The 57,671-nt window shown below is 53.6% G+C and carries 46 protein-coding genes and 1 riboswitch (1 of these 47 running past the window's edge); of the genes, 31 read left to right on the plus strand and 15 right to left on the minus strand.

Features of this window, described 5'->3' with window-relative positions; all coding sequences use genetic code 11:
- The first annotated feature begins 344 nt into the window (after window positions 1-344).
- The 4 genes from metA to aceK all read left to right on the plus strand — a co-directional run bounded on the left by metA (window position 345) and on the right by aceK (window position 6,363).
- On the plus strand, window positions 345-1,274 hold the full coding sequence (gene metA, locus IV433_RS24210; RefSeq protein WP_195816347.1) for a homoserine O-acetyltransferase MetA: 930 nt from the start codon (window positions 345-347) through the stop codon (window positions 1,272-1,274).
- A gap of 368 nt (window positions 1,275-1,642) precedes the next feature.
- The gene (gene aceB / locus IV433_RS24215; RefSeq protein WP_195816346.1) at window positions 1,643-3,241 is read left to right on the plus strand and encodes a malate synthase A; all 1,599 of its coding nucleotides are present in this window, start codon (window positions 1,643-1,645) and stop codon (window positions 3,239-3,241) included.
- Window positions 3,242-3,281: 40 nt separating this feature from the next.
- Window positions 3,282-4,604 (plus strand): isocitrate lyase, encoded by a 1,323-nt coding sequence (gene aceA, locus IV433_RS24220; RefSeq protein WP_195816345.1) that lies wholly within the window; start codon window positions 3,282-3,284, stop codon window positions 4,602-4,604.
- Between the two features lie 46 nt (window positions 4,605-4,650).
- Window positions 4,651-6,363 (plus strand): bifunctional isocitrate dehydrogenase kinase/phosphatase, encoded by a 1,713-nt coding sequence (gene aceK, locus IV433_RS24225; protein ID WP_195816344.1) that lies wholly within the window; start codon window positions 4,651-4,653, stop codon window positions 6,361-6,363.
- Window positions 6,364-6,403: 40 nt separating this feature from the next.
- On the opposite strand, the gene iclR is transcribed toward aceK, so the two are convergent.
- Window positions 6,404-7,246, minus strand: a complete 843-nt coding sequence (iclR, locus tag IV433_RS24230) for a glyoxylate bypass operon transcriptional repressor IclR (protein ID WP_195816343.1) — start codon at window positions 7,244-7,246, stop codon at window positions 6,404-6,406.
- A gap of 265 nt (window positions 7,247-7,511) precedes the next feature.
- Here iclR and metH point away from each other — a divergent pair, with 265 nt between their 5' ends.
- Complete coding sequence (gene metH, locus IV433_RS24235) at window positions 7,512-11,195, plus strand: methionine synthase (RefSeq protein WP_370530283.1); 3,684 nt, start codon at window positions 7,512-7,514, stop codon at window positions 11,193-11,195.
- 86 nt (window positions 11,196-11,281) lie between these two features.
- On the opposite strand, the gene IV433_RS24240 is transcribed toward metH, so the two are convergent.
- Window positions 11,282-11,992, minus strand: coding sequence for a UTRA domain-containing protein (locus tag IV433_RS24240; protein WP_195816341.1), 711 nt, complete (start codon window positions 11,990-11,992; stop codon window positions 11,282-11,284).
- Between the two features lie 204 nt (window positions 11,993-12,196).
- On the opposite strand from IV433_RS24240, the gene IV433_RS24245 reads away from it, so the two are divergent.
- From IV433_RS24245 to IV433_RS24270, 6 genes are all read left to right on the plus strand, one after another.
- Window positions 12,197-13,255 carry an ABC transporter substrate-binding protein gene (locus IV433_RS24245; protein WP_195816340.1) on the plus strand — a complete coding sequence of 353 codons (1,059 nt, stop codon included), beginning with the start codon at window positions 12,197-12,199 and terminating at the stop codon, window positions 13,253-13,255.
- A gap of 80 nt (window positions 13,256-13,335) precedes the next feature.
- Entirely contained in the window at window positions 13,336-14,133 is a 798-nt protein-coding gene (locus IV433_RS24250; RefSeq protein WP_195816339.1) for an alkaline phosphatase family protein, read from the plus strand.
- A 26-nt stretch (window positions 14,134-14,159) separates the two neighbouring features.
- Entirely contained in the window at window positions 14,160-15,002 is an 843-nt protein-coding gene (locus IV433_RS24255; protein ID WP_195816338.1) for an ABC transporter permease, read from the plus strand.
- Window positions 15,003-15,023: 21 nt separating this feature from the next.
- Entirely contained in the window at window positions 15,024-15,809 is a 786-nt protein-coding gene (locus IV433_RS24260; protein ID WP_195816337.1) for an ABC transporter permease, read from the plus strand.
- Window positions 15,810-15,811: 2 nt separating this feature from the next.
- Window positions 15,812-16,804 carry an ABC transporter ATP-binding protein gene (locus IV433_RS24265; RefSeq protein WP_195816336.1) on the plus strand — a complete coding sequence of 331 codons (993 nt, stop codon included), beginning with the start codon at window positions 15,812-15,814 and terminating at the stop codon, window positions 16,802-16,804.
- Entirely contained in the window at window positions 16,801-17,457 is a 657-nt protein-coding gene (locus IV433_RS24270; RefSeq protein ID WP_195816335.1) for an HAD family hydrolase, read from the plus strand. The genes IV433_RS24265 and IV433_RS24270 overlap by 4 nt, the downstream gene beginning before the upstream one ends.
- Window positions 17,458-17,539: 82 nt before the next feature.
- On the opposite strand, the gene IV433_RS24275 is transcribed toward IV433_RS24270, so the two are convergent.
- A complete protein-coding gene (locus tag IV433_RS24275; RefSeq protein ID WP_195816334.1) occupies window positions 17,540-21,397 on the minus strand; it encodes a S6 family peptidase in 3,858 nt (1,285 codons plus the stop codon).
- A 449-nt stretch (window positions 21,398-21,846) separates the two neighbouring features.
- Between IV433_RS24275 and IV433_RS24280 the strand changes: the two genes are divergently transcribed.
- Complete coding sequence (locus tag IV433_RS24280; protein WP_195816333.1) at window positions 21,847-23,499, plus strand: Na/Pi cotransporter family protein; 1,653 nt, start codon at window positions 21,847-21,849, stop codon at window positions 23,497-23,499.
- Window positions 23,500-23,564: 65 nt separating this feature from the next.
- Here IV433_RS24280 and panS read toward each other — a convergent pair whose 3' ends face one another.
- Both panS and lysC read right to left on the minus strand, forming a co-directional pair.
- Window positions 23,565-24,482: a ketopantoate/pantoate/pantothenate transporter PanS gene (gene panS / locus IV433_RS24285; protein ID WP_195816332.1), complete on the minus strand. Its 918-nt coding sequence runs from the start codon at window positions 24,480-24,482 to the stop codon at window positions 23,565-23,567.
- 95 nt (window positions 24,483-24,577) lie between these two features.
- Window positions 24,578-25,966: a lysine-sensitive aspartokinase 3 gene (gene lysC, locus IV433_RS24290; protein ID WP_195816331.1), complete on the minus strand. Its 1,389-nt coding sequence runs from the start codon at window positions 25,964-25,966 to the stop codon at window positions 24,578-24,580.
- 112 nt (window positions 25,967-26,078) lie between these two features.
- Window positions 26,079-26,267, minus strand: a riboswitch (Lysine riboswitch).
- A 232-nt stretch (window positions 26,268-26,499) separates the two neighbouring features.
- Here lysC and pgi point away from each other — a divergent pair.
- The 4 genes from pgi to ubiA all read left to right on the plus strand — a co-directional run bounded on the left by pgi (window position 26,500) and on the right by ubiA (window position 30,342).
- Window positions 26,500-28,146 carry a glucose-6-phosphate isomerase gene (gene pgi, locus IV433_RS24295; RefSeq protein WP_195816330.1) on the plus strand — a complete coding sequence of 549 codons (1,647 nt, stop codon included), beginning with the start codon at window positions 26,500-26,502 and terminating at the stop codon, window positions 28,144-28,146.
- Between the two features lie 251 nt (window positions 28,147-28,397).
- On the plus strand, window positions 28,398-28,805 hold the full coding sequence (gene psiE, locus IV433_RS24300) for a phosphate-starvation-inducible protein PsiE (RefSeq protein ID WP_195816329.1): 408 nt from the start codon (window positions 28,398-28,400) through the stop codon (window positions 28,803-28,805).
- An 89-nt stretch (window positions 28,806-28,894) separates the two neighbouring features.
- Window positions 28,895-29,434, plus strand: a complete 540-nt coding sequence (ubiC, locus tag IV433_RS24305; RefSeq protein WP_195816328.1) for a chorismate lyase — start codon at window positions 28,895-28,897, stop codon at window positions 29,432-29,434.
- Between the two features lie 29 nt (window positions 29,435-29,463).
- Window positions 29,464-30,342: a 4-hydroxybenzoate octaprenyltransferase gene (gene ubiA, locus IV433_RS24310; RefSeq protein WP_326838674.1), complete on the plus strand. Its 879-nt coding sequence runs from the start codon at window positions 29,464-29,466 to the stop codon at window positions 30,340-30,342.
- Window positions 30,343-30,427: 85 nt separating this feature from the next.
- Here the strand turns inward: ubiA and plsB are convergent, their stop codons facing one another.
- Window positions 30,428-32,908 carry a glycerol-3-phosphate 1-O-acyltransferase PlsB gene (plsB, locus tag IV433_RS24315; protein ID WP_195816327.1) on the minus strand — a complete coding sequence of 827 codons (2,481 nt, stop codon included), beginning with the start codon at window positions 32,906-32,908 and terminating at the stop codon, window positions 30,428-30,430.
- 138 nt (window positions 32,909-33,046) lie between these two features.
- Between plsB and IV433_RS24320 the strand changes: the two genes are divergently transcribed.
- The 3 genes from IV433_RS24320 (at window position 33,047) to IV433_RS24330 (ending at window position 34,742) form a co-directional block, all read left to right on the plus strand.
- Window positions 33,047-33,415 carry a diacylglycerol kinase gene (locus IV433_RS24320; protein WP_152327435.1) on the plus strand — a complete coding sequence of 123 codons (369 nt, stop codon included), beginning with the start codon at window positions 33,047-33,049 and terminating at the stop codon, window positions 33,413-33,415.
- Window positions 33,416-33,534: 119 nt separating this feature from the next.
- The gene (gene lexA, locus IV433_RS24325) at window positions 33,535-34,143 is read left to right on the plus strand and encodes a transcriptional repressor LexA (protein ID WP_047605531.1); all 609 of its coding nucleotides are present in this window, start codon (window positions 33,535-33,537) and stop codon (window positions 34,141-34,143) included.
- 389 nt (window positions 34,144-34,532) lie between these two features.
- On the plus strand, window positions 34,533-34,742 hold the full coding sequence (locus IV433_RS24330; protein ID WP_101074856.1) for a CsbD family protein: 210 nt from the start codon (window positions 34,533-34,535) through the stop codon (window positions 34,740-34,742).
- Between the two features lie 194 nt (window positions 34,743-34,936).
- Here IV433_RS24330 and zur read toward each other — a convergent pair whose 3' ends face one another.
- Entirely contained in the window at window positions 34,937-35,446 is a 510-nt protein-coding gene (zur, locus tag IV433_RS24335; RefSeq protein WP_152327434.1) for a zinc uptake transcriptional repressor Zur, read from the minus strand.
- Window positions 35,447-35,724: 278 nt separating this feature from the next.
- Here zur and dusA point away from each other — a divergent pair, with 278 nt between their 5' ends.
- Together dusA and pspG are read left to right on the plus strand one after the other, a co-directional pair.
- Window positions 35,725-36,732, plus strand: coding sequence for a tRNA dihydrouridine(20/20a) synthase DusA (gene dusA, locus IV433_RS24340; protein ID WP_195816326.1), 1,008 nt, complete (start codon window positions 35,725-35,727; stop codon window positions 36,730-36,732).
- 203 nt (window positions 36,733-36,935) lie between these two features.
- On the plus strand, window positions 36,936-37,172 hold the full coding sequence (gene pspG, locus IV433_RS24345; protein WP_195816325.1) for an envelope stress response protein PspG: 237 nt from the start codon (window positions 36,936-36,938) through the stop codon (window positions 37,170-37,172).
- Between the two features lie 379 nt (window positions 37,173-37,551).
- On the opposite strand, the gene IV433_RS24350 is transcribed toward pspG, so the two are convergent.
- The gene (locus IV433_RS24350) at window positions 37,552-38,541 is read right to left on the minus strand and encodes a quinone oxidoreductase (RefSeq protein ID WP_152327426.1); all 990 of its coding nucleotides are present in this window, start codon (window positions 38,539-38,541) and stop codon (window positions 37,552-37,554) included.
- A 193-nt stretch (window positions 38,542-38,734) separates the two neighbouring features.
- On the opposite strand from IV433_RS24350, the gene dnaB reads away from it, so the two are divergent.
- Together dnaB and alr are read left to right on the plus strand one after the other, a co-directional pair.
- Complete coding sequence (gene dnaB / locus IV433_RS24355; RefSeq protein ID WP_101074864.1) at window positions 38,735-40,141, plus strand: replicative DNA helicase; 1,407 nt, start codon at window positions 38,735-38,737, stop codon at window positions 40,139-40,141.
- 107 nt (window positions 40,142-40,248) lie between these two features.
- Complete coding sequence (alr, locus tag IV433_RS24360; RefSeq protein ID WP_195816324.1) at window positions 40,249-41,328, plus strand: alanine racemase; 1,080 nt, start codon at window positions 40,249-40,251, stop codon at window positions 41,326-41,328.
- Window positions 41,329-41,331: 3 nt separating this feature from the next.
- Here the strand turns inward: alr and IV433_RS24365 are convergent, their stop codons facing one another.
- Entirely contained in the window at window positions 41,332-42,111 is a 780-nt protein-coding gene (locus IV433_RS24365) for a transporter substrate-binding domain-containing protein (protein ID WP_195816323.1), read from the minus strand.
- 250 nt (window positions 42,112-42,361) lie between these two features.
- On the opposite strand from IV433_RS24365, the gene IV433_RS24370 reads away from it, so the two are divergent.
- The gene (locus IV433_RS24370; RefSeq protein ID WP_165061242.1) at window positions 42,362-42,826 is read left to right on the plus strand and encodes an Lrp/AsnC family transcriptional regulator; all 465 of its coding nucleotides are present in this window, start codon (window positions 42,362-42,364) and stop codon (window positions 42,824-42,826) included.
- A 264-nt stretch (window positions 42,827-43,090) separates the two neighbouring features.
- On the plus strand, window positions 43,091-43,723 hold the full coding sequence (locus IV433_RS24375) for a YitT family protein (RefSeq protein WP_195816322.1): 633 nt from the start codon (window positions 43,091-43,093) through the stop codon (window positions 43,721-43,723).
- Window positions 43,724-43,788: 65 nt separating this feature from the next.
- Here the strand turns inward: IV433_RS24375 and IV433_RS24380 are convergent, their stop codons facing one another.
- Window positions 43,789-44,538 carry a 3-oxoacyl-ACP reductase family protein gene (locus tag IV433_RS24380; RefSeq protein ID WP_195816321.1) on the minus strand — a complete coding sequence of 250 codons (750 nt, stop codon included), beginning with the start codon at window positions 44,536-44,538 and terminating at the stop codon, window positions 43,789-43,791.
- A 227-nt stretch (window positions 44,539-44,765) separates the two neighbouring features.
- Between IV433_RS24380 and IV433_RS24385 the strand changes: the two genes are divergently transcribed.
- Together IV433_RS24385 and IV433_RS24390 are read left to right on the plus strand one after the other, a co-directional pair.
- The gene (locus IV433_RS24385) at window positions 44,766-45,959 is read left to right on the plus strand and encodes an amino acid aminotransferase (RefSeq protein ID WP_195816320.1); all 1,194 of its coding nucleotides are present in this window, start codon (window positions 44,766-44,768) and stop codon (window positions 45,957-45,959) included.
- 150 nt (window positions 45,960-46,109) lie between these two features.
- A complete protein-coding gene (locus tag IV433_RS24390; protein WP_101074872.1) occupies window positions 46,110-46,463 on the plus strand; it encodes an MmcQ/YjbR family DNA-binding protein in 354 nt (117 codons plus the stop codon).
- Here IV433_RS24390 and IV433_RS24395 read toward each other — a convergent pair.
- Both IV433_RS24395 and IV433_RS24400 read right to left on the minus strand, forming a co-directional pair.
- Window positions 46,445-47,365 carry a pyridoxamine 5'-phosphate oxidase family protein gene (locus tag IV433_RS24395; RefSeq protein WP_195816319.1) on the minus strand — a complete coding sequence of 307 codons (921 nt, stop codon included), beginning with the start codon at window positions 47,363-47,365 and terminating at the stop codon, window positions 46,445-46,447. The two genes, IV433_RS24390 and IV433_RS24395, sit on opposite strands and share 19 nt — an antisense overlap.
- 6 nt (window positions 47,366-47,371) lie before the next feature.
- Complete coding sequence (locus IV433_RS24400) at window positions 47,372-47,992, minus strand: glutathione S-transferase family protein (protein WP_195816318.1); 621 nt, start codon at window positions 47,990-47,992, stop codon at window positions 47,372-47,374.
- A gap of 101 nt (window positions 47,993-48,093) precedes the next feature.
- On the opposite strand from IV433_RS24400, the gene IV433_RS24405 reads away from it, so the two are divergent.
- Window positions 48,094-49,023, plus strand: a complete 930-nt coding sequence (locus tag IV433_RS24405) for a LysR family transcriptional regulator (protein WP_195816317.1) — start codon at window positions 48,094-48,096, stop codon at window positions 49,021-49,023.
- 90 nt (window positions 49,024-49,113) lie between these two features.
- Window positions 49,114-50,295, plus strand: coding sequence for an alpha/beta hydrolase-fold protein (locus tag IV433_RS24410; RefSeq protein WP_195816350.1), 1,182 nt, complete (start codon window positions 49,114-49,116; stop codon window positions 50,293-50,295).
- Window positions 50,296-50,358: 63 nt separating this feature from the next.
- On the opposite strand, the gene uvrA is transcribed toward IV433_RS24410, so the two are convergent.
- Window positions 50,359-53,214 carry an excinuclease ABC subunit UvrA gene (gene uvrA, locus IV433_RS24415; protein WP_195816316.1) on the minus strand — a complete coding sequence of 952 codons (2,856 nt, stop codon included), beginning with the start codon at window positions 53,212-53,214 and terminating at the stop codon, window positions 50,359-50,361.
- 326 nt (window positions 53,215-53,540) lie between these two features.
- Between uvrA and IV433_RS24420 the strand changes: the two genes are divergently transcribed.
- Window positions 53,541-54,086 carry a single-stranded DNA-binding protein gene (locus tag IV433_RS24420; RefSeq protein WP_101074878.1) on the plus strand — a complete coding sequence of 182 codons (546 nt, stop codon included), beginning with the start codon at window positions 53,541-53,543 and terminating at the stop codon, window positions 54,084-54,086.
- Window positions 54,087-54,172: 86 nt separating this feature from the next.
- Here the strand turns inward: IV433_RS24420 and IV433_RS24425 are convergent, their stop codons facing one another.
- Entirely contained in the window at window positions 54,173-55,573 is a 1,401-nt protein-coding gene (locus IV433_RS24425) for an amidohydrolase family protein (protein ID WP_195816315.1), read from the minus strand.
- Between the two features lie 114 nt (window positions 55,574-55,687).
- Window positions 55,688-56,542 (minus strand): LysR family transcriptional regulator, encoded by an 855-nt coding sequence (locus tag IV433_RS24430; RefSeq protein WP_195816314.1) that lies wholly within the window; start codon window positions 56,540-56,542, stop codon window positions 55,688-55,690.
- A gap of 246 nt (window positions 56,543-56,788) precedes the next feature.
- On the opposite strand from IV433_RS24430, the gene hpxO reads away from it, so the two are divergent.
- On the plus strand, window positions 56,789-57,671 hold the 5' portion of the coding sequence (hpxO, locus tag IV433_RS24435) for an FAD-dependent urate hydroxylase HpxO (protein WP_195816313.1). The gene runs 275 nt beyond the window's last position; the window shows 883 of its 1,158 coding nt (coding positions 1-883); its start codon is at window positions 56,789-56,791; the stop codon falls past the right edge of the window.

The raw sequence follows: 57,671 nt of genomic DNA on the forward strand, positions 1-57,671 counted from the left end.
GAAACGCCGTAGCGCCGATGGTAGTGTGGGGTCTCCCCATGCGAGAGTAGGGAACTGCCAGGCATCAAATAAGTGGAAAGCCCTGTACTGACGTACAGGGCTTTTTGCTATGGGAAATTTGGGGAGATTCTTAGCCACACCCTCTGTACTTGCCCTCCTGTCTTACCCTTTTTATCACTCATTGCTTTGCGTTTTCTCTGTTATATAACCAGATCATCTAATTTAATAACCGAAGCTGAAACATTTTCACTTACCGTTTGCAGACTCGACATCTTAGATAAAAACCGCTATCTTCGGCTATCTAGAAGTCTAAACGTATAAATGGATGTAGTGAGGAAGTAGCTATGCCGATCCGGGTTCCAGATGAGTTACCAGCCGTAAATTTCCTGCGCAATGAGAATGTGTTTGTGATGACTTCATCACGTGCAAAAACTCAGGAAATTCGTCCTTTGAAAGTGCTGGTACTCAACCTGATGCCAAAAAAAATTGAGACCGAAAATCAGTTTTTACGGCTGCTTTCTAACTCTCCTTTACAGATTGATGTGCAGCTTTTGCGCATTGATAGCCGTGAATCTAAAAACACCCCGGCTGAACACCTGAATAACTTTTACTGTGATTTCGAAGACATCCAGCATGACAACTATGATGGCCTGATTGTCACCGGCGCTCCTTTGGGCTTAGTGGATTTCTGTGATGTTGCTTACTGGCCAGAGATTGAGCGCGTTATCCACTGGGCGAAAGAACATGTCACGTCGACATTGTTCGTGTGTTGGGCGGTGCAGGCTGCGTTGAATGTGCTTTATGATTTGCCGAAGATGACGCGCGAAACCAAGCTTTCAGGCGTTTATCCTCACCAGACATCACAGCCGCTGGCTTTGCTGACCCGTGGATTTGATGAAACATTCCTGGCTCCTCATTCGCGCTACGCTGATTTCCCTGCGGACATCCTGCGTCAGCATACCGATCTGGATATTTTCGCTGAATCTGACGAAGCCGGTGCCTATTTGTTCGCAACGAAAGATAAGCGTATGGCCTTCGTTACGGGTCATCCCGAATATGATGCCGGTACGCTGGCCGGAGAATATCTACGTGATGTCGCAGCCGGTTTATCGCCTGAAATGCCTTATAATTACTTCCCGCAAGATAATGCAGAGCTATCGCCTAAAGCGACCTGGCGTAGTCACGGGCATCTGCTGTTTACCAACTGGCTTAACTACTATGTTTATCAGATCACGCCATTCGATCTGCGCCAGATGAACCCAACCCTGGAATAATTGCCTTCATGATTTGCAGACGATCCCTGCGCGATCGTCTGCTTCTGTTTGCCTCTAACGTCTTCCTCGCAACTGACTACCCAATCCTCAATCCCAAAAAAATCGAAATAGTTTCTTGTTTTCTGATATTTTTTTACGTTTCTATCTCACTGATTAAACGCTATTAATTCATTAAATAAAAATAAAATGGAAATCGTTTTTGATTTTATGAAAATCCTGATTACGCTTAAATCTATCGGGCAATAAATGACCATCGATAAATACCCACAGGATCTTTCCCGGTATCGCTGGTTTATTTTCTACCGTATCAGCATCTGCTTAGTGAGGCGGTCTGGCAGATTTAAGTCGAAAAATCAGGAGAGTTAGCGATGTCAGAGCAAATTACGCGCAGTCAGCTTGGTTTTACACGCCGTTTTGGTGAAAACGAAACACATATTCTGACTGAAGAAGCAGTGGATTTTTTGTCTGAGCTGGTCGTGCGCTTTACCCCGCTGCGTAACCGCTTGCTGACAGAACGTGTCGCAGTGCAGAGAAAAATTGATGACGGTACTTTACCGAATTTCATTTCGGAAACTGATTCCATAAAAAAATCAGGGTGGAAAATTCGGGGCATTCCGGAAGATTTAAGAGATCGCCGCGTAGAAATCACCGGACCCGTAGAACGCAAAATGGTGATTAACGCGCTTAATGCCAATGTGAAAGTCTTTATGGCGGATTTTGAAGATTCCCTGGCTCCTGACTGGCAAAAAGTCATCGAAGGGCAGATCAACTTACGTGATGCGGTTAACGGTACGATAAGTTACACCAATGAGTTAGGTAAAATTTACCAGCTCAAACCTGATCCAGCCGTGTTGATCTGCCGCGTCCGTGGCCTGCACTTGCCCGAAAAACATGTGACCTGGCAGGGAGAAGCCGTTCCCGGTTCATTGTTTGATTTTGCTCTGTATTTCTTCCATAACCATCGCGCGTTACTGGCAAAAGGCAGCGGCCCTTATTTCTATCTGCCAAAAATGCAGTCTTATCAGGAAGCGGACTGGTGGAGTCAGGTCTTCAGCTTTGCGGAGGACTACGCCGGATTATCCCGTGGCACCATCAAAGCCACCGTTCTGATTGAAACTCTGCCTGCCGTATTCCAGATGGACGAAATTCTTTACCACCTGCGCGACCATATCGTCGGGCTGAATTGTGGCCGCTGGGATTACATCTTCAGCTATATCAAAACGTTGAAGAGTCATGCTGACCGGGTTTTGCCCGATCGCCAGTCAGTTACCATGACGCAGCCATTCCTCAACGCGTACTCACGGCTTCTCATCAAAACCTGCCACCGCCGCGGCGCATTTGCGATGGGGGGAATGGCGGCATTTATCCCGAGCAAAGATGTTAAACGCAACGAATGGGTGCTGAACAAGGTAAGAACGGACAAAGAGCTGGAAGCGACCAACGGGCATGACGGCACCTGGATAGCACATCCGGGGCTGGCTGATACCGTGCTGGAAGTCTTCGATAAAGCGCTCGGTTCCCGCTCCAACCAGCTGGACGTATTACGCGAAGACGATGCTGATATTACAGCGGCACGACTGCTGGAGCCTTGTTCCGGCGAACGTACTGAAGAGGGTATGCGTGCCAATATCCGCGTCGCCGTGCAGTACATCGAAGCGTGGATCTCCGGTAATGGCTGCGTACCTATTTACGGGCTGATGGAAGATGCCGCTACCGCCGAGATTTCCCGAACCTCAATCTGGCAATGGATCCATCACGGCAAAACGCTCAGCGACGGTCAGCTGGTCACCAAGCCTTTGTTTCGCCGCATGCTGAATGAAGAAATGCTGGTGATACAACAGGAGTTAGGCGAACAACGTTTCAGCGCCGGGCGTTTCACGCAGGCCGCCACATTAATGGAAAAAATTACCACGCAGGATGAGTTAATCGACTTCCTGACCCTGGCGGGCTATCAGCTGCTGGCCTGATTCTTCTTACCCTACACATAAAAAGACCGGAGCATTTGCCATGAAAACAACTCGTACTCAGCAAATTCAGCAGCTTGAAGAAACCTGGAATCAGCCACGCTGGAAGGGGATTACCCGCCCTTATACGGCCGCCGAAGTCATCAGCCTGCGCGGCTCGGTGAACCCGGAATGTACTCTGGCTCAGCACGGCGCTGCCCGTCTGTGGAATTTACTGCACGGCGCGTCCCGTAAGGGATATGTGAATTGCCTGGGCGCGCTCACCGGCGGGCAGGCATTGCAGCAGGCAAAAGCCGGGATTGAGGCGATTTATCTGTCTGGCTGGCAGGTTGCCGCCGATGCGAATACCGCATCCAGTATGTATCCCGATCAGTCGTTATATCCGGTGAATTCTGTACCGGAAGTGGTGGCCCGTATTAACAATACCTTCCGCCGTGCCGATCAGATTCAATGGGCAAATAATATTGAACCGGGTCAGCAAGGCTATACCGATTATTTCCTGCCGATAGTTGCCGACGCAGAGGCCGGTTTTGGCGGCGTGCTGAATGCGTTTGAACTGATGAAATCAATGATTGAAGCCGGTGCGGCAGCGGTGCATTTCGAGGACCAGCTTGCTGCGGTGAAAAAATGCGGACACATGGGAGGCAAGGTGCTGGTACCTACTCAGGAGGCAGTTCAAAAGCTGGTGTCTGCGCGTCTGGCTGCTGATGTACTTGGCGTGCCGACCTTGCTGGTGGCCCGTACCGACGCCGACGCCGCTGATTTGCTGACATCCGATTGCGATCCTTATGATAGCCAGTTCATTACCGGCGAGAGAACGCATGAAGGTTTTTACCGCACACATGCTGGCATTGAACAGGCGATCAGCCGCGGGCTGGCTTACGCGCCGTATGCTGACGTTGTCTGGTGTGAAACATCGACGCCGGATTTGAAACTTGCACAGCGTTTTGCTGAGGCGATTCACGCGAAATTCCCGGGCAAATTGCTGGCCTATAACTGCTCACCGTCGTTTAACTGGAAGAAGAATCTGGATGATAAAACGATTGCCAGCTTCCAGGATCAGCTGGCGGCGATGGGCTATCAGTACCAGTTCATCACGCTGGCGGGCATACACAGCATGTGGTTCAACATGTTCGATCTTGCTCATGCGTATGCGCAGGGCGAGGGGATGAAGCATTACGTCGAAAAAGTGCAGGAACCTGAATTTGCGGCGATCGGCCGCGGATACACTTTTGCTTCACATCAGCAGGAAGTGGGCACCGGGTATTTCGACAAAGTGACGAACATCATTCAGGGCGGACGCTCATCGGTAACCGCGTTAACCGGTTCGACCGAAGAACAGCAATTCTCCCCGACATCCCACTGATCTGACCCGGCGCAAGCCGGGTTTTTCCTCTGACGGAGCCGACATTATGCGCATCGAGCTGTTGATTGCTCAGACTATTTTGCAAGGGTTCGATGCACAGTATGGCCGGTTTCTGGAGGTGACTTCAGAAGCTCAGCAACGTTTCGAGCGTGCCAACTGGCCGGCGGTGCAGGCGGCCATGAAACAGCGAATTCATCTTTATGACCACCATGTCGGATTGGTTGTCTCTCAGCTCAAATGCATCACGGGTCAGCACTTTTACGATGCTGCATTTCTGGTCCGCATAAAAAACTGTTACGCCGGATTGTTGCCTGACTATCCCCGGGCAGAAATCGCCGAAAGTTTCTTTAATTCAGTCTATTGCCGGATTTTCAAACACCGTGAACTCACGACAGATAAGCTTTTTATTTTTAGCGAACAGCCAGTCCACCGGCCACAGAACTGCGCCCGGCCACTCGCCCGGCAATATCCTGTGAAAGGAAATCTGGTCGCCACACTGAGCCGGGTTCTCTACGATCTGCCGATGCGTTTAGCGTGGGAGAATGGGCCGCGTGATATTGATTACATCAGTACAGCGTTGCAGCAGAGATTCCCCAGTGATGCGGTATCAGAGGCGGTAATTGAGATCTCCACTGAAGTTTTCTACCGCAATAAGGCGGCGTGGATTATTGGAAAAATCAGGATGGGTCAGCAGGTTTTCCCGCTGTTATTGCCGGTACATCAAAGCCATCAGCGCGAATTGTTTGTGGATGCGTGTCTGACAGAGGGAAATGATGCCAGCATCGTTTTCGGCTTCGCGCGTTCCTATTTTATGGTTTACGCCCCGCAACCGGGCGCGCTGGTGGAATGGTTACGGGAGATATTACCGGCCAAAACGACGGCTGAACTTTACAGCGCGATTGGCTGCCAGAAGCATGCGAAAACCGAATGTTATCGTGAGCATTTACGCTTTATGGCGCAAACCGACGAGTCTTTTATTATTGCGCCGGGCGTCAAAGGTATGGTCATGCTGGTCTTTACCTTGCCGGGAAGTGACCGCGTTTTCAAAGTCATTAAAGACCGTTTCGCCCCGCAAAAGGAGGTGACCGAAGCGCAGGTTATGGCCTGTTACCAGCTGGTCAAAGAGCACGACCGCGTAGGGCGGATGGCTGATACCCAGGAATTTGAGCATTTTGTTCTGGCTAAGAAAAACATTAGTCCGGAGTTAATGGCAGAGCTACAACGTGAAGTCCCGGCGAAGATTGAAGATCTGGGCGACAGTATTGCCCTGAAGCATTTGTATATCGAACGGCGTATGACGCCGCTGAATTTATATCTGGAACAGGCGGATGATCAGCAGCTGCATGACGTTATTGAAGAATACGGCAACGCGATTAAACAACTTGCGGCAGCGAACATCTTTCCCGGCGATATGTTGTTTAAAAACTTTGGCGTAACCCGTCATGGTCGTGTCGTATTTTATGATTACGACGAAATCTGTTACATGACGGAAGTGAATTTCCGCGATATTCCTGCCGCGCGTTACCCTGAGGATGAACTGGCCAGCGAGCCCTGGTACAGCATTGCACCGGGGGATGTTTTTCCTGAAGAATTTCGCCATTTCCTGTGCAGCGACAAGCGTGTCCGGCAGTTCTTCGAAGCGGCACACAATGACCTGTTTTGTGCCGATTACTGGCGCGGTTTGCAAACACGGATCCGCGAAGGGCACGTCGAGGACGTCTTCGCATATCGTCGCAGCCAGCGTTTCAGCCGCCGTTAAGTCTTATGCTCCCGCCATCCGTGCGGGAGCTGCTCCTCAATTAATGTTTCCCGCCGCCATAAGCCTGCGTAATTTCTTTTGCTGCATGGATCACCAGCGCGCCCAGTTCTGTCACTCGATCGTCTGTTATCCGTGAAACCGGGCCTGAAATGGAAATAGCGGCGTAAGCATCGTTATGCTCATCGTAAATGCAGGTCGCCACGCAGCGCAGGCCTAGCGCATGTTCTTCATCATCAAAGGCATAACCGCGTTTGCGCGTATCGGCCAGCTCCTGTTTCAGGTTTGCCGGAGACGTCTTGGTCAGTGGCGTGTAGCTGTGCAAACCAATTTTGTGCAGAAGTTTCGCCAGGCGCTCTTCCGGCAGGGTGGAAAGAAATGCCTTACCCGCGCCGGAAGCGTGCATCGGCAGTTTTCCGCCAATCGGCGCTGACATCCGCATCAGCGCATTGCACTGCACCTGATCGATGATGATCGCCTGATAATCACTGTGATCCAGTACGGCCAGATTGACGGTTTCACCCGACTCTTCCATCAGACGGCGCAGCATCGGGTGCACCATCGCGAGTAAATTACGGCTTTGCAGAAAACTGCTGCCGACTACGAACGCATGCGAGCCGATGGTCCACAGACCCAAATCGCCGACCTGCCGGACAAAACCCTGTTGCTGCATCGTGGTCAGCAAACGGTGAGTGGTGGAATTCGGTAAACCTGCCTGCTGAGCCAGATCCGTCAGCGCAACGCTGCCCTGAGCTTCAGCGATATATTCCAGCAACTTAAGGCCACGCGTGAGGGACTGAACCTGTCCGGTGGCGGCGCTGCCTGTTGTCGCAGCGGTTTTTGTTTTCTTAGCACGCTTGGCCGGAGTCAATGCGGACGTTGCCATAAGCCTGTTCCTTGTAAGATGCGCCAAACGCTGGCGAAGAAAAGTCATTTTTGGAATTGGTTTTCGTTTTTACAGTATGGATCGCAACCTGCCTTTGCGCTCATCCGATGTGTTGCACAGCATTTGCGGGATGCCTTCCTGAATTGAAAAAGTCTCATGTCACCGCGGCCTTTTGCCTTCTGAAGGTATGCTAGGATGTTGACCATAATTTCCGGCGTATGAATGAACAATTTGCCGGGTGTGCGTGGTGGGTGATGAGGTGAAAGTGACTAATCGGGTTGAAGCGCTACATAAGCAACTGGCACAGCGCATTTTGGTGCTGGACGGCGGCATGGGAACCATGATCCAGAGCTACCGTCTTGAAGAAGAAGATTATCGCGGCGAGCGCTTTGCCGACTGGGAAAGCGATCTTAAAGGTAATAACGATCTTCTGGTCCTGAGCAACCCCGAAGTGATCATCGAGATTCATAACGGTTATCTTGCCGCTGGCGCAGATATTCTCGAAACCAACACCTTTAACTCCACGACCATCGCGATGGCCGACTACCACATGGAGTCGCTTTCCGCGGAAATTAACTATGAAGCGGCTCGTCTGGCGCGGATCTGCGCCGATGAATGGACTGCACGCACGCCGGATAAACCGCGTTATGTGGCCGGTGTTTTAGGCCCGACCAACCGCACGGCTTCGATCTCTCCGGATGTTAACGATCCGGCTTTCCGTAATGTCTCTTTCGACCAACTGGTCGAAGCGTACCGCGAATCCACCCGGGCGCTGATTAAAGGCGGTGCCGATCTGATCATGATCGAAACCGTTTTCGACACACTCAACGCCAAAGCCGCGACGTTTGCGGTGGAAACCGAATTTGAAGCGCTGGGTATCGTACTACCGGTAATGGTTTCCGGCACGATCACCGACGCCTCTGGCCGTACGTTGTCAGGCCAGACAACCGAAGCGTTTTATAACTCGCTGCGTCACGTTAAGCCGCTCACATTCGGCCTGAACTGCGCACTGGGGCCGGACGAATTACGCCAGTATGTCGCCGAATTATCGCGTATTGCTGAATGTTATGTCACCGCGCACCCGAATGCGGGCTTACCGAACGCCTTTGGTGAGTACGATCTTGAAGCCAAAGAAATGGCGGAGCACATCAGCGAATGGGCGCGCTCGGGCTTCCTGAATATCGTCGGCGGCTGCTGTGGTACCACGCCGGCGCACATTGCTGCGATGGTGAAAGCGGTTGAAGGTGTGCCCCCGCGTCAGCTGCCGGTTATTCCCGTTGCCTGCCGTCTGGCGGGGCTGGAACCGCTGACTATCGATGCACAAACCCTCTTTGTGAACGTGGGTGAGCGTACCAACGTCACCGGTTCTGCGCGTTTCAAACGCCTGATTAAAGAAGAAAAATATGCCGAAGCGCTGGCAGTGGCCCGTCAGCAGGTGGAAAGCGGCGCGCAGATTATCGACATCAACATGGATGAAGGGATGCTCGACGCTGAAGCGGCGATGGTGCGCTTCCTGAATCTGATTGCCGGTGAACCGGATATTGCCCGCGTGCCGATCATGATTGACTCCTCCAAGTGGGATGTCATCGAAAAAGGTCTGAAATGTATCCAGGGCAAAGGCATTGTTAACTCCATCTCGATGAAAGAAGGGGAAGAAGCTTTCCTTCACCATGCCCGGATTGTGCGACGTTACGGCGCGGCCGTGGTGGTCATGGCTTTTGATGAAACCGGACAGGCAGATACCCGTGCCCGTAAAATCGAAATCTGCCGCCGCGCCTATAAATTACTGACAGAAAAAGTCGGCTTCCCGCCGGAAGATATTATCTTTGACCCGAATATCTTCGCGGTCGCCACGGGGATTGATGAGCACAATAACTACGCCGTCGACTTCATCGAGGCCTGTGCAGATATCAAATCAGAATTGCCGCATGCGATGATCTCGGGCGGCGTTTCCAACGTTTCCTTCTCCTTCCGCGGCAATGAGCCGGTGCGCGAAGCCATTCACGCCGTATTCCTGTATCACGCGATCCGCAACGGCATGGATATGGGCATTGTTAATGCCGGTCAGTTGGCTATTTACGATGACTTACCGGCTGAACTGCGCGATGCCGTTGAAGATGTGATTCTGAACCGCCGTGAAGACGGTACAGAACGCCTGTTGGAGCTGGCGGAAAAATACCGTGGAAGCAAAGACGACGGCGAAGCCAACAAACAGCAGGCCGAATGGCGTGGCTGGGATGTTAAAAAACGCCTCGAATATTCCCTGATCAAAGGCATTACCGAATTCATCGAGCTGGACACCGAAGAGTGCCGCCAGCAGGCCGTTCGCCCGATTGAAGTGATTGAAGGGCCGCTGATGGATGGTATGAACGTCGTCGGGGACCTTTTCGGTGCCGGCAAAATGTTCCTGCCGCAAGTGGTGAAATCCGCGCGTGTAATGAAGCAGGCGGTGGCTTATCTCGAACCTTACATCGAAGCCAGCAAGGAGAAAGGCCAGACAAACGGCAAAATCCTGCTCGCGACGGTGAAAGGCGATGTTCATGACATCGGCAAAAATATCGTGGGTGTGGTGCTGCAATGTAATAACTACGAGATTATCGATCTCGGGGTTATGGTGCCGACCGACAAAATATTGAAAACAGCCATCGAAGAAAACGTCGATATCATCGGCCTTTCCGGCCTCATCACGCCGTCGCTGGACGAAATGGTCAACGTGGCAAAAGAGATGGAGCGCCGCGGGTTTACGATGCCGCTGCTTATCGGCGGTGCCACCACATCTAAGGCGCATACCGCGGTTAAAATCGAGCAGAACTACAGCGGCGCGACGTGTTACGTACAAAACGCCTCGCGTTCTGTCGGCGTAGTTTCGGCTCTGTTATCCGCTGAACAGCGTGACGCTTTTATCGGGCGAACCCGCAAAGAATACGAAACTGTGCGGATCCAGCATGGCCGCAAAAAGCCCCGGACGCCGCCGGTCAGCCTTGAAGTGGCGCGCGACAATGCTACGACGATTGACTGGGAAAATTATACGCCGCCGGTCGCGCATCGTTTGGGTATCCAGAAAGTGGAAGCCAGCATCGAAACGCTGCGTAATTACATCGACTGGACGCCATTCTTCATGACCTGGTCGCTGGCAGGCAAATACCCGCGAATTCTGGAAGATGAAGTCGTTGGCGAAGAAGCCAAACGCCTGTTCAAGGATGCTAACGATCTGCTCGATAAGCTTTCCGCTGAAAAATTACTGAATCCGCGCGGTGTAGTCGGCTTATTCCCGGCGAACCGCAAAGGCGACGATATCGAAATTTACAGCGACGAACGTCGTGATGAAGTGCTGGTGGTCAGCCACCATTTGCGTCAGCAAACCGAAAAAACGGACTTCGCGAACTATTGCCTGGCCGATTTTGTTGCGCCGAAATCCAGCGGCAAAAAAGATTACATGGGCGCATTTGCCGTGACCGGCGGGCTGGAGGAGGACGCGCTGGCCGAGGCGTACGACAGGCAGCACGACGATTACAACAAAATCATGATCAAAGCGCTGGCAGACCGTCTGGCAGAAGCCTTTGCAGAATACCTGCATGAAAAAGTGCGTAAGGTTTACTGGGGTTTTGCCGCCAACGAGAACCTGAGTAACGAAGAACTTATTCGTGAAAATTATCAGGGGATCCGCCCGGCACCGGGTTATCCGGCGTGTCCTGAACACACTGAAAAAGGGCAAATCTGGAAACTGCTGGATGTTGAGGCTAACACCGGTATGCAACTGACCGAATCCTTTGCAATGTGGCCGGGCGCGGCTGTCTCGGGCTGGTATTTCAGCCATCCCGACAGCAAATATTTCGCCGTCGCACAAATCCAGCGCGATCAGGTTGAGGATTACGCGGCTCGTAAGAATATGCCCGTCGCCGAAGTCGAACGCTGGCTGGCGCCTAACTTAGGTTACGACGCCGACTAATTCCCCCGTCATGCTTTCAGCTGACTCTGCGCTGGCGATTCTCATGAACCCCGGCCACTGACTTCATCAGGTGGCCGGGATTTATTTCAATTCACTTCCACATCAATATGCAGTGCGTCATAACGCCAGTATTCCAAATCGCAGTCGATGACCCGGTCGTTCTGGTCCCGGTTGGTGCGCGTGATAAATAACGCCGGGCTGCCGGAGGCGACTTTCAGCGCGTGCGACGCTTCTTTTGTCAGCAGCGTCGGCACCATATCAAACCGTACGCGCCCGTAATGAATATCGTAACGCGATGCATACAGATCGGTCAGGGAAGACGTTAAATCTGCATCAAGAATGTCACTGAAATACAACGGGTTGAGGTAATGCTCGACATAAAGTACCGGGCGTTTATCGATATAGCGTAACCGGCGGATGCAGATCACATTACTGGCGGAGGGCAGCAATAATTTCTGGCAAACGGTATCGCTGGCGATGCAGTGTCTGGCGTCGATGACCTCCGTCTGAGCGCTGCGCCCCTGATCTTTTGCCATTGCGTGAAAATGGCTGCGCTGCAACGGGTTATAAATAATGCGCGGTGGCGAAACAAACCAGCCCCGGCGCACTTCACGATAAATCAGCCCCTGCGCTTCCAGATGGCCTAACGCTTCACGCAGCGTAATGCGGGTCGTGGAAAACTGTTCACTCAACGCGCGCTCAGAAGGCAGCCTTCCCTCGGCAGAAAATGCCCCGGCCGCAATACTTTCGCTCAATGCCTTGCAGATAACGGCAAGGGTGGTCTGCGATTCATTCATCGGTCAGCAAGCCTCATTTCAGTGCGTTTTTGCACCAATCCGACTCCGCATTGCATAAATTATGTGCGCTTGTTAACAGCGATAAGCTTAAAACTGCTGCTTTTTCACGCTGACATATAATTATCACAATTGATCGTTAGATTGGCTTGGTTCTTGCTGGACTAGACCAGCATTTCACACACACTATCATCTGGAGCATCCGTTATGAAACAGTTGTTCGCTTCTGTGTTAACCAGCGCGCTTGTCCTCTCCGCATCATCGGCTTTTGCCGCTGAACCTCCTGCTGAACTCCTGAAAGCGGCACAAGCCGAAGGCACGGTAAACAGCGTCGGTATGCCTGATGACTGGGCTAACTGGAAAGATACCTGGAATGATTTGAGCACCAAATACGGCCTGAAACACAGTGATACCGATATGAGTTCTGCGCAGGAAATCGCGAAATTCCTCGCTGAAAAAGATAATGCCAGTGCGGATATTGGTGATGTGGGTGCTGCATTCGGTCCGGTAGCGGTTCAGAAAGGCGTCACACAGCCTTATAAACCGACCACCTGGGATCAGGTGCCAGACTGGGCCAAAGACAAAGACGGGATGTGGGCACTCGCTTACACCGGAACCATCGCGTTCATTATTGATAAGTCTCAGGTCAAAGATGCACCACATAGCTGGGCTGATTTGCTGAAGGGCAAATACAAAGTCACCATCGGTGATGTCAGCACCGCTGCGCAGGCAGCAAACGGTGTTCTGGCCGCTACATACGCAATGGGCGGTAATGAGCAGAACCTGAAACCGGGTCTCGAATACTTCGGTAAGCTGGCGAAAGCAGGGCGTCTGAGCCTGACTAACCCGGTTATTGCTTCTCTGGAAAAAGGTGAAGTGCAAGTTGGCGTGGTCTGGGACTTCAACGGTCTGAACTATCGCGACAAAATCGACAAAACCCGCTTCGACGTGGTTATCCCTTCTGACGGTTCTATCACCTCGGGTTACACCACCATTATCAACAAATTCGGCAAACACCCGAATGCCGCCAAACTGGCGCGTGAATACATCTTCTCCGATGCCGGTCAGATCAACCTGGCGCGTGGCTATGCCCGTCCAATCCGTGCTGATCACATCACTCTGCCAGACGACGTGAAAGCCAAACTGCTGCCATCCAGTGAATATAAAAATGCTCACCCGATTGCCGATCCGGCTGCATGGGATAAGAGCGCTAAAACGCTCCCTCGCCTGTGGCAGGAAAACGTCATGATCAACATGCAGCAATAATTTCCTGAATTAAAAAATAGAAAAACCGGGCAGCGAAAGCATTGATTAATTACAACACCTGCAAGAAAGGCAAAAGTGTAATGAAGAGCATTCTGGTAGTACTCGACGGCCTCAATTATCAGGTCGCCCAAGACGCAATGGGATATTTACAGGCGCAATGTGCCGCAGGGCGCGGGCGTTTGTATCAACTGGAATGCGAACTGCCTTCGCTGTCCCGGCCGCTTTACGAATGCATTCTCACCGGCATCACGCCGGTAGAAAGCGGCATCGTTCATAACCACGTTGACCGTTTATCGACTCAACGCAGTATTTTTCATTATGCCCGCGACGCCGGTCTGACGACGGCTGCTGCGGCCTATCACTGGGTCAGCGAGCTGTATAACCGCACGCCGTTTGATCCGCCGCGCGACCGCCATACCAGCGATGAATCCCTGGCTATTCAGCACGGCCATTTTTATTACGATGATGCTTATCCTGATTCGCATTTATTCGACGATGCGGAAAGTCTGCGCCGTCGCCACGACCCGGATTTCCTGCTTATCCACCCGATGAACATTGATGATGCGGGCCACAAATTCGGGCTTTCGACGCCGCAATACCGCAACAAAGCGCGCACAGCGGATGGCATTCTTTCGCACTATTTGGGCGACTGGCTGGAAGCAGGTTATCAGGTGATTGTTACCGCCGACCACGGAATGAACGATGACCGCAGTCACGGCGGGATTTTGCCGGAGGAGCGTCAGGTGCCGCTGTTTGTCTTCGGTAGTGCGTTCAGCATGAAAGACGCCGAACCCCTGCAAACTGAGCTGTGCGGCACGGTTTGTCAGATCCTCAATATTGCCCACGATAAGCCACACTGCGCGGCATTACTGGCCTGAACTCCCTCACTTTTAAAGGATCCCCGATGAAAGGTAAGTGGATTGCGGCGCTGTTTATTTTGCCGTTTCTGGTGTTTTTCATCGCTTTCCAGCTGGCGCCGCTGGCCTGGATTGCGGTGAGCAGTTTTTACAGCGAAACCTATGAAGCCTGGGGGCTGGGTAATTACACCGACATTCTGACCTCTCCGTTTTATTTACAGGCCATGCGCATCTCGCTGGATATCTCAATCTGGTCGAGTTTGTACGGTTTGATTATTGCGTTAGTGGGCAGTTACTCACTTCGCCAGCTAGGCCCGACAAAGCTTCATGATTTCGTCATGTCCTTTACTAACATGACCAGCAACTTTGCAGGCGTGCCGCTGGCGTTTGCCTTCGTCATCCTGCTCGGTCTGAACGGATGCCTGACGTTATTGCTGCGTAAATATGGCCTGATGGAACATTTCGACCTGTATTCGAAAGACGGGCTGATTGTGCTCTACACCTATTTCCAGATCCCGCTTGGCGTTTTGCTGATGTATCCGGCCTTTGATGCGTTGCGTGAAGACTGGCGCGAATCGGCTGCATTGCTGGGCGCGGGGCGCTGGAGTTACTGGCGACATATCGGTATCCCGGTTCTGTTCCCGGCGCTGCTGGGCACTTTCGTTATTTTGCTGGCCAATGCCCTCGGCGCGTATGCCACGGTGTACGCGCTGACCACCGGTAACTTCAACGTGGTGCCGGTTCGTATCGCCGCGCTGGTGTCGGGTGATATTTCCCTCGACCCGAATATAGGGAGCGCGCTGGCGATGTTGCTGGTGGTACTGATGGCGTTTATCACGCTGATTCATCAGTGGTTATTGCGCAAAAGTTATCTCAGTCAGCGTAGCTGATTGCTGAAAAAGGAACGTGAGATGTCGCGATCTGAAGCGATTTACCACCGTGTGGTGATCTGGATTTTGTTGATTGTTTTGATGCTGCCGCTGCTGGCGACGCTGGTTTATGCGCTGGTGCTGGAATGGGGAGCCACGATTTTGCCGAGCGGTTTCACGCTCAAATGGCTGGTGGAGTTGTGGAGCGATCCGCGCTTCCTGATTGCGCTCTGGCACTCGCTGCTGGTCTGTTTCGGCACGCTTTTCCTGTCGCTGGTGCTGATCCTGCCGCTTATGTTTGTGATTGCTTACTATTTCCCTAAGCTCGATGCGCTGATGAATATTCTCATCCTGCTGCCGTTTGCCGTGCCGCCGGTCGTCTCATCCGTTGGCCTGATGCAGCTCTATTCTGGCGGGCCTCTCGCGCTGACCGGCACTCCGTGGATCCTGATCGGCTGTTACTTCACGATAGCGCTGCCGTTTATCTACCGTGCCATCTCCAACAACATGCAGGCGATAAACTTGCGTGACCTGATGGACGCCGCGCATCTGCTGGGCGCAAGCACCTGGAAAGCCGCGCTGCTGGTGGTATTACCGAACTTACGCAAGGGCGGAACCATCGCCGTATTGCTGTCGTTTTCCTTCCTGATTGGGGAATTCGTTTTCGCCAACCTGCTGGCGGGCAGCCGTTACGAAACGGTTCAGGTTTATCTCTATAACATGCGCAATGGCAGCGGCCATTTCACCAGCGCACTGGTTATCTCCTATTTCATGGTCGTCCTGATTTTCACCTGGGTGGCAAACATGCTGAACAAAGGAAAGAGCTGATTATGTCGTATTTACAGGTCACTCAACTTAACAAGTCTTACGGCCCGACTCAGATTTTCAACAACATCGATTTCTCCGCAAAAGAGGGGGAATTTGTGACGCTGCTGGGGCCAAGCGGCTGCGGGAAGTCTACGTTGCTGCGCTGTCTGGCCGGTCTGACATCCGTCGACAGTGGCAAAATTCTGATTCAGGGGCAGGACATCGTGCCGCTGCCACCGCAACAGCGCGGTATCGGCATGGTTTTTCAGAGCTATGCGCTTTTTCCTAATATGACGGTGGAAGCCAACGTCGCGTTCGGTCTGAAAATGCAGAAGATACCCGCTTCCGAAGTGCATCGCCGCGTGGGCGAAGTGCTCGAACTGGTGGAAATGAACGATTACGCCAAACGTTACCCGCATCAGCTCTCCGGCGGTCAGTGTCAGCGTGTGGCGCTGGCGCGTTCGCTGGTAACACAGCCGCGTTTGCTATTGCTCGATGAACCGTTGTCTGCGCTGGATGCCCGGATCCGCAAGCATTTGCGCGAACAAATCCGCCGGATCCAGCGCGAAATGAACCTCACCGCCATTTTCGTGACACACGATCAGGAAGAAGCCCTGACTATGTCAGACCGGATTGTGCTGATGAACAAAGGACAAATCGTCCAAAATGCCGATGCCGAGACCTTGTATACTGAGCCGGTCGATGCTTTCGCCGCCGGTTTTATTGGCAGCTATAATTTGCTGAGTGCCGAACAGGCGCTGGCGCTGACAGGCCAGACGTACACTGGCCGTGTTGCCATTCGTCCGGAGTCCGTGACGATTTGCGCGGCCGGACAGGACATTCCGGCTAAAATTCTCAGCCACAGCCTGCTGGGCAATGTCGTGCGGTATCGCGTTTTAGCGCATGGCGTCGAGCTTTCTGTGGATGTCTTAAACCGTTCTGTGGCCTCACTTCGCGCCGATGGCAGCGATATTGGTCTACAGTTAGATCTTGTTACGTTACGGGAAGTTGCATGAAACTGGCGCTGTTTGATCTCGATGAAACCCTGATTAGCGGCGACTGTTCCAGCTTGTGGTCAGCCTACATGGTGGCAAAAGGCTGGGTGGCTGATGAGCAGTCTTTCCTGCAACAAGATGCCGCACTGATGCAGCAATATGCGGTCGGCAAGATGGATATGCAGGAGTACATGCGTTGTACTCTGGTGCCGCTGATTGATCGCCGTGAAAGTGACGTCGCGGCAATGGTCGAAAATTACATTCAGGATGTGATTGCTCCGCGTATTTATATGCAGGCGCGCGAGTGTCTGGCCGCTCATCGCGCTCAGGGCGACCGGACGGTGATTATTTCCGCGTCAGGCGAACATCTGGTAAGGCCGATTGCCCGTTTCCTTGGTGTTGATGAAACACTGGCGATTGGTGTTGAAATACAAGACGGGCGCTTTACCGGTGCCACGCAGGGGACGATGACCTATCGCGAAGGCAAAGTTTCGCGGTTGCTGCATCTCATCAATCAGGACGAAACCCTGTTACAAGAAGCCAGTTTCTATTCGGATTCTCACAATGACCTGCCGTTACTGACCCGCGTGGGGCAGCCGGTGGCAGTGAATCCGGACGCTGTCCTGCTCCAGCACGCCCGGCAGGCAGGATGGCCGATTTATGCCTGGCGTTAAGCCGGTATAAACCTGAATTTCCCCGCCCGGTTTCTGTGACGGGCGGGGAAATTCTTACCAGTACCGTTTTTTAAGCCGTTAATTAAAAGCTGATTTTGATACCCGTTGTGACCTGCCAGTAATCAATCCCTTCTGCCTCAAGACGTTTCTGATATTGCCCGCCGACACTCAGAGAGACATTGGGCATAAACGTATTTACCAGACCTACATCCAGCAGCGCCGTGCTTCCCGGCACACCCGTTGAGAAATCACTGCATTCGGCGCTATGCACATCACCAATGGCAACGGTTCCGTCATTACTGAAATCTTTAGTCAAACGCGTACTTGCGATAAACGCCCATTTTCCGGCTTTCAGGGTATCCCAGTCATACCGATACCTCAGGCCGATATGACCGGTAGGACGTACGATGTTGTCGTAATCGACATGAGCACCATCAACATCATTAAAATCATCGACTTTCAGGTATTGAACTCCGGCGCCAATGAGAGGCGTGAGCTGATGCTGCCCAAAAGTGAACGGGTAGCCTAAATCCAGTGTGGTCCCAAAGGATTTGGCATTAATATCAGCCACATCGCCGCCACGAAGATCTGTGGAAACTGTGCCATCATATTTCGCGGCGTCCAGTTCCCATTCCGCCAGTAAACCGTCGGTTTGTTTGTAAACGAGCAGCGTTGAAAGACCCCAGGCGGTGTAGTGCGTTTTGCTGTCACCATCTGCCGCATCTGGCGTGACGTCCAGCTCTGCGCGGGAAAGCCCGAAATTCAGCCCGAGAGACTGTCTTTCATCCTCACGCTGCAAGACCTTGCCGCCAAATAACCAGCCTTCCTGTTTTTGCTTATAGTCGTAACCGTAATCTTTAAAGCTCTGTCCGGAGTGATACGTATCTTCCCCGTTGAGATACTGGAAGAAAATGTTAACCCTTTTATCGTCGAGCAGAAGAGCCTGATCGTGGAAACTGGTGTTCAGGCGGTTGCTGTAACTGAGTAACGCCGACGGCAGGGACAAATATGAAGACACCTGTGGCGTCACCGCAGATCGGCTATCGCTATTTTCAGGTGTCGGGGCTACTCCGTCGTCGTCGGGATCAGGAATGGGTGTTGTGTCACCGTCATCGGGATCAGGAATGGGCGTTGTGTCACCGTCATCGGGATCCGGAATGGGTGTTGTGCCACCGTCATCGGGATCAGGAATGGGCGTTGTGCCACCGTCGTCGGGATCAGGAATGGGATCGGCTGTCGGCTCGGTATTGTCGTTTTCACTGAGCATTCTGTTTTGCAGGCGATAGTCCCAGTACTGACCTCCGGAACCTGCAACGGCACGCTGATCTGCGGAGCTGCGACCCGGAGCAAAAGCGTAGAGCGTATAGGCATATGCGCCCCTTGCGACGTATTCTCCCGCCAGCGCAAAGGTATTTTTACCGGCATTCCCTCCAACCTGAATCAGGGAAATCCCTTCCTGATTATCCGCTACGCCATCGTTATCGCTGTCGGTGAATATCCCGCTGCCATCGGGTGTGACGGAGACCATGATCGGCTTGCCAGCCGAAATGACATCACCGTCAATGAGCAGCCGGTCGTACTGTAAATCATCAGGATTCAGCCGGGCTCGCAGGTTGATCACATCATTATCACCCGCGGACAGATTTCCGTTAACCCGCATTGTCGCAGGGCTAATGCTGTCTGTGGCGGCCTGATCGTGATCATAATACGGAGCCAGCACGACATTATCTTTCATAATCAGATCAGCGATGCTGGCATTGCCGGAAAATGAAGTGCCGTTTTCCAGTGTCAGCGTTGAAGTCAGCGAACCTTCCAGCACAAAATCGCCGTTCTTAACGGTCGTACCGCCCGAAAACGTATTATCGCTGTACATCAGAAGTGTACCCCAGCCGTCTTTAATCAGGCTGCCGGTCCCTTCCAGTGCAGCGGTAATGATGGCGTTGGCAGCACCGACGGTGCTTTTATCGCTGGCGCTACCGGCAATAACGGACAATGTGGCGTTATCGCTTAGCATTACATTTCCGGCGAGCGTGCTGCGGCTGTGCATTTGTAATGTCGAATTTTCGCCCAGCGTAATATCAGATTCGAGCGTTCCATGTTCGCCCAAGGTGAGCAGTCCGCCCTGATTCAGTTTTAACGTGGCGATCTGATAAGTTTCGTCTATCCAGTCATTACTGAAGACAACGCCCCCCGCGTGAGGTGTTTGCTTTCCTGCGAGCGTCAGGCCGCCGTTGAGTACGGTGAGATCATTAAGATACGCGCCGCCGGTCAGGGAATAGTTGTTGGCGCTTTTCGTCGAATTCAAAATCACGTTCATTCCCGACGGGTTTTCGGGGGATCCCAGCTGGCCCATAAAGGTTTCGGATTTTGTATTCGCCAGCGTCAGCGTGGAACGGTCATCTGTGTTGGCATTGATGATGGTGGCACCGGCATCACTGTGATTGATGGTCGTGAAACTCATGTCATAACCGTTGAGATCCAGTACGCCGCCACGATAGCCAAAGAAAATCTGGTCGGAGGCAACCTGGCTTTCACCGCCCAGCCGTACCGTAGGGCGGCCACTTACAATCGTTACTGATGAAAATGCCTGATGGTGTCCCGCGCTGTCATCTTGCTGGGCAAGTACGACAGTTCCGTCGCCGACGTTTAATGCGCCTAAGTTATCGCCCGTCGCGTTGACATACAGGGTACCAGCACCGACTTTATGCAGGCTGTCTCCCGCTACGCCTTTAACTTCCCAGTCGACGGTTTTGCTGGCGTCAACTTCAATTCCGCCGCCCATCCAGGTGTTTCCTGCACCTTCTGCGGAAACCACGCGATAGTCATTGGAGAACTGTAGTTTACCCGCGCCCTGATTGATGCTGGCATCCAGCACGATCAGCCCGCCTTCGCCGTTAAAGCGCAAATCCTTCGAGGCATCCAGCGACGGATTGCGGACATCGGTCCCGACATTTCCGGCGATAATGTCCTCAATAGTAAGAATAAACTGCCCGGGTAAATCCGGGTCAGCGCCGTGCCATTTCCAGACGGAATCCCCCTGAACGATATCGCCCACAGCGCCTGTGCCGGTCCAGTGAATATCGCCACTGGCGGCGACGTCAGTCACATCCGGATCGGTATTTTGGGCAAATATACTGTTAATGAAGTCGGTCTGAAGCGCTAATGCATTCGTTTTTGAGGTATGCGTCGCGCCATTTTCAACCAAGATCCCGGCGGTGAGAACTCCATACATTTTCCATTTCTTATCAACATTGTCATAAACCAAAATCTGGCTGCCACTGTCCCCGGAGCTACCGGCAATATCTAAAGGGGAGCTTGTATCATTGTTGATCCACGTGATGCCATTTTGGGATATTTGAGAGGGTTTTAATGTCCCTGCACTTTTCCATGCGTAAGTGTTGGGTGTCAGTAAATTCAGATGCTGTCCTGTCGAATCAATCTGATACTGATAGCCAGCACCCACACGAGCAAAATAGGTATAGCGTCCTGTATTTCTCTTATCGTAAACATCTGCGGGATCAACCATTTCGACCGGGGCGACTTCAGTAACGACTTTATTTAGACGCGCTGCGCTAAAATCTTCGGTGGGATGATTATTGTAATTAATAACAAGATAATCGTTGCTGTATTTTGCGCCGGTAGCAAAGTTGGTGTTTTCGTACCATCCGTTATGCTTAACGGTTGTGACATAGCTACTGGCGATGAGCGTGGTATAGCCGGTTTTCGCTGCGCTGGAAAAATCGGGGATAGAAAAAGGAAGGAATCCGGCAGAAGTGCCATCAATATTAAAGACTTCTACATTTTCTGCACCGGGTTTGTATTTCCCGAGGTTCTCGGCAAAATCCCGATACTCCTGTACAGGAACATTTTCATTCATAACACCGGCTTCAGCACTAAATGTGCAAAGCGATATTACGCCAACCAATAAGTCGTACTTCATAATCCATTACCTTGAGTATTTAAGGGAACGTGATTTCCATCAATAAAAAGCTATTTATTAATGAGATATTTTGTTCCTGATAAAATTCACTCCCCGACTTATTTGTTCGAATAATTAATTTTTAAAGTTAATTTAATTAATTCATTGTGAAGTTAATTTCTGCGATATTTGCTGTTCGCAAAGCCAATCTGAGAAGTATTGTTCATTTAATTAGAAGGCGGGGGTTAATGTCTTCGCGCGGATTTTAAACAACAGTCTTTGTGTTAACAATTTCGCTGTTCTTAATATTAAATTTAGATTTGCTTAACTTTAAGCTTGTCGCTTCGTCATCCTGTGGCCTTCTAAGGCGCGTAGTCTACAGTTAAATCTGTTAGATTAAGAAGATACAATAAGCGGCAACATTCCGTTCACCAATGGTTTGTGCCAGGCATAACAGGAGTTCTGCGTTCGTGTTAACCCTTTTACACCTTCTGTCTGCTATATCGTTGTTAGTCTGGGGTACGCATATTGTGCGTACCGGCATCATGCGCGTTTTCGGCGCCAATCTGCGTCGTGTTCTGAGCAACAGTGTCGAGAAAAAACCGCTGGCGTTTGTGGCAGGTATTGGCGTTACCGCGCTGGTGCAAAGCAGTAACGCCACCGCCTTGCTGGTGACGTCGTTCGTTTCTCAGGGACTGGTTGCGCTTGCGCCCGCGCTGGTGATTATCCTCGGTGCCGACGTCGGGACCGCCGTGATGGCGCGCATTCTGACCTTTGATCTCTCCTGGCTTTCTCCGCTGCTGATTTTCGTCGGCGTGGCCTTTTTCCTCAGCCGTAAACAAACCCGAGCCGGGCAAATGGGGCGCGTCTGTATCGGGCTTGGCCTGATTTTACTGGCGCTGGAACTGATTGTGGCGGCGGCAACGCCAATCATGCAGGCGTCCGGCGTTAAAGTGTTGTTCTCCTCGCTGACCGGCGACGTACTGCTCGATGCCCTGACCGGCGCGATTTTCGCCATTATCAGTTACTCCAGTCTGGCCGCCGTTTTGCTGACGGCAACCCTGGCCGCGACCGGGGTGATTTCTCTCAAAGTCTCGCTGTGTCTGGTCATCGGGGCCAATCTGGGTAGCGGCCTGCTGGCGATGATCAATGCCAGCAAAATGAATGCCGCAGGGCGTCGCGTGGCGCTCGGCAGCACGCTGTTTAAGCTGATTGGCTGCGTTATCGTTCTGCCTTTCGTCGGGCCGCTTTCGACACAACTGGCGCGTCTGGGCATTCCGGACGAAGAGCTGGTGATCTATTTCCACATGTTCTACAACCTCATCCGCTGTCTGGCGATGGTGCCGCTGACGACGCCGATGGCAAAAATTTGCCAGATGATGATTGCCGATGTACCGGAGGACGATCCGCGTCTGCGTCCGCGCCATCTGGATGTCAGCGCGATTGATACGCCGACACTGGCGCTGGCGAATGCGGCCCGTGAAACGCTGCGTATGGGCGATGTGGTGGAACACATGCTGATCCTCAACCGCGAAGTGATGCACGGGAAACTGGCGCAGGATCGCGAGGTTCGGCGTCTCGATGACGACGTGGATGTGCTGTATACCGCCATCAAACTTTATCTGGCGCAAATCAATAAAGAAGGGCTGGGCGAAGACGATTCACGCCGCTGGGCGGAAATCATCGAAATGGCGCTGAACCTGGAACAGGCGGGCGACATTATCGAGCGAATGACCGGGGATATCACCGCGAAATCCCACGCCACGCGCCGGGCTTTCTCGCCGGAAGGCTTGGTGGAACTTGAAGCGCTCCATGAAAAATTACTGGATAACCTGCGTCTGAGTCTGGGCGTTTTCCTGTCGAACGACCTGACCAGCGCGCGCCGTTTGCGCCGTTCAAAGCATCGTTTCCGCATTCTCGACCGCCGGTATGCGCACGCACACGTTGACCGTCTGCATCAGCATAACGTGCAAAGTATCGAAACCAGTTCGCTGCATCTCGGGTTGCTGGGCGATATGAAACGTCTTAACTCGTTGTTCTGCGCGGTGGCGTATAACGTGCTGGATCAGGACGAGCAGGAAGATGAACAGCGTGAAAATAACGATGATATGAAGCGGGTATGAGTTTCTGAATCGGGTGTAAACAATGAACCGGGCGCGAACGATGCGCCCGGTTTTTTTTGGGCGTATCAGTCTTTTTTAACCGGTTTACCGGACCAGTAACCGGCCAGCAAAGAACCGGAAAGGTTGTGCCAGACCGAGAACAGCGCGCCCGGCAAAGCCGCCAGCGGCGTGAAGTAAATTTTCCCCAGCGTGGCGGCTAAACCTGAGTTTTGCATTCCGACTTCCATCGCCAGCGTGCGGCAGGTGGTCTCGTCAAACCCGAACAATTTCCCGCCCCAGTAACCGCTCAGCAGGCCGATGCCGTTGTGCAGGATCACCGCCACAATCACGATAAGCCCTACAGAACCGATAAAGCCCTGACTGCCCGCAACGACGGCGCTGATGATTGCCACGATACACACCATGGAAAACAGCGGCAGCAGCGGCTCAATGCGTTTCACCGTTTTGGTAAACAGATGATGAATAATCAGGCCCGCTAAAATCGGGATCACCACAATCTGCAGGATGCTCAGCAGCATGCCTTCCACATCCACTTTAATGTGCGTATCGACATAAAGACGCGTCAGCAGCGGCGTGGCAAAAACACCGACCAGCGTGGAGACAGCGGAGATGGTCACAGAAAGCGCGACATCGCCTTTTGCCAGATAAATCATCACATTGGACGCGGTTCCGCTGGCGACGCTGCCGACCAGAATCATACCAGCAGATAGATCCGGCGGCATATGGAACAGTTTTGCCAGCACCCAGGCCGCCAGCGGCATGACCAGATAATGCAGGAATGTTGCTGCTGCGACCGGCGCGGGGCGGGCCAGCACGCGTTTGAAATCACCGAATTCCAGCGTGACGCCCATCGCGAACATAATCAGCATCAGCAGGGTAGAAACGTGAGGCCCGATGGGGGTGAAAGTGCCGGGCGAATAGTACGCCGCGACCGACAACAGCACGGCCCACAGCGGGAACAGGCGGGTTATTTTGGCTAACATGTTGAGGATGATCCTTGTCTTTGTTGTTTTGCAAAAGTACAGATAAAAAAAAGACCGGGCACAAGGCCCGGTCTTCTCAGATACCGCGCCCGATATTATTCGAATAGGTTGCGGTGTAGAGTTTTTACGACCTGATCGGCATCACTGCCCGGCACCAGGAAGCACAGGTTGTAGCTGCTTGCACCGTAGCAAATCATGCGGATATTGAACGGATCCAGCACGCCGAAGACTTCTTTGCCGACGCCACAGGCCTGCGATAATTTGTTGCCGATAATCGCCACCAGCGCCAGGTTTTCTTCCACTTCCACGCGGCACAGCGAGGAAAGTTCGGTCAGCAGTGACGTAGTCAGCAGGCTGGCGTCTGACGAAGTGGAACCGGTGGTGTCGAGCGTCAGCGCTACGCTGACTTCTGATGTGGTGATCAGATCCACAGAAATATTGTGGCGCGCCAGAATGCCAAACACGTCGGCGAGGAAACCGCGTGAATGGAGCATGCTCAGGCTGTGCAACGTCACCAGCGTTTGTCGGCGGCGCAGTGCAATTGCGCGGAACAATGGCGGGTTTTCAGTGTTGTCACACACTAACGTGCCGCCGCCTGACGGATCTTTGCTGGAACCGACAAACACCGGAATACCGCGACGTACCGCAGGCAGTAATGTTGCCGGATGCAGCACTTTGGCACCGAACGTCGCCATTTCAGCCGCTTCTTCAAATGCAATGTGATCAATGCGTTTCGCCGCAGGCACCAGACGCGGATCAGTGGTGTAAATGCCCGGTACGTCCGTCCAGATATCCACGCGGACAGCGCCCAGCGCTTCGCCCAGCAAGGCCGCTGTATAGTCGCTGCCGCCACGGCCCAGCGTGGTGGTACGGCCTTTTCCTTCCGAACCGATAAAGCCCTGGGTAATCACCAGCGCGTCCTGTAAACGCGGCTGCAATTGCTGAAGCGTCAGGTCTGTCAGCGCCTGAGTATCCGGCTCTGCACGGCCAAAATGGTCGTTGGTGTGCATCACTTTACGCACGTCGAACCATTCCACCGGCACATTGCGCTGGCGGACGATTTCAACAAACAGAAGCGTGGACATCAGCTCGCCGTGGCTCACCAGTTCGTCGGTCAGCGCCGTGGACGTTGCGAGGCTCGCAGCTTCGGACAGCATGGCGATATTTTCCAGCATGCGGCCGATTTCTTCACGGATCACAGCCGGATTATCGAGGCGGTCAATAATGGCGTTTTGAATGCGGCGGATTTCATCAAGCAGGAACACCCGGCGTTCAGTTTCTTTGCCTGTGGCCAGCTCGACTAATAAATTGGTGACGCCCGCGGAGGCGGAGAGAACGACCAGACGAACTTCAGGGCGCGCAAGAACGATGTCTGCGCTGCGGTTCATGGCGTCGAAATCCGCTACGCTGGTACCGCCAAATTTGGCGACGATGACGTTGCCCAAAGGCTGCGGACTGGCGTTGCGGGATGCTGCGTAATTCATGTAAAACCTCGTGTCAGGGTCGTCATACCAGACGGCCATCGATTCCATAATTCTATAAGAATTGGCACAAGGGGAGGGCGGATAACGGGAGCAGGCGTAGAGATGCTACGATACACCCAGAAGCGCTCCACCTTGTCGACATCCTCACGGATGCCCGGTGACAACCCAGGGGATTCAGCCCCTGTAGCCGATCTTATGCCTGCCGAAGGCTTCAGACCTCGGCGTCGCTCCCCCTGATGTACCCTCGCAGGATTTCGGTTCCTCCGATACACTTCCTGGGCGACGCGCCTCTTCTGGCTCACGCGTCAAACGCGCGCGTGAGTTAGGTGCTTAGGAATAACGGGTTCTCGCCTTTCTGTCAACGGCAACAGGGCGCTAACGCCACATTTTGAACGATTGTCATCTAATATTGTTCTCTGTCATTGTGATTCAACAGATCTGACCTATCGCAAGAAAAGGCATCTCATCTCGGGAACTACAGGTTACAATCGGGACAGTTACCTCATATTTATTCTCAGCCTAAGAGCATTGCTATGAAAAATATCAATCCAACTCAGACCGCTGCCTGGCAAGCCCTGCAGCAGCATTTCGACACGATGAAAGATGTGCAGATTAGCCATCTGTTTGCTGAAGATGGTGATCGTTTCTCCAAGTTCTCTGCCACTTTTGAAGACCAGATGCTGGTCGACTTCTCTAAAAACCGTATTACGACAGAGACGCTGGACAAACTGCAGGCGCTGGCCAAAGAAACTGACCTTCAGGGCGCCATCAAATCGATGTTCTCTGGCGAGAAGATCAACCGTACGGAAGACCGCGCCGTTCTGCACGTTGCCCTGCGTAACCGCAGCAACACGCCAATCGTCGTGGATGGCAAAGATGTAATGCCGGAAGTGAATGCCGTTCTGGCGAAAATCAAAGGTTTCACCGAACGTGTTATCGGTGGCGACTGGAAAGGTTACACCGGCAAAGCGATTACGGATGTGGTGAACATCGGTATCGGCGGTTCAGACCTCGGCCCGTTTATGGTGACCGAAGCGCTGCGTCCGTACAAAAATCACCTGAATATGCATTTCGTCTCCAACGTTGATGGCACGCACATCGCCGAAACGCTGAAAGACCTGTCTCCGGAAACCACGTTGTTCCTGGTGGCATCAAAAACCTTCACCACGCAGGAAACCATGACCAACGCCCACAGCGCGCGCGACTGGTTCCTGAAAACCGCTGGTGACAACAAGCACGTGGCGAAACACTTCGCTGCGCTGTCTACCAACGGTAAAGCGGTCAGCGAATTTGGTATCGACACCGACAACATGTTCGAATTCTGGGACTGGGTCGGCGGCCGTTATTCACTGTGGTCCGCGATTGGCCTGTCCATCGCGCTGTCCATCGGTTTCGAAAACTTCGAACAGTTGCTGAGCGGCGCTCACGCGATGGATAAACACTTCGCGAATACCCCGGCTGAGAAAAACCTGCCGGTTCTGCTGGCGCTGATTGGTATCTGGTACAACGATTTCTACGGCACTGAAACCGAAGCTATCCTGCCATACGATCAGTACATGCACCGTTTTGCGGCGTACTTCCAGCAAGGCAACATGGAATCCAACGGTAAATTCGTTGACCGTAACGGCAATCCGGTGGATTACCAGACTGGCCCGATCATCTGGGGCGAGCCGGGTACCAACGGCCAGCACGCGTTCTATCAGCTGATTCACCAGGGCACCAAAATCGTTCCTTGTGACTTCATCGCGCCTGCGGTCAGCCACAACGCACTGAGCGATCACCACGCGAAACTGCTGTCTAACTTCTTTGCACAAACTGAAGCGCTGGCATTCGGTAAATCTCTGGAAGTCGTCGAGAAAGAATTCGCCGATCAGGGTAAAAAACCGGAAGACGTCAAACACGTCGCGCCGTTCAAAGTGTTCGAAGGTAACCGTCCGACCAACTCCATCCTGCTGCGCGAAATCACGCCATACAGCCTGGGTGCGTTGATCGCGATGTACGAGCACAAAATCTTCACGCAGGGCGCTATCCTGAACATCTATACCTTCGACCAATGGGGTGTGGAACTGGGTAAACAGCTGGCGAACCGTATTCTTCCTGAACTGGAAGGCAGCGAAGATGTGACCGGCCACGACAGCTCGACCAATGGCCTGATTAACCGCTTCAAAAACTGGCGCTAATCCCTCGTCATCCTTCAGGCTGTTTCAGCGTTGGCTGCGTGAACTCACCCCGGTCACTTACTTATGTAAGCTCCCGGGGCTTCGTTTCCTTGCCGCCTTGATCCAGCCCGAATGATTTAGAGGGACAGGTCGAAATATTTCTAAATAAAAGGGTTAGCCTCAACGGGCTGGCCCTTTTTTAATGCCGCTTTTCCGGCACAGACTCTGTGGTATTCTGCGGGTATTCATAACAAAAGTGGGATGTAGATCACATGGCAGGATCAAAACGTGCGACGATGGTTTCCGTCATCATGCAGCGAATTTTGAACGTTTTCTTATTGGGGCTGGCAGTCATTCTGATGATCTTTATCGGGCGCGAAACCTACCATCTGGCGATGGTTTTGTTCGTCAATAACGATCAGTCTTCATCGTATCTGCTGATAGAGGGCATCGTGATTTACTTCCTCTATTTCGAATTTATTGCGCTGATCATTAAGTACTTTTCGTCGGGCTATCACTTCCCGCTGCGTTACTTTATTTATATCGGCATCACGGCGATTATCCGCCTGATTATCGTCGACCATAAAAGTCCTTACGACACACTGGTTTACGCCTGCGCCATCCTTGTCCTCGTCGTGACACTTTACCTCGCCAACGGCGAACGTCTGCGTCGTGAATAAATGAGGCGATTACTGCCTTGCATTCATGCGTTAGAATGCGAGGCAGATAATTAATTGGAGGTATGAATACCTCCATGATGGAGCCGTTGATGTCTGATTCCCATTCCCCTGAACAACTCCCGATCCATTGGTTTCAAGATCCGAATGACGTGCCAGCGGATGTTGCTGACTGGCTGATGGAAATGGGATCCATGACCCGCCGGTTTGAAAAACAGGGTGTTACCGTCACCGTGAAACCGAAAAATGAATGTTTTGTGCGTCGTGATGAGCTGGGTGAAAGCGAAGCGCAGCAGCTGCCGGAAAGTGCCCGTTATTGGGTTCGCGAAGTGATCCTGTTTGGCGATGCCGAACCCTGGCTGCTCGGACGCACCGTGATCCCGGAAGAAACGCTAACCGGGCCGGATCTGGCGCTGGTTGATTTGGGCACGGTGCCGCTGGGCCGGTATCTGTTTAGCGGCAACAATCTGACCCGTGATTACATCCATCTGGGACAATTAAATACTGAGCAGGGCAGTTTATGGGCGCGTCGCTCGCGGCTTTGCCTGTCGGATAAGCCCCTGCTTCTGACAGAAATTTTTCTGCCAGACTCGCCGGTTCACCGCCCTGAGGGCAAAGTGGGCCAGGCATGAGTCAAACTAATCCACAAGGAGAACAGAGAGTGTCGGGAAGTATGACTCAGGGCACCTGGCGGGATTACTGCCGCCTGATGCGCATTGATAAGCCGATAGGTTCCTTGCTGCTGTTGTGGCCGACGCTTTGGGCGTTGTGGCTGGCCCGTGAGGGCGCGCCTTCTGCCAAAATTTTGCTGGTCTTCGTGCTGGGCGTTTTCTTCATGCGCGCGGCGGGTTGTGTGGTGAATGACTACGCGGACCGTAAATTCGACGGACACGTAAAGCGCACCGCCAACCGTCCGCTTCCAAGCGGTGCGATCACCGGGAAACAGGCAAAAATCTTGTTTGTCGGCCTGGTGCTGGTGTCCTTCCTGCTGGTTCTGACGCTGAACCGGATGACCATTTTGCTGTCTCTCGCGGGGCTGGCGCTGGCCTGGGTTTACCCGTTCATTAAGCGGGTCAGCAACCTGCCGCAGTTTGTGCTGGGCGCGGCGTTTGGCTGGGCAATTCCGATGGGGTACGCCGCCGTCAGCGGGACGTTGCCTTTGAGTTGCTGGCTGATGTTCATCGCGAACATTTGCTGGACGGTGGCTTACGATACGCAATACGCGATGGTCGATCGTGATGATGATTTAAAGATTGGCGTGAAATCTACGGCGATTTTATTTGGTCGTTTTGACACGCTGATTATCGGCCTGTTGCAGCTGGCAACGCTGGTTCTGATGGGCATTATCGGACACCTTTCTCAGCTTGGCGCGCCGTTCTGGTGGTCATTAGTACTGGCCGCTGCGCTGTTTGTTCACCAGCAAAAGCTGATTGCCAAACGTGAGCGTGATGCCTGCTTCCTGGCTTTTCGCCAGAATAACTACGTCGGGCTGGTGCTGTTCCTTGGCATCCTGATGAGTTTATCTGCTTTCAGCTTCTGAGCCTTTCAGGCAATAAAAACGCCCGGTCTTTTTATAAGCTCGGGCGTTTTGCTTTAAGGCGTTATCGCAATGATTTTAACGTCAATCAGTGGTCGGTATCGCGCACGTCCATCTTCGGCTCAGCCGGAGGTTCGGTCGCCTGAGGCAGCTCAGAAGGCATACCGGCGCTTTCGATGGTGAGTTTAATATCCGGCGTCATCAGGTCGCTGAGCATGTTGTAAATCTCACGCGTCTGTTCCTGAATCGCATCGCCGCTGTCGCTGATATACCCTTCAGCGCGCAGTGTGCCGACCAGCGTGGAAAACACCGCTTTGTCGAAGAATTCAGGGGCATTAATGCCGTGCAGCACGGATAAACGCTGCGCCATAATCCGGCTCTCTTTTTCCAGCGCACCGCGGTTGATGCTTGGATTATTGGTGAGCAGGGAGAACGTAATCGCGTAGCGTTGCAGCGTTTCGCGGACACCCGCCGCCAGCAGTTGCAGCGTGCGGATACGCGCCGGGTTCAGCGTCAGCTCGTCGTCTTCCAGATGAATGATTTGCTGACGGGCCAGTTCCAGCGTCAGAATATCCAGCACGTGCGGAAGTTCCGATTTATCGAAATGCATAAACAGTTCAGCTTTCAGCATCGGATAAATCAGCTCGACCTGACGCAGCAATTCAGCACGACTCACATGGCGGTGGTGCATCACGATGCTTGAAATCAGCGACGGCAGAACCAGCATATGGTGGATGTTGTTGCGGTAATACGTCATCAGCACCGCTTGTTCGCGCGGCAGAACGATGATGTCGCCGATATTGTCTTTCTCGACCTGGAACTTGTTCATGTTCAGGGCGTGATCGAGCAACTGGTCGGCAGTCAGATCCGGCACCGTCGAATCGGCGTTATACGGCACATTGCGCAGTAATTGCAGATAACAATCAATCTGCTCAGTCAGTTGTTCGCGGGTCAGTGAACGCTGACGCGATGCCAGCAGCGCGGTACAACACAGGTTCATGGCGTTTGCCGCCGCTGAGTTGTTGATGCGCACCATAATCTGTTCTGCCAGATCCTGAACCGTTGGCGTCAGCCAGCTCGGACGTTGCGCTTCGATAGGATCGATCGCTTCACGCCAGGTTGGTACGTTCTGGTTCAGATACGTGGTCAGATGCAACGGTTCACCAAAGTTCACATAACCCTGGCCGAGGTTACGCAGTTTGCGTAAACCGTTGAGCATCTGGGTCAGGCTTTCTTTCTCTTTGGTCGCACCGCGCAATTCTTTCGCGTAGGTCCCCACTTCCATGACGTGTTCGTAACCGATGTAAATCGGCACTAACGTAATCGGACGTGAACCGCCGCGCAGCATGGCCTGAATAGTCATCGCCAGCGTGCCGGTTTTCGGCTCCAGTAAACGCCCGGTACGCGAACGGCCACCTTCCACGAAATATTCCACGGAATAACCACGGCTGAACAGTTCGCCGAGATATTCACGGAATACCGTCGAATACAGCTTGTTGCCTTTGAACGTACGGCGGATGAAGAACGCACCCAGACGGCGGAAAATCGGGCCAGCGGGCCAGAAATTCAGGTTGATACCGGCCGCAATGTGCGGAGGAACCAGCCCCTGGTGATAAAGCACGTAGGACAGTAACAGGTAATCCATGTGGCTACGGTGGCAGGGCACATAAACGATTTCCTGCCCGTCCAGCGCCAGCTGACGCACACGTTCCGCATTATTGACGTTGATGCCTTTATACAGGCGGTTCCACGTCCAGCTCAGCACGCGATCAGAAAGGCGCACGGCTTCATACGAGAAGTTAGCCGCAATCTCTTCCATCAGCGCGATGGCGTTTTGCTGGGCTTTTTCGTGTGAAATCTTCTTACTGCGCGCTTCATCTTCAATGGCTTTTTCGATGGCCTTGGACGCCAGCAGCTTATTGAACAAATCCTGTCGCGCTGGCAAACGCGGGCCAACTGCCGCCAGACGCTGGCGGGAGAAGTGCATACGCGCCACGCGTGCCAGTTTCTGGGCGATGGTTTTGTCGGTTCCGTGCTCAGTCGCCATATAGCGCAGAGAAACGGTATTGGAAAAACGGACAAAACTGTCGCGGCCCAGCCACAGCACGGCGAAGAATTTCTGGATCCCGTTCAGCACGCGCAGATGCGGCGTATCGTGGCCTTCGCGGCCTGGCGCACGGCCAAACATGACCGACACGGGCAGCATCTGAATGTCTAAATCCGGGTTATTACGGTGCAAATCCAGGTAATCGTGGAACAGCTTTACCGATTCCTGCTTTGGCGTGTAATAAGAGAAAACGCGCGGGCCTTCGGCAATAAACACATGGCTCGGCAGCAGCGTTCCGTCGATTTCCAGCGGAATAAGGGGATCAGGCAGATTTTGCGCCAGACACTGCGCGCGCAATGTCAGCAAATCGGCTTTGGAGTTATAAGGCAATACGTACAGAATTGGCCGGGTCGGGTCTAAGTGCAACTCGGTAACCGGATCTGAAGGTATGACCTTGCTCTTTACCAGCAATGAGAGTGGTAAATTCAATAATGTGTAATAAAGTCTACGCCAACCTGACATAAAAACGTGAAGCCTCTTGTTAGCAATTTCGCCGCAAGGATACCAGAAAGCTCAGACGAGATCTGTGGTGATGAGATACCATTAAACCGCTAAAATGCGCAAAACCCGCAGGACAATATTTCAAGGATCAGTAACAGAATGGCGAACCAAGTCACTGGATTTACCCGCATCTATAAAGCCGCAGGCTATTCCTGGAAAGGCCTGAAGGCCGCATGGCAAAATGAAGCCGCTTTCCGGCAGGAGGCCAGCGTTGCTATCCCGCTAATTTTATTATCTTTCTGGCTGGATGTAAGCAGTATAGAACGTATCCTGCTGATTGGCTCTGTCGTGCTGGTGTGTGTGACTGAACTGCTTAACAGCGCCATTGAATCCGCGATTGACCGAATCGGGCCTGAGTTTCACGTCCTGTCCGGGCGTGCGAAAGATATTGGCTCCGCCGCCGTACTTCTGACCATCATATTGGCGATTTTTGTCTGGGTCAGCATCTTTTGGCCGCGATGGTTCTGATTTGGAATCTGCATTCCAGGAATTGTCGTTATGCCCTGTTTTTATTCAATCTTAGGTTTTCATTGACCGTTTAGCTGTATATACTCACAGCTAGACTGTATAAACAACCAGGGGGCGGAATGAAAGCTTTAACGACCAGACAACAAGAGGTCTACGACCTTATTCGCGATCATATCTCCACCACCGGTATGCCACCGACCCGCGCAGAGATTGCATCCCGTCTGGGGTTCCGTTCCCCGAACGCGGCGGAAGAACACCTGAAAGCGCTGGCGCGTAAAGGCGTTATCGAGATCGTTTCCGGTGCTTCGCGCGGTATTCGTCTGCTGATGGAAGAAGAAGAAGGTTTACCGCTGATTGGCCGCGTTGCCGCCGGTGAACCGCTGCTGGCTCAGCAGCACATCGAAGGACATTATCAGGTCGATCCGGCCATGTTTAAACCGAGTGCAGATTTCCTGCTGCGCGTCAGCGGGATGTCGATGCGTGATATCGGTATTCTGGATGGCGACCTGCTGGCAGTACACAAAACGCAGGACGTCCGTAACGGGCAAGTTGTCGTTGCGCGTATTGATGATGAAGTCACGGTTAAACGCCTGAAGAAACAGGGCAGTGTTGTTCAGCTGTTGCCTGAAAACAGCGAATTCCAACCGATTGTGGTTGATTTGCGTGAACAGAATTTCAGCATTGAAGGTCTGGCGGTTGGCGTTATCCGCAACGGCGACTGGATCTAATCTGCGCTTAAGCTTTACGTTACAGGTGCGTTGGCCGCCTCTGACGCGCCTGTAAAATCACTATCTCATCGCCCTGTTTTGGGGCGTTGTTGTTTTAAGCATTGCTCAAAAACTCTTTCGATAAAATCCTCTTTCTTACGTGTTATTCGCTGCGTTCCTGTTCAGACCAAATGTCGGATTTGCACTCTTTGTGCCCTGAATTACCGGCCTTTTTCAGTCAGACAGATTTCAATTCCACGTTATTTCCTGCTTTGGATTAATCCTAATAGTGGTTTTTATCCCTGTTTTGGGAAGACGAATCCGCATTCTCTACTAAGCTTTGAAGTGTTAAGGACGGGCTGCCAACAAACGTGCAGCTCCACAACCCAAGGTAACAGGAGATATTTATTATGAATAAGGACCAAGCCGACGGTAACTGGAAGCAGTTCAAAGGGAAAGTGAAAGAACAGTGGGGTAAGCTGACTGATGACGACCTGACAGTCGTTGAAGGTAAACGTGATCAGCTGGTAGGTAAGATTCAGGAGCGTTATGGCTATCAGAAGGATCAGGCCGAGAAAGAGCTCAAGGATTGGGAATCTAAAAACAAATATCACTGGTAACACGCGACTCCCCCTCGCGTATCAGTGACGTATCCTGAGTTATTGCTGCTCCTACCCGGAACACTTTCAGGATACGGGTACAAGGATGTACCCAACCTTCAATATCTTCCTTCTACACCTTAAATTATCCGTTATGCTGCGTTAAAACCCTTCCGCTTTACGCCTTTTGAAACCCATCAAAAACACCTGATATATCAACGTTTTTTCACCACAATGCTGTGGTCGTGTTCGCAATGATCGTGACTGTCGCAGGTTTCAACAACTTTGCATTCGGCACATAAGCCATGCGCTTCAACGACCGAATGACGCAACTCAAAGCCGGATTCAAGCGCCAGTTTCGCCAGACGTTCTTCAATACCGTCTGTGGTTTTTTCCGTGACCAGCCCGCAGCGGTCACAGATAAACAGTGCAGAAGTGTGGCTTGGCTCTTCGAAATGATGGCAAAGCACATAGCTGTTTGCCGATTCAACCCGATGAATAAACCCTTGTTCCAGCAGGAAATCCAGCGCCCGGTAAACCGTTGGCGGTTTGGCCTGTGGCTCGCTGACCCGCAGCAGATCCAGCAAGTCATAGGCGCTGATCGCACCGGGTTGTTGCGCCATCAGTCGCAAAACTTCCAGCCGCTGCGGTGTAAGACGAACATTGCGCTGCTGGCAAAGTTCTTCAGCTTGTGAAAGTAATTTTTCCGGATTATTCAGGGTCATAGCAACATTCTCTGAGCGCAGATTGGGATAAATAGGCCACATCATGCAGCCATTCTTAATTTTATCATGCTTCAGCCAGATCGACGAATTATGCGCCGCTCAGTTGTGAGGTTACACGGGAGCAAAGTCGCTAAACCGGGCAAGATGCCGAATCTTTGTTCTGTGGTATAATCAGCGATTAACTTCCCTCTGGCCGCCGTGCCGGAGGGAGCGCCACGAACCCCTCAGCGAATGTCAGGCCGATGTCAGAAACTCAACACGCAATGCCCCGAAACGCCATGCCCACAACCCAGCCATATTCCGCTCAGCGTTTTTCCGTTGCGCCGATGCTTGACTGGACCGACCGCCACTGTCGCCATTTCCATCGCCTGATGACCGGCCAGACGTTGCTGTATACCGAAATGGTCACTACCGGCGCGATTATTCATGGCAAAGGTGATTATCTGGGCTTTGGCAGTGAAGAACATCCGGTGTCTTTGCAGCTGGGCGGCAGCAATCCGGCCGATCTGGCGCACTGCGCGAAGCTGGCAGAAGAACGTGGCTATGACGAGATCAACCTGAACGTCGGTTGCCCGTCAGATCGCGTGCAGAACGGTATGTTCGGTGCCTGCCTGATGGGGCAGGCGTCGCTGGTGGCGGATTGCATTAAAGCGATGCGCGATGTGGTGTCGATTCCGGTCACCGTCAAAACCCGCATCGGGATTGACGATCAGGACAGCTACGAATTTCTCTGCGAGTTCATCCGACAGGTGTCTGAAAACGGCGGCTGCGATACCTTTATCATTCATGCCCGTAAAGCCTGGCTTTCCGGCCTGAGCCCGAAAGAAAACCGTGAAATTCCGCCGCTGGATTACCCGCGTGTTTATCAGCTCAAGCGTGATTTCTCCCATCTGACGATGGCGATTAACGGCGGCATTAAAACGCTGGAAGAAGCCAAAACGCATCTGCAACACATGGACGGCGTGATGGTAGGCCGCGAAGCCTATCAGAATCCGGGCATGTTGCTGAGCGTAGATCAGGCACTGTTCGGTTCGCAGGCACCGGTGAAAACCGGGCCGGAGATCATCCGCGCGCTGTATCCGTACATCGAAGCCGAGCTGAGCAAAGGCACTTATCTGGGTCATATTACCCGCCATATTCTGGGTCTGTTCCAGGGTGTGCCGGGTGCGCGTCAGTTCCGCCGTCATCTCAGCGAAAACGCACACAAAGCGGGCGCGGGCATTGACGTCGTTGAGCAGGCGCTCTCGATGGTCAGCCAGCCGCAGGAAGCGCCGGTTCAGGCGTAAGCGTCTTCAAAATCGACGTGAGCAAATTCACTACCAGTTAGTCAGATTCACTATTTTTTCGCAGGCCGTTTGCGCCTGCGAAAAAATTTCCCCTGTTAAATCAGTTAATTATTTCCCCTCTCACTCTGGCACGCTTCTTGTAATAGCTTCATCGTGTTTTGACATTACGTCTTACTGCACACTGGCTTATTAAGGAGCACCCGATGCTGGAAATTCTTTTCGTGCTTGGTTTTTTCTTTATGCTGATGCTGACCGGCATTTCCCTGCTGGGCATGGTGGCGGCGCTGATCGTGGCATTTGGTCTGATGATGTTGGGCGGCTTCTTTGTGATTGTTATTAAAATGTTGCCGTGGCTAGTTTTAGCGGTCGTCGCCGTCTGGATTTACCGGACATTTATCCGGCCTGACGAACCAAAATATCGCCGTCGCCGCCTGCCATAAAAGAGTCGGACGATGAGCGATTTTCATAACTTCATGAAATAGAAAAGGTTGATGGCGGCGTTTTGAGCACAAAAAAATGTAAACGTTACATCTATAACTTTTACTTATGTGCTAGCGATCACAAGCTGGATCAGAATGTGCGGTCGAAATGCATAAATCATATTTTTTAACATGGGTGACTGTTAGGATGGAATTCATACGTGGTCAGCAGGCCGCAAAATGAATTCATCAAGTCCGGTGAGGCACACAATAGTCACACAAGTGACACCGCCCTCCGGATTTACCCGGCAGTACCCTACAGCAGTACCCGTCTGAACTCAGAGGTTGTCTGTATCAGGCAGTAAAAAAGGCTTCCTTCTGGAAGCCTTTTTTGCGTCTGTTACTTGCCCGGGATCAGCAGGCTTGAGCCTTGTGTGATGCGGCTTTCCAGCGTTTCGTGGGCGCGTTTAGCTTCGGAGAGCGGGAATTTCTGCGCGTCGCTGACGTCGACTTTTATCGCGCCGCTGGCGATAAGTGAAAACAGCTCGCCGCTGGCCTGCGCCAGTTCTTCGCGATTGGTTACGTAGCCATTAAGCGAGGGGCGCGTGACGAACAGCGAACCTTTCTGATTCAGGATCGCCAGATCCACACCTTTCACCGGCCCGGACGCATTCCCAAAGCTGACCAGCAAACCGCGGCGCTTCAGGCTGTTCAGGGATTTTTCGAAGGTGTCTTTGCCGACAGAATCGTAAACCACCCCGACTTTTTCGCCGTTGGTCAGTTCGGCCACGCGGGTGGCGATATCTTCTTTCTGATAGTTAATCGTCGCCCAGGCACCGGCTTCTTTGGCGCGGGCGGCTTTTTCATCAGAACCAACAGTCCCGATCAGTTTTACGCCCAGTGCTTTTGCCCACTGGCTGGCAATCAGCCCGACACCGCCTGCGGCAGCGTGGAACAAAATGGTTTCGCCCGCCTGCACTTCATACGTCTGGCGCAGTAAATAGTAAACCGTCAGCCCTTTCAGGAACGACGCCGCCGCCTGTTCAAAGCTGATGGCATCCGGCAGCAGGGCGATTTTCTCCTGCGGTACGTTATGGATTTCGCTGTAAGCGCCGAGCGCGGACTGCGCATACACCACGCGGTCGCCCGGTTTGATGCCGGTCACGTCGCTGCCGATTTTGGTGACAACGCCAGCCGCTTCGGTGCCCAAACCGGCCGGGAAACTGGCTGGTGGATACAAACCGCTGCGCACATAGGTATCGATGTAGTTAATGCCAATGGCTTTGTTCTCAACCTGAACTTCACCGGCCTTGGGTTCTTGTGGCTGATAATCAACGTATTGCAGAACGTCAGGTGTACCTGTTTCAGAAAACTGGATGCGCTTTGCCATGTTTTTCCCTCGTGATGGAGTCTGATTTCAACCCTAGGCTAAATGGCCGGCACAATCCAGATTTTAGGCACAGCCGGTTAATACCCTTTTGAAATGAGACATGACAACCTATACTAACGCGCACGTTGCGCTTCTGATTTTCGGAAGTCCGACGCTCATAAAACAGGCGCTTACAGCAGGAACAAATCCACAGATGGCAGCAAAAAAACCGACCAATCAACAGAACGAAACCCGCGATCGTCAGATGGAAGGCCTGAAGCTTCCGCCGCATTCGCTGGAGGCTGAGCAATCCGTTCTGGGCGGGCTGATGCTGGACAACGAACGCTGGGATAACGTCGCGGAGCGCGTGGTCAGCAATGACTTCTTCAGCCGTCCGCATCGCCTGATTTTCACCGAAATGCAGCGTTTGCTGGAAATGAGCAAACCGATCGACCTGATTACGCTGTCCGAATCGCTCGAACAAAAAGGTGATTTAGACTCGGTCGGCGGTTTCGCTTATCTGGCAGAACTCTCTAAAAACACCCCAAGTGCGGCAAACATCGGCGCTTATGCCGATATCGTGCGCGAACGTGCCGTTGTGCGTGAAATGATTTCCGTTGCCAACGAAATCGCCGACGCCGGTTATGATCCGCAAGGTCGCAGCAGCGAAGACCTGCTCGATTTAGCCGAGTCCCGCGTATTCCAGATTGCCGAAAGCCGCGCCAGTAAAGACGAAGGCCCGAAAAGCATCGACCGCATTCTGGAAAGCACGGTGTCCCGTATCGAAGAACTGTTCCAGCGCCCGCACGATGGCGTGACGGGCGTATCGACCGGTTATGCGGATCTCGATAAGAAAACCGCCGGTCTGCAAAAATCTGACCTGATTATTGTGGCGGCGCGTCCGTCGATGGGTAAAACCACGTTTGCGATGAACCTCGCCGAAAACGCCGCGATGATGCAGGATAAACCGGTCTTAATCTTCAGTCTGGAGATGCCCGGCGACCAGATCATGATGCGTATGCTGGCGTCGCTTTCCCGCGTCGACCAGACCAAAATCCGTACCGGCCAGCTCGACGATGAAGACTGGGCGCGTATTTCCAGCACCATGGGGATTTTGCTCGAAAAACGTAACATGTATATCGATGATTCCTCCGGCCTGACGCCAACTGAAGTCCGTTCCCGCGCACGCCGTATTTTCCGCGAACACGGCGGTCTGAGCCTGATCATGATCGACTACTTACAGCTGATGCGTGTTCCGGCGCTGTCCGATAACCGTACGCTGGAAATCGCCGAAATCTCCCGCTCGCTCAAAGCGCTGGCGAAAGAATTGCAGGTGCCGGTGGTGGCGTTGTCGCAGCTGAACCGAAGCCTGGAGCAACGCGCCGACAAACGGCCGGTCAACTCCGACTTGCGTGAATCTGGTTCCATCGAGCAGGACGCCGACTTAATCATGTTCATCTATCGTGACGAGGTTTATCACGATAACAGTGAAGAAAAAGGCATCGCGCAGATCATCCTCGGTAAGCAACGTAACGGCCCGATCGGGACCGTTCGCCTGACGTTTAACGGGCAGTGGTCGCGGTTTGATAACTATGGCGGCCCGCAATACGACGAAGACTAACGTCTCAGGTTTTGACTTTATCCCTCCCCTTTCAGAAGGGGAGGTCAGGTGGGGTTTGGTTCTCAACCCCGCTTTCGGAAACTCTCCATTTCATTAAAGGACTCAAAATGAAAGCGGCTACGGCTGTCATTGATCGCCGCGCTCTGCGACACAATCTGCAACGGGTGCGTCATCTGGCGCCACAAAGTCGTCTCGTTGCGGTCGTGAAAGCAAACGCTTATGGGCACGGTTTACTGGAAACGGTTCACAGCTTGCAGGATGCCGATTATTACGGCGTGTCCCGGCTCAGCGAGGCGTTATCGCTGCGTAAATCCGGCATTGTTAAACCCATTCTCCTGCTCGAAGGTTTCTTCTCACCGGATGAATTGCCGCTGCTGGTGGAACATCAGCTCGATACCGCCGTTCACAGCATCGAACAGCTCGACGCGCTGGAAAACGCGCAACTGGCGCGCCCGCTGAATGTCTGGCTGAAACTCGACACCGGCATGCACCGTCTGGGCGTGAACCCGGCGCAGGCTGAGGCGTTTTATCAGCGTCTGAGCGCCTGCAAAAATGTTGTTCAGCCGGTCAATATGATGAGTCATTTCTGCCGTGCCGATGAGCCGGAAAGCGATGCTACGCCGAAGCAGCTGGCCTGTTTTAATGCGTTTGCCGCCGGTAAGCCGGGGCAAAAATCGATTGCCGCTTCCGGCGGGATCCTGCTCTGGCCGCAGTCGCATATGAGTCTGGTGCGTCCGGGGATTATCCTTTACGGCGTATCGCCGCTGGAAACCGGAGACGCCAGCGATTTTGGCCTGCATCCGGCGATGACGCTGACCTCCAGCCTGATTGCGGTGCGCGAGCATTTCGCCGGTGAACCGGTCGGTTACGGCAGCACCTGGACCAGCGATCGTGACACCCGTCTGGGCGTGGTGGCGATGGGGTATGGCGACGGTTATCCGCGCAGTGCGCCGGGCGGAACGCCGGTGCAGGTCAATGGCCGCATCGTGCCGCTGGTCGGACGCGTTTCGATGGACATGATCACGGTGGATTTAGGGCCGGACGCGACGGATAAAGTTGGCGATGAAGTCATCTTCTGGGGGCCAGCTCTGCCGGTTGAACGCGTTGCGCAGGCAACCGGCATCAGTGCGTATGAACTGGTCACGCAGCTCAGCGAAAGGGTTTGCCGCCAGTATATTGGCGACTGACGTTTACTTCTTCACCGCCAGCCACTGGCTGACAATTTGCTGATATTCGCCGGTGGCTTTACTCAGGTGAAGCCACTGGTCGACATACATCTTCCAGCTAATATCATCACGCGGCAGCATGTAGGCTTTCTCGCCATATTGCAGCGGCTTTTTCGGGTTCACCGCACACAGTTTCGGATAGCGTTTCTGCTGATACAGCGCTTCGGACGCATCGGTAATCATCACGTCGGCTTTCTTATCCACCAGCTTCTGGAAAATCGTCACGTTATCGCTCAGCGTCAGCGTGCCTTTTGGCAGATGGCTGTGAACGAACGCTTCATTGGTGCCGCCCGCCGGTTCAATCAGGCGAACGGAGGATTTGTTCAGCTGCTCAACGGTCTGGTATTTCCGCACATCTTCGCAACGCACCAGCGGAATTTTCCCGTCCTGATCCAGCACATTGGCAAACCATGCTTTTTGCTGGCGTTTCAGCGTGACGGAAATACCGCCCATCGCGATATCACAATGCCCGGCGTTCATTTCATCCGGCAGCGATTTCCAGGTGACCGGCACCCAGGTTGGTTTTACGCCCAGACTGGCCGCCAGTGATTCCGCCATGGCAATATCAATGCCTTCGTACTGGCCGTCTTCTTTCAAAAAGGTGTACGGTTTGTAATCGCCGGTGGTACAGACGTTCAGCGAGCCTTTTTGTAATACACGTTCAAGACGGGATGAGGTGGCGTCTGCTTGGGCCAGTGCGGGTATTGCGGCAAGAAATGCGAGAGGGTAGAGGATTTTTTTCATTATTCTTTCCTTGAGTTTAAATCACGCACAAGTATAAGAAAAAACAGCCGATAAGTAATTACCCGGTATATACCCGTCATACTTCAAGCTGTTTATGCGTTGGCTGCACCCGCTCACCCCAGTCACTTACTCGAGTAAGCTCCCGGGGATTCACGGCTTTGCCGCCTTCAAACAACTTGAATTATTTTGGGTATAGTCTTTGCAAAGTTAAATTACTATAAACAAAAATTAAAACGACAGGAAAGGTGCTATGTACAGCGTTGATGATTACGACCTGAAAATTCTGACCTTATTACAAGCTAACGGAAGACTGACTAATCAGGAATTAAGCGAGCTGGTGGGATTGTCTGCATCACAATGCTCACGTCGCCGCATTGGTCTGGAACAGGCGCAGTTAATCCTCGGTTATCATGCACGCCTGGCTCCGGAAGCGCTCGGTCTGGGTATGATAGGTTTGATTGAAGTCAGACTTATCAACCATTTACCGGCGCAGGTTGACGCTTTCCACAGCATGCTCGGTGAAGTTGATGCCATCATCGACGCCTACAAAACCACCGGTGATGCAGATTATCTGCTGAAAGTCGCCGTCAAAGATTTGGCCGGTTTGAGCACATTGATCAGCCAAATCCTGTCTGTACACAAAAGTGTGGCGCACGTGAAAACCTCGGTTGTGCTTAACCGTTTAAAAGAAAACGGTCTTTTAACCTTAGCCTGATAAAAATAACGCCAGCGTAATAAATAAAACCCTCTGTTTATTACGCACTATTATGGTGACTTATTTTGGTGCGAATTCCCGTTTCTGGTGCATGAAAATGAATTAAAATGCGCAATCTGTGCATGTAAAGATTAATTAACGCGTCACAAAATCTTATTTTCGTTTTTTAATGCAAATTACGTGCGTAAATATTGCCTTAATTTCCCGTCTCCTTAATTATCACGAAAAGACTTTTGAGTATCTTTTTCCGGGGAAAGGGGAATTATGGCAAGTTTAGACAATATTAAGCCCGTCGCTGAACAACCGCACAGCGGGCACACGCTGGTTGAAGATGCGCTGGCGATTATCATTGGTACGCTGATGGTCTCGTTTGGCGTGGTGATGCTGCGTCAGGTCGGCGCGCTGACCGGCGGAACGGCGGGGATGGCGTTTCTGGCGCATTATATTTCGCACGTCTCATTCGGTACGGCTTTCTTTATTATCAACTTACCGTTCTATTATTTATCCATCCGCCGCATGGGCTGGCAGTTCACGCTGAAAACATTTGCGGCGGTGGCGCTGGTCTCGGTGTTCTCTGATTTGCACCCGTTGTTCGTTCACTTCGATCATCTCCAACCTTTCTACGCCACGCTGTTTGCCAACGTCATCATGGGGATTGGCTTTATAGTCCTGTTCCGCCACAAAGCCAGCCTCGGCGGCGTGAATATTCTGGCGCTGTTCCTTCAGGATAAATACGGCATCCGCGCCGGTAAATTCCAGATGGGCGTTGACTGCTGCATCGTGCTGGCGTCGCTGTTTGTGGTCAGCGTTGAAATGCTGATCGCCTCCATTCTGGGCGCGGTAATCGTCAATCTGATTATCGCCATGAACCACCGGCCGGGGCGTTACAGCGTCTGACGCAAAAAAACGGCGCAGATTTCTGCACCGTTTTTTGCATTGTTTTTATGCCCGTCGTCGCCCTGTTATGCAGCGAAACCGCCGTCGATGGTCAGGCTGGAACCGGTGATATATCCCGCTTCCGGGCCTGCCAGATACGCCACGAAACCGGCGATTTCACTGTCTTTACCGTAACGATCCAGCGCCATAAAGCTCAGCATACCTTCTGCCATTTCGCCGTCAGCCGGGTTCATATCGGTATCCACCGGGCCGGGCTGCACGTTATTGACGGTAATGCCGCGCGGGCCTAAATCACGCGCCAGGCCTTTCGTCAGGCCGACGATCGCGGATTTGCTCATGGCGTACACCGCGCCGCCCTGGAACGGAATGCGATCCGCGTTGGTGCTGCCGATGGTGATGATGCGGCCGCCGTCCGGCATATGGCGCGCGGCCTGCTGGCTGGCAACAAAAACGCTGCGCACGTTAACTGCAATGGTGCGGTCGAAATCGTCGATGGTCAGCGCGTCCAGCTCGCCAAACGCCAGAATACCGGCGTTGTTGACCAGAATATCGATTTTACCGAAAGCCTGAGCGGCGTTGTCGATAGCGGAACGCACGCTGCTTTCATCGGCGCTGTCGGCTTTAATCGCAAGGGCTTTACCGCCGCTGGCTTCGATGGATTTCACCAGTGCCTGCGCTTTTTCGTCGGAAGAAACATAGGTGAAAGCGACGCTGGCACCGTCGTGGGCCAGGCGCTTAACGATAGCGGCACCGATGCCGCGTGATCCGCCCTGAACAAAAGCGGCTTTGCCTTGCAGTGATTCCTGAGTGGTCATTTTAAATGGCTCCGGTTCGAATGAGGTGACTGTTAGATCCTAGTCTATCTGGGCTGATTAGCTTCTCAGACGAACGGGCGGTTTTATATGCAATGGGTGCCCGAAAATTGACAACAATGTTGTCATCTTTTTTAACGAACTTTGATAGTCTGTGAAAGAGCAGCGATGCGCCGGTATGACTGGCGTGGATTGCCGCGCCACTCAACCAAACCAAGGAGATGTATACCGTGTTCCAACATGTTGATGCCTATGCCGGTGACCCGATTTTGTCGCTGATGGAAAGCTTTAAGACCGATCCAAGACAAGACAAAGTGAACCTGAGCATCGGTCTCTATTACGACGAGCAGGGTATTATCCCGCAACTGGCTGCGGTGGAAAACGCAGAGCAACAGCTGAACGCCGGGCCACAGGCCGCCTCAGTGTATCTGCCGATGGAAGGCCTGCCAGCGTACCGCGCAGGCATTCAGGAACTGCTGTTTGGCGCAGAACATCCGGCGCTGAAACAACAACGTATCGCCACCATTCAGACCGTTGGCGGTTCCGGCGCGCTGAAAGTGGGCGCTGACTTCCTGAAGTTTTATTTCCCGAATTCAGAAGTTTACGTGAGCGACCCGACCTGGGAAAACCACGTGGCGATTTTTGGTGGCGCAGGCTTCAAAGTGCACACCTATCCGTACTTTGACCCTGAAACGCTGGGCGTAAACTTTGAGGCGATGACTGACCGCCTGAAAACCCTGCCAGCGAAAAGCATCGTGCTGCTGCATCCGTGCTGCCACAACCCGACAGGTTCTGACCTGACGCCGGCCCAGTGGGATCAGGTGATCGAAATTACGAAACAGCGCGAGCTGATCCCGTTCCTCGACATCGCTTATCAGGGCTTTGGTGCAGGCATTGATGAAGATGCTTACGCGATCCGCGCGATGGCGTCTGCCGGTGTGAACTGCTTCGTCAGCAACTCCTTCTCGAAGATTTTCTCCCTGTACGGTGAACGCGTCGGCGGGTTGTCTGTGGTATGTGAAGACAGCGACGCCGCGGGCCGCGTACTGGGCCAGCTGAAAGCGACCGTGCGCCGCAACTACTCCAGCCCGCCGAATTTCGGTGCGAAAGTGGTGGCGAAAGTCCTGAGCGACAGTGCGCTGAACGCGCAGTGGAAAGCCGAAGTAGAGAAAATGCGCACCCGTATTCTTGAAATGCGTCACACGCTGGTCGACAGCCTGAAAGTCGCCTTGCCGGGTCGTGATTTCAATTACCTGCTGCAACAGCGCGGGATGTTCAGCTACACCGGGTTCAGCGAAGAACAGGTTGTCCGTCTGCGTGAGGAATTCGGCGTTTACCTGATCCTCAGCGGTCGCGTGTGCATGGCCGGCCTGAATCACCATAACGTGAAACAGGTCGCCGAAGCCTTCGCTGCCGTGCAATAACTCCCCGTTTTACACCAAAAGGGCTGACAGCGATGTCGGCCCTTTTTTGTATTTGCGATCTCATACCTTTCTTTTTCGCCATGTTGCTGCACACTAAATAGACGATTTCGGTAATGGAATCGTTCACCTCAGAGACGGAGAAAGGCAAAAATGACCAGTCTGGAATTGCTCGACTACTGCATGGGAAAACCCGGAGCAGAGCAAAGTACGCAGAACCAATACGGTGCGAATCAGATAAAAGTGGGCGGCGTGATGTTCGCAATGTTCTGCGATTGTCAGGGATTTGAGGCGGTTTCGCTGAAAACCAGCCTCGAAATGGCCGGAAAGCTGCGGGCTGAACACACCTGCATTCTTCCCGGCGAGAACCTCAATAAAGCGCACTGGAATACCGTCGTGCTTGACGGCAGTTTGCCGAACTCTCAGCTTTATTCCCTGATCGACAGTTCCTACAAAATGGTCGTTTCCGCGTTGCCGGAGAATACCCGTCAGGAATTCGGCGTCTGATCGCCGGGCCACTGGCCGGTGCCCAGTGTCGCAGGCGAATAATCAGGCGCTTCTCCGCGCCACGGCAACGCTGCGCGAAAGCGCCATACGCGGGTGATGTCCAGGCTCCAGTAACGTTCCGCACCTGAAGGACCGGGGATTTCCTCCGGCTGCCAGTGAATTTTGGTGTGCCCCTGTAAATGCAGAATATCGCCGCCGGCGAAATCGATAAACAGCAGCGCGGCGCGGGGCTCGGCCAGCAGATTTCCCAGCGTATTCATATACTGATTTCCCCGGTAGTCCGGCACCCACAGCCGGTTTCCCACCAGATGCGCAAACCCCGGCTGACCACCGCGATGCGACACATCGGTTCCGCCATGCGCGTGGCTGGCGATGAAAAAAGTATCGGCACGCGCAATCAGCGCGCGGGCGTCTTCGTCCGGTTCCGTCATGTCTTCGCGTGCGGGCAATGGTTGGTCTACCGGAACGTCCGTCAGTTCGCGGATCTGAATATACTTCGGACAGTTGCCAAAACTTTGATCGATGAGGATCTCGATCCGGTTTTTGTCCATGCGGCCGATCCTGCCGTTTGCCCGGTTTCGTCTGCGGTTGGAGAAATCGATCCCCAGCGCGCCGACCTGTTTCCCCGGTTCCAGCGCGGCCTGCGCCGGATCGTCGGGACGTCGTGGCGCATTCACCCGCAGATGTTTGTCATCCGGCGCGCGAATAAAACCGGCGGGACCGGTCAGGATCGTCGCCACCGGCCAGTCATTTTCATCCAGCGTGGCGACAAACAGATAAGGCAGCGCGGCAAAAAACAACCGGTGCTGTTCCGGCATCGCCTCGCGTATTCCGTGCGCAGAAACATCGAACCCCGCCAGATCCTGCGCCAGGATTTCACCGGCATGGAATACGCTGTTCATGGCGGCTTACAGCGCTCTTTCGGGCAACGGCGACGCAGGAAGCGGCGTGAAGCCCGGCAGATTTTCAATCCGTTTCAGCCAGCGGCGGATCGCCGGATAATCTTCCAGCGAAACACCGCCTTCCGGCGCCGCGGCGATGTAGCTGTAGCAGGCCAGATCGCCAATCGTGGCGCGGTCGGTCGCCAGAAACTCATGCACTTCAACATGCTTTTCCAGCTGCGGCAGGAATTTCGCCGTCAGCGCCAGCGCGTAGTCATAAGGTTCCGGTGCAGAAAATTGTTTCACCATCCGTGTTGAAGCCGGGCCAAAACGCACTTCACCGGCGGCGCGGGACAACCATTTCTGCACTTCCGCTGCTTTCAGCGGATCTTCCGGCAGCCAGTGACTGTCTGGTGCGTAGCGTTTCACCAGATACACCAGAATGGCGTTGCTGTCGGTGATGACGTGTTCGCCATCGACTAAAACAGGCACCTGTTGCAACGGATTCAGGTGAGCAAATTCTTCGGTTTTGCGTTCGGCGGCACCGGCTTCTTTCAGCTCAAAAGGCAGATTGAGCATTTTAAGCAATAAGGTGACGCGGTGGCAGTGGCCGGAAAGCGGCGTGCCGAAAAGCTGGATGGCGGGCATGGAATGTCTCCTTTGTCTGTGTCGTATAAACATTACTCTTGCGCGAAATGATTGTGATCCACGAAGATTGAAATTGAGTGTTTCACTTTGTGGAAGAATCTATGGACCGTTTGGACGAAATGGCGATTTTTGTCGCTGTACTTCAGTATGGCAGCCTGGCGGAAGCCGCCCGTAAACTTCACCGTTCGCCGCCAGCAATCACGCGCGCGATTGCCTCGCTGGAACACCGCTTCGGTGCGCGACTGGTCGAGCGCACCACCCGCAGTCTGGCGCCGACAGAAGCGGGCGCACGTCTGGCTGAAAAAGCGCGTCTGTTGCTCAGCCACTATCAGGACGCCGTCGAAGACACCGCTGAAACCCAGCTGAGCGGCCTGTTGCGGCTGACTGCGCCGGTTCAGTTCGGGCGTAAACACGTTGCGCCGCTGGTGATGGAATTTCTCGAACAGAACCCGGACATGCAGATTGAGATGATGCTCAGCGACCGGAATCTGGACTTAATCGACGAAGGGCTGGATCTGGCGGTGCGTATCGGGCATCAGGAAGATTCGGGCAAAGTGGCGCGTAAAGTGGCCGACGTCACCCGCGTGCTGGTCGCCAGCCCGGCGTATCTGGCGCAGCACGGCCTGCCGCAGCATCCGTCAGATCTTGCGACGCATCAGACCATCATGGGCACGCTGCGCACGCAAATCCGTGAATGGCGGTTCGGGCCGCATGAAGACGATCTGCGCGTCCGGCTTTCGCCGCGTTTGCTGCTCAATGATGTCGAATCCCAGTTGCTGGCGGTGCGAAGCGGACGCGGGATTGCGCGGTTGTTGTCGTATCAGGTGAGCGAAGATTTGCAGGCCGGAAGCATGGTCCGGCTGCTGACGGATTTTGAACCGCTGCCACTGCCGGTACAACTGGTCGCGCAACAGGTGCAGCAAATGCCACGCAAAGTCCGGACATTCTGGGATTTCGCCTTCCAGCGCCTGAGCGTGCTGCCGCAGCTACATCCTTTAAAGGGTGACGCGGGTCACGATCCTTTGTTGTAAAAATAACCTACTCTGAGAGTTGTGCAAAAACAGTGAGTTACTTCAGGACAGGTTGTCCGTCTGCTCACGCCAACCCAGAAGGAAAGGATGATGACCCGCAACAAGCTGAATCTTGCCACGCTTTTGATACTGGCGCTTAGCGCGCTGTTCCCCCTAACCGTTTTCGCGCAAAGCCTGCCGCAGGATGCTGACGCGTCTGTTCCGGCGAGGAACTACATTACGGTCGTGAACCCGGATCTCACGATTACCTACCGGCTTTATGCGCCCGGTGCGGAGCATGTGGACGTGGTGACCGGTGCAACGCCGGTGACTTACATTCCGCATCAGATGACCAAAGACGAAAAAGGCGTCTGGAGCTGGACGTCGGACGCGCAGAAAGCCAATCTCTACGAATACTTCTTCAACGTTGACGGCCTGCGAATTGCTGATCCGGGAAGCGCACTGCCGAAACCGCAGCGTCAGGTGAACACCAGCCTGATACTGGTGCCGGGCAGCATTCTGGATGTGAAAAACGTGGCGCATGGCGAAGTGCGCACATTGACCTATCATTCTGCGGCGCTCAATTCTGAGCGTCAGGTCGCGGTCTGGACGCCGCCGGGCTATACCGATGCTTCACAACCTTTGCCGGTGCTGTATTTCTATCACGGTTTTGGCGATACCGGCCGCTCGGCGCTGGATCAGGGGCGCATTCCGCAAATCATGGATAATCTGCTGGCAGAGAAAAAAATCGTACCGATGCTGGTTGTCATTCCTGATACGGAAACCGACGCCAAAGGCGTGGTGCCGGAAGATTACGTCACTAAAGATCGCCGCAAGGAATTCTATCCGCGCAACGCGGCGGCGGCAGATAAAGAGCTGACAGAAGACATTATCCCGCTTATTTCAAAAACCTTCCGCGTGCGCGATGACTCGGCAGGGCGGGCATTAGCCGGACTTTCGCAGGGCGGCTATCAGACGCTGGTCAGCGGCATGACACATCTTGACCAGTTCGGCTGGCTGGCAACATTCAGCGGGGTCAGCACGACGACCGTACCAAACGCAGATGTCGAAAAACGTTTTGCTGAACCCGATAAAATCAACGCGCAGCTGAAAAACTTCACGGTCGTTGTCGGAGAAAAAGACGTGGTGACGGGCAAAGATATTGCGGGACTGAAATCAGAGCTTGAGCAACGCAAGATTAAGTTCGATTACCACGAGTATCCGAATCTCGGTCATGAAATGGACGTCTGGCGCCCGGCGTACGCGGAGTTTGTGCAGAAGATATTTAAATAAGGTTTAGCTGGAATGCGGATTGGTTTTAGCTCCTCCCCTTCACAGGGGAGGAAGCCAAAAACATTAAGCTGTTTTCTTCGCCTGCTGGCTGTGGCGTTCGAGCAGCGGTTTCAGGAAGCGTGCGGTGTGCGATTCTTTGCATTCCGCGACGGTTTCCGGTGTCCCGGCAACCAGAATCTGGCCGCCGCCTGCACCGCCTTCCGGCCCCAGATCGACAATCCAGTCCGCGGTTTTAATCACGTCCAGATTGTGTTCAATCACCACAATGGTATTGCCCTGATCGCGCAACTGATGCAGCACTTCCAGCAATTGCTGGATGTCGGCAAAGTGCAGACCGGTGGTCGGTTCGTCGAGAATATACAGCGTCTGGCCGGTGCCGCGTTTGGAAAGCTCACGCGCCAGTTTCACACGCTGCGCTTCACCGCCGGACAGCGTGGTCGCTGACTGGCCGAGGCTGATATACGTCAGGCCGACGTCGATTAACGTCTGCAATTTACGCGCAAGGGCAGGGACCGCGTCGAAGAAATCACGGGCTTCTTCAATCGTCATTTCCAGCACTTCGTGAATGCTCTTGCCTTTGTATTTAATTTCCAGCGTTTCGCGGTTATAGCGTTTGCCTTTGCACTGATCGCACGGCACATAAATATCCGGCAGGAAGTGCATTTCGACTTTGATTACGCCATCGCCCTGACAGGCTTCACAGCGCCCGCCTTTGACGTTGAAACTGAAACGCCCTGGCGTATAGCCTCGTGAACGTGATTCCGGCACACCGGCAAACAGTTCGCGAACCGGCGTGAAAATGCCGGTGTACGTCGCCGGGTTAGAGCGCGGCGTTCGGCCAATCGGGCTCTGGTCGATGTCGATCACTTTATCGAAATGCCCCAGACCTTCGATTTCACGGTATGGCGCAGCTTCGGCGATGGTCGCGCCGTTCAGTTCGCGCTGTGCCAGCGGGAACAACGTGTCGTTAATGAGCGTCGATTTGCCTGAGCCGGACACGCCGGTGATGCAGGTGAACAGGCCCACCGGCAGCGTCAGCGTGACATCTTTCAGATTGTTGCCTTTCGCGCCGGACAGTTTCAGCACTTTCGTTGCGTCCGCAGGCACACGCTGCGCAGGCACAGAAATTTCACGTTTACCGCTGAGGAACTGGCCGGTCAGCGATTCTTCGTTCGCCATGATGTCTTCTGCGGTGCCTTCTGCAACCACTTCACCGCCGTGGACGCCAGCGCCAGGGCCGATATCGATAATATGGTCTGCTGCGCGGATTGCGTCTTCGTCGTGTTCTACCACGATGACCGTATTGCCGAGATCACGCAGGTGGATCAGGGTTTCCAGCAGACGTTCGTTGTCGCGCTGATGCAGGCCGATGGACGGTTCGTCCAGCACGTACATCACGCCTACCAGACCGGCACCAATCTGGCTCGCCAGACGGATACGCTGGGCTTCCCCGCCGGACAGCGTTTCGGCAGAACGGGACAGCGAAAGATAATTCAGGCCGACGTTCACCAGGAATTTCAGGCGATCGCCGATTTCTTTCAGCACTTTCTCAGCGATTTTTGCGCGCTGGCCGCTGAGTTTCATGTTGCGGAAGAAATCCATCGCATGGCCGATGCTGAAATCAGAGATTTCCGGCAGCGTGGTTTCTTCGACAAACACGTTACGCGCTTCTTCGCGCAGACGCGTGCCTTTACAGGATGTACAAGGGCGGTTGCTGATGTATTTCGACAGTTCTTCGCGCACGGCGCTGGATTCCGTTTCTTTATAACGGCGTTCCATGTTGTGCAGCACACCTTCGAACGGATGGCGACGGATTGATGTGTCACCGCGATCGTTGATGTATTTGAATTCAATAGAGGTTTTGCCGGAACCGTGCAGGATTGCATGACGCACGTCGCTGCTCAGTTCGTTAAACGGCGCTTCCACATCGAAATCGTAATGCTCGCCCAGTGAGCGCAGCATCTGGAAATAATAGAAGTTACGGCGATCCCAGCCGCGGATTGCGCCACCGGCCAGGGAAAGCTCAGGGTTTTGCACCACGCGTTCCGGATCGAAGAACTGCTGCACGCCCAAACCATCGCAGGTCGGGCAGGCACCGGCCGGGTTGTTGAACGAGAACATCCGTGGTTCGAGTTCGCGCATGCTGTAGCCACACACCGGACAGGCGAAGTTGGCAGAGAACAGCATTTCGTCCGCTTTCGGGTCATCCATATCGGCGACCACTGCGGTACCGCCGGACAATTCCAGCGCGGTTTCGAAGGATTCCGCGAGGCGCTGCGCCAGATCATCACGCACTTTAAAGCGGTCAACGACCACTTCGATGGTGTGTTTTTTCTGCAATTCCAGCTTCGGCGGATCCGACAAATCACAAACTTCGCCGTCGATACGCGCACGGATATAGCCTTGTGATGCCAGATTTTCCAGCGTTTTGGTGTGCTCGCCTTTACGGTCTTTCACGATCGTTGCGAGCAGCATCAGGCGCTGGCCTTCCGGCTGCGCGAGTACGTTATCCACCATCTGGCTGACGGTCTGCGCGGACAACGGAATATTGTGATCCGGGCAGCGCGGCTCGCCCACGCGGGCAAACAGCAGACGCAGGTAGTCGTGGATTTCGGTAATCGTCCCGACGGTGGAACGCGGGTTATGTGATGTTGATTTTTGCTCAATCGAAATCGCCGGAGACAGACCTTCAATATGGTCGACGTCCGGTTTTTCCATTAAGGATAAAAATTGGCGTGCATAGGCAGACAGCGACTCGACGTAGCGGCGCTGGCCTTCGGCGTACAGCGTATCGAACGCCAGAGAGGACTTGCCTGAACCGGATAAGCCGGTGACAACAATCAGTTTGTCGCGCGGGATAATCAGGTTGATATTCTTGAGATTATGGGTGCGTGCGCCCCGAACTTCGATCTTATCCATTCATCATTCCCGGATTAACTTGATAGCTCACCGTGCCGGTGACCGTCGGAAAGTGTGGCATCGCGCCGGTCAGCGAATCAGGCACAGAGAAGAACGTAACGCGCAATTATGACACAAATCACAGCCCATGCCACCCCAAAACCTGAATGTATATCCAGTACTCGATGTAACAGTGGAGTGTTTACTGAACATTCTGGAAAGAATGCCACAACGTTTTACATCCGTGGTACGAAGGTAGCGTTTTGTGGTTATAATGTCGCGAAGTGAGTCCCCTCACACCCAACACTGTGGTTTCAGCCACGACATACATCATCAGGAGAATCCACATGGCCAGCAGAGGCGTAAACAAAGTTATTCTCGTCGGTAATCTCGGACAAGATCCAGAAATCCGCTACATGCCAAACGGCGGCGCCGTTGCCAACATGACGCTGGCAACCTCCGAAAGCTGGCGTGACAAAGCCACCGGCGAGCAGAAAGAGAAAACAGAATGGCACCGCGTTGTGCTGTTCGGCAAATTAGCCGAAGTTGCCGGTGAATACCTGAAAAAGGGTTCACAGGTTTACATCGAAGGTGCACTGCAAACCCGTAAATGGACCGATCAGGCTGGCGTAGAAAAATACACCACCGAAGTCGTTGTTAACGTAGGCGGCACCATGCAGATGCTCGGTGGCCGTACCGGCGGCGGCGCACCAGCGGGTGGCGGTCAGGCATCAGCAGGCGGCGGCCAGCAAGGCGGTTGGGGTCAGCCTCAGCAGCCACAAGGCGGCAACCAGTTCAGCGGCGGCCAGCAGGCTCGTCCGGCTGCGCAAAACAACGCGCCAGCACAGAGCAACGAACCTCCAATGGATTTCGACGACGACATCCCGTTCTGATTCTGTGCCTTCGGGCATCGATGTCAGTACAACAAAAAGCCCCTCGCGGGGCTTTTTGCTTTTCTGCGCCAGGCAATCTCTGGCCCTTACACTTTCTCTACCGCGCCAAACACCAGCCTTCCCTGATGGAATGTCGCTTTTACGTCGGACACCCGCGCGACGGCTTCGGCTGAACAGCTGGCATCGACCAGGATCATTTCGGCGTTGTCGTTGAGTGCGGGCCACTGGCGTTTCCCGGCGTCGTCGAGCGGCAGGATATTGCCGGTGGCGATGGCGAGGGAGCGCGTCAGGCCGAATTCGTCGGAGTTGCCGTAGAGCTGGGCGTACAGACTGGCTTTTTCCAGCATGCTGCCGGTGCCGAACGGTGACCAGTGGTCGATCACGCTGTCGGTGCCGGTCATGACGAAGACGCCTTTCTGGCTCAGCTGCGGCAGCGGCATGTTCAGTTTGCCGAGCGGAATGGTGGAGGCCACGGTGAACTGCTGTTCGGACAGCCCGTTGATGACTTCATCCAGCTCCGCGCCCTGCATCATCGCCAGCGCAAAACCGTGGCTGAGTGTCACTTTGCCTTTCAGTTGCGGATTTTTCTCCACGGTCAGAATCATGTATTTCACTGCGGCGATCACGGCAGGCGTCGTTTCGTGCAGATGAATATCCACGCCTTTATTCGTATCGAGCGCAATCTGGAACATCGCGTCCAGCGACTTTTCCATTGCGCCGTCAACGTTGGTCGGATCCAGCCCGCCGACGTACTGCACACCCATTTGCATCGCTTCGCGCATCAGGCCGTCCACTTTCGAATGCAACAAACCGTGTTGAGGAAACGCCACAATCTCACAACTGAAATCCTGCTGATGTTTTTCCAGCGCGATTTTCAGATGTTCGAGGCTTTTCAGGCCGCTGACCGGGTCGATATTGCAATGGCTGCGCGCCACGGTGGTGCCTTTGGAATGCAGCAACCCGATGATCGCTTCGGCGTGTTCGACCGACGTCGGCAGCAGTTTCGGGATCAGCACCTGCTCGCGGGCAATCATATCCATGATGGTTTTGCCTTTACGCGGGCGCGGCGCTTCCCATTTGCCGCCGTAAAAGGTTTTGTCGAGGTGGATGTGCATGTCGCGCGTGGCGGGCAGAAGAAGCAGCCCTTTAGCGTCAAAGGCCGGTAACGTGCTGGCCGGGGCGTCTTTTGCAGGCAGAATCGCCACAATTTTGCCGTTATTAATCTCGAGATTGTACAGGCCGGTTTGCGTACCAGTCACCATGTCGCCTTCGCGCTCGAAACCTTCTTCCAGCCGGACATTACGCAGCTGGTAGTGCGTGGCAGAAATCGTTGTCGCCTGACGGGGATCGTCACAGGTTTCAATGTTCTGACCGGCGCGGACGGTAGACGCCGACGCCATGCCGGAGGCCAGCAGGGCACCTGTGGCCGTGACTTTTGCGCTGTTTGAGAGAAAGTTTCTGCGGCTTTGTTGCTGAGGGTTTTGCACGTCGAATTCCTTATTCATGATGCTCAGAGGATGCTGCTTTTCTCTTCACCCTAAAAGATCTCTCCGGTTCCGGCTGCGATATTTCCCACTGCCTGTCAGTGGGAAACGCAATGCTCAGCTGAGCTGGCAAAACTCGCGCAATTTTCCCGCCAGCGCGATTTGCGCCGCCGTGGCGTCCGGGCGGTAAAACAGCGCCAGCTCGACGTTATCCACGGTGGGTAAGCCGCTTTCTGCGCCGAGAATACGGTGTTCCGGCGTGACACAGCTGGCGGGCAGAAGCGTGATGCCCAGCCCGGCGGCGCTTGCGGCGACCAGCGCAGCGAGGCTGGCGCTGCTGTAACTGATACGCCAGCTGCGCCCGATGGCGTCCAGCGCCTGGCACAATTCTTCGCGATACAAACCGTTGAGCGGGAACAGCACCAGCGGCACCGGGTCGCGCTCAAAAGCCGGAAACCCGGCGCTGTCGAGCCACAGCATCGGCTCGGGGCGCGACGCATTGGCTTTCTCGCCGGTCAGCTGTTTCACCAGAATAATATCCAGCATGTCCTGCTGCCACGCGCGGCGCAGTTCGTGGCTCAGGCCGCTGGTGACATCCAGCCGGATATGCGGATGTTCGCGGCAAAACTGCGCCAGCAAAGACGTGGTGGCAGCCGCAAAATCTTCCGGCACGCCAAGACGCACAATGCCGTCCGGCCACTGATCGCTCAGCGCGTCGTGCGCCTCGCCGTTAAGCGCGATAATTCGCCGCGCATAGCCGAGCAGCCGCTCGCCTTCTTCGGTGAGCTGAACCTGATGCGACGTGCGCTCGAGCAAGGGTTTACCCAGCGCTTCTTCGAGCCGCCGGACCTGCTGGCTCACCGTCGATTGCGAAAGATAAACGCGGTCGGCGGCGCGGGTAAAACTGCCGGTTTCGCAAACGGCCACAAAACTGAGCAACTGTTGCGGGCTGAACATGGGATAGCGATTCATTTCATCACTACTTCTGGTTGTGGTATTTGAAATCTGAATAGTCAGAAGAGTATCAACCTTCGCGCTCACGCACCAGACTGGCTTGTTGCGCTCCGTTTGCGCTAAAAGAGTGCCTTGTTTTAGCGCATTCAGGCCGGACTTCGGCGGGTATTTATTTGCCTTAAGATTGTATACAAGGCTTATTGCGCAAATCCGCTTTCTGGTACAGAAATTGCTTTTTCCTTGTGAGACTTCAAGGAGAAAAATATGAAAGCGATCGTGATTGGTGGCGGTATTGGCGGAGCATGTGCGGCGATTGCGCTCAAGCGTTTTGGCATCGAAACGGCGGTATACGAGGCGGTGAAAGAGATCAAACCGGTGGGCGCGGCGATTTCTATCTGGCCGAACGGCGTGAAATGTCTTAATTATCTCGGGATGAAAGAACCATTGCGCAAGCTGGGCGGGCAGATGCGTTTTATGGCCTACAAAGATTATCAGCAGGGCCAGACGATGACGCGCTTCTCGATGGATCCGCTGATTCAGAGCGTCGGTGAGCAGCCGTATCCGGTGGCGCGCGCGGAGCTTCAGTCGATGCTGCTCGATACCTATGGCCGCGACGAGGTGCAGTTTGGCAAACGCGTTACGCACGTTGAGGAATCCGCAGACAGCGTCACTGCCTGGTTTGACGATGGGTCATCAGCGACAGGCGATGTGCTGATTGCCGCCGATGGCACGCATTCTGTGATCCGTCAGCACGTTCTGGGCTACGCCACCGAGCGCCGTTATGCCGGTTACGTTAACTGGAACGGGCTGGTGGAAATTGATGAAAGTATCGCGCCTGCCGATCAGTGGACGACGTTCGTCGGCGAAGGCAAACGCGTTTCGCTGATGCCGGTAAGCGACAACCGTTTCTACTTTTTCTTTGACGTTCCGCTGCCCAAAGGCCTGCCGGAAGATCGCGCCACGGTGCGCGACGATTTACAGCGCTACTTTGCAGGCTGGGCAGAACCGGTGCAGAAACTCATCAGCCTGATTAATCCTGACACCACCAACCGGATTGAAATCCACGATATCGAACCGTTTATGCAACTGGTGAAAGGGCGGATTGCGCTGCTGGGCGACTCCGGCCACAGCACGACGCCAGATATCG

The organism is Rahnella laticis (genome assembly GCF_015644585.1).
GTDB classification, from domain to species: Bacteria; Pseudomonadota; Gammaproteobacteria; order Enterobacterales; family Enterobacteriaceae; genus Rahnella; species Rahnella laticis.

Coding starts and splice junctions, on each gene's coding strand:
- metA (WP_195816347.1), top strand. CDS start 345: ATGCCGATCCGGGTTCCAGATGAGTTACCAGCCGTAAATTTCCTGCGC.
- aceB (WP_195816346.1), top strand. CDS start 1,643: ATGTCAGAGCAAATTACGCGCAGTCAGCTTGGTTTTACACGCCGTTTT.
- aceA (WP_195816345.1), top strand. CDS start 3,282: ATGAAAACAACTCGTACTCAGCAAATTCAGCAGCTTGAAGAAACCTGG.
- aceK (WP_195816344.1), top strand. CDS start 4,651: ATGCGCATCGAGCTGTTGATTGCTCAGACTATTTTGCAAGGGTTCGAT.
- iclR (WP_195816343.1), bottom strand. CDS start 7,246: ATGGCAACGTCCGCATTGACTCCGGCCAAGCGTGCTAAGAAAACAAAA.
- IV433_RS24240 (WP_195816341.1), bottom strand. CDS start 11,992: ATGAATGAATCGCAGACCACCCTTGCCGTTATCTGCAAGGCATTGAGC.
- IV433_RS24245 (WP_195816340.1), top strand. CDS start 12,197: ATGAAACAGTTGTTCGCTTCTGTGTTAACCAGCGCGCTTGTCCTCTCC.
- IV433_RS24250 (WP_195816339.1), top strand. CDS start 13,336: ATGAAGAGCATTCTGGTAGTACTCGACGGCCTCAATTATCAGGTCGCC.
- IV433_RS24255 (WP_195816338.1), top strand. CDS start 14,160: ATGAAAGGTAAGTGGATTGCGGCGCTGTTTATTTTGCCGTTTCTGGTG.
- IV433_RS24260 (WP_195816337.1), top strand. CDS start 15,024: ATGTCGCGATCTGAAGCGATTTACCACCGTGTGGTGATCTGGATTTTG.
- IV433_RS24265 (WP_195816336.1), top strand. CDS start 15,812: ATGTCGTATTTACAGGTCACTCAACTTAACAAGTCTTACGGCCCGACT.
- IV433_RS24270 (WP_195816335.1), top strand. CDS start 16,801: ATGAAACTGGCGCTGTTTGATCTCGATGAAACCCTGATTAGCGGCGAC.
- IV433_RS24275 (WP_195816334.1), bottom strand. CDS start 21,397: ATGAAGTACGACTTATTGGTTGGCGTAATATCGCTTTGCACATTTAGT.
- panS (WP_195816332.1), bottom strand. CDS start 24,482: ATGTTAGCCAAAATAACCCGCCTGTTCCCGCTGTGGGCCGTGCTGTTG.
- lysC (WP_195816331.1), bottom strand. CDS start 25,966: ATGAATTACGCAGCATCCCGCAACGCCAGTCCGCAGCCTTTGGGCAAC.
- pgi (WP_195816330.1), top strand. CDS start 26,500: ATGAAAAATATCAATCCAACTCAGACCGCTGCCTGGCAAGCCCTGCAG.
- psiE (WP_195816329.1), top strand. CDS start 28,398: ATGGCAGGATCAAAACGTGCGACGATGGTTTCCGTCATCATGCAGCGA.
- ubiC (WP_195816328.1), top strand. CDS start 28,895: ATGTCTGATTCCCATTCCCCTGAACAACTCCCGATCCATTGGTTTCAA.
- plsB (WP_195816327.1), bottom strand. CDS start 32,908: ATGTCAGGTTGGCGTAGACTTTATTACACATTATTGAATTTACCACTC.
- IV433_RS24320 (WP_152327435.1), top strand. CDS start 33,047: ATGGCGAACCAAGTCACTGGATTTACCCGCATCTATAAAGCCGCAGGC.
- lexA (WP_047605531.1), top strand. CDS start 33,535: ATGAAAGCTTTAACGACCAGACAACAAGAGGTCTACGACCTTATTCGC.
- IV433_RS24330 (WP_101074856.1), top strand. CDS start 34,533: ATGAATAAGGACCAAGCCGACGGTAACTGGAAGCAGTTCAAAGGGAAA.
- zur (WP_152327434.1), bottom strand. CDS start 35,446: ATGACCCTGAATAATCCGGAAAAATTACTTTCACAAGCTGAAGAACTT.
- dusA (WP_195816326.1), top strand. CDS start 35,725: ATGCCCACAACCCAGCCATATTCCGCTCAGCGTTTTTCCGTTGCGCCG.
- pspG (WP_195816325.1), top strand. CDS start 36,936: ATGCTGGAAATTCTTTTCGTGCTTGGTTTTTTCTTTATGCTGATGCTG.
- IV433_RS24350 (WP_152327426.1), bottom strand. CDS start 38,541: ATGGCAAAGCGCATCCAGTTTTCTGAAACAGGTACACCTGACGTTCTG.
- dnaB (WP_101074864.1), top strand. CDS start 38,735: ATGGCAGCAAAAAAACCGACCAATCAACAGAACGAAACCCGCGATCGT.
- alr (WP_195816324.1), top strand. CDS start 40,249: ATGAAAGCGGCTACGGCTGTCATTGATCGCCGCGCTCTGCGACACAAT.
- IV433_RS24365 (WP_195816323.1), bottom strand. CDS start 42,111: ATGAAAAAAATCCTCTACCCTCTCGCATTTCTTGCCGCAATACCCGCA.
- IV433_RS24370 (WP_165061242.1), top strand. CDS start 42,362: ATGTACAGCGTTGATGATTACGACCTGAAAATTCTGACCTTATTACAA.
- IV433_RS24375 (WP_195816322.1), top strand. CDS start 43,091: ATGGCAAGTTTAGACAATATTAAGCCCGTCGCTGAACAACCGCACAGC.
- IV433_RS24380 (WP_195816321.1), bottom strand. CDS start 44,538: ATGACCACTCAGGAATCACTGCAAGGCAAAGCCGCTTTTGTTCAGGGC.
- IV433_RS24390 (WP_101074872.1), top strand. CDS start 46,110: ATGACCAGTCTGGAATTGCTCGACTACTGCATGGGAAAACCCGGAGCA.
- IV433_RS24395 (WP_195816319.1), bottom strand. CDS start 47,365: ATGAACAGCGTATTCCATGCCGGTGAAATCCTGGCGCAGGATCTGGCG.
- IV433_RS24400 (WP_195816318.1), bottom strand. CDS start 47,992: ATGCCCGCCATCCAGCTTTTCGGCACGCCGCTTTCCGGCCACTGCCAC.
- IV433_RS24405 (WP_195816317.1), top strand. CDS start 48,094: ATGGACCGTTTGGACGAAATGGCGATTTTTGTCGCTGTACTTCAGTAT.
- IV433_RS24410 (WP_195816350.1), top strand. CDS start 49,114: ATGACCCGCAACAAGCTGAATCTTGCCACGCTTTTGATACTGGCGCTT.
- uvrA (WP_195816316.1), bottom strand. CDS start 53,214: ATGGATAAGATCGAAGTTCGGGGCGCACGCACCCATAATCTCAAGAAT.
- IV433_RS24420 (WP_101074878.1), top strand. CDS start 53,541: ATGGCCAGCAGAGGCGTAAACAAAGTTATTCTCGTCGGTAATCTCGGA.
- IV433_RS24430 (WP_195816314.1), bottom strand. CDS start 56,542: ATGAATCGCTATCCCATGTTCAGCCCGCAACAGTTGCTCAGTTTTGTG.